This is a genomic window from Rhizobium sp. Root1203 (genome assembly GCF_001424945.1).
In the GTDB taxonomy this organism is placed as follows: Bacteria; Pseudomonadota; Alphaproteobacteria; order Rhizobiales; family Rhizobiaceae; genus Rhizobium.
In genome coordinates this window covers 667744-725414 of sequence record NZ_LMCW01000001.1, presented here as the reverse complement: position 1 = coordinate 725414, position 57671 = coordinate 667744, and the positions used below count along the sequence as shown (strand labels likewise).

Here is a 57671-nt window from a genome sequence, read left to right as displayed (position 1 = left end):
GGACTGGTCTTTCTGGCAACGCGCCCAGGTTAGTTTCATTTCCAAGAGCGAGACGGAATGGGGGACGCTCACCGGCTGGATTACCATTCGCGGCGAGACCGAAAGCGCGGACGACAACATCGTCTTCCTGGACGAAGGGTTCATCGATCTCAACGGATTCCGAGCCGGTATGCAGTACAGCTGGTGGGATGACGACCCAAGCGGTGAGACCGATGTCGTCGCGAGCAATGAAACCAAGCACAATTCGTTTCGCTACCAGTACGAGACCGATAGTTTCGCGGCCGGAATTTCCGTGGACGAACTTGAGGAAGACTATGCGACGAAGCCCGGCGAGGGGCCGAACGATGTCGGCATTGCCGCGCAGATCTCCGGCAAATCCGGAGGGTTCAGCGGATATCTCCTCGGCGGCTACGACACCGACACGGAAGAGGTTGGTCGGGATAGTGTCCTGGAAATCGGGCGTTACCATGAACTTCAGGAAGTCACGCGGGGAGAGGGTCAGTCTGAGGGTGAGTGGCCAGTTCACATCGGAAGACGAAGCCCGGCGAGGGGCCGAACGATGTCGGCATTGCCGCGCAGATCTCCGGCAAATCCGGAGGGTTCAGCGGATATCTCCTCGGCGGCTACGACACCGACACGGAAGAAATCGCCATACGCGGTATCGGCTATGCCGACGTCGGTCCGGGCCAACTCGGGCTCTACGCCGTCTGGGCAAGCGGAGCGAACTATTACTACGAGGAATCCGAGTGGACGGTCGGCGCGCAGTACGTCTGGAAGGCGACCGACACATGGACCTTCACACCRGGGTTCCAGTATTTCCACGCGATCGATCTGGATGCCGATGGGGATGGGTTTGGTGGAGGCGATGCCTGGACCGGCGGCATCACGATCGATTACCAGATCGCCGAGAATTTCGCTGCGAAACTCAGCACTCAGTACTACGATTCCGACAATGACGACGATGACCAGCTTGAGGGGTTCCTTCGTCTTCAGCGCGACTTTTAGGCGTTCGAAAGCGATAGTCTAGCAGTCCGTCAGCCTGCCGGGGCAAGCTGCCAGACTGTCCAACGCGAGATAGACACCCATGGACGCTCCGAAACGAACGCGTTCCGTTTTGGATCCTATCGATCGCATGTCCGAGATCATTTTCGGACTGCTGATGGCTTTGTCCTTCACCGGCACGATGAGCGCCTCAGTTGCAGCTGGCGACAAGGTCGGCGGCGTCCTCGTGGCCGCCTTGGGATGCAACGTTGCCTGGGGCATCGTGGACGGCGTCATGTTCGTGCTTGCGACGGCCGCAGAGCGCGCCAGGCATCTTCATCTGGTGAAATTTCTGCGATCGTCACCGCTGCCCGAGGCACGCCGAATCCTCGTCGAGAGTATCCCCGGGAAGCTCGCGAGCGTTTTCGCCGAGGCCGAATCTGACGCGCTCCTTGCGCGCATCAGGGCCGCGCCCGCGGCCGCGCGCGAACGTATCGTCACTCTGTCCGACATCAAGGCGGCGTTTCTGATTTTCTCGCTGGTGGTGGCGTCTACCCTTCCGCCAAGCATTCCTTTTCTCTTTTTAGACGATCTCCGCACTGCCATGCGCGTCTCGAATTTCATCGCGCTGGTTATGCTCTTCGTGATCGGCGCCCAGCTCGGCAGATACATGGGACGAAGTCCCTGGCCCACGGCGTTTGCAATGACGGCGATCGGAGCAGTCCTGGTCGCCGTGACAATCGCCTTCGGCGGATAGGCTGTCCTGTTGCGACTATGACGCGATCAATATTGCCAATGTCGATGCTTCGCGGGATAAAGGCAATATACGCATCCCAATCTCAGCCTATCAGCCTGCGCTCGACACGATCCCTCCAGGTGGATGTTCGTTATGGTTGCCCTTCTACGAGAAATCCGCGACAACCGTCTTCTGTGGCTGCTGTGCTTTGTCCCCATCGTGCTTGCCGCCGCAAAACTGATGCCGGAACAACATACTGTCCTTTTCGTGCTGTCCGTCCTGGCCATCCTGCCGCTCGCGCTCCTGCTCAGTCACGCGACGGAATCGGTGGCGGCCAGAACAGGCGACGCGGTCGGAGGCCTTCTGAACGCGACGCTCGGCAACCTGACCGAACTGGTGATCGGCCTGACCGCGCTTCGTGCCGGGCAATACGCGCTGGTGAAGGCATCGATCGCCGGGGCGATCGTCACCAATACGCTCTTCATGCTGGGTGCTTCCTTTCTGCTGGGCGGGCTCAAGCATCACGTTCAGGAATACAACCGGATCAACACCCGCCTGCAGTCCAGTCTACTGTTTCTGGCCATCGTCGCCATGCTGATACCCTCGGCGATCTCAGCCGATTCCGTGGTGATGTCAGGCTTCAGCCAGCAATTGAGCGTCGGCCTGTCTGTTGTTTTGATCGTCACCTACGGGCTGGGCCTTTTCTTCTCGCTGAAGACCCACAGCGAACTCTTCACGGCTGTCGAGCATTCGGACAGCGATGAGGTGCCCCCTTCGCTTGGGATCGCGCTTGCGACCCTAGCCGTCGCTACGGTTTTCGTCGGGCTGGTCAGCGAGATTTTCGTTGAATCGGTGCAGCAGGCTGCGGTGGAATTTGGAATGACACCGGCATTCGTCGGCTTCATCATCGTGGCTTTGGTCGGAGGTGCTGCCGAGATGGCGTCCGCTTTCGCCGGCGCACGCAAGAACCGGCTGGATTTGAGCGTAGGCATCGGCCTGGGAAGCGCCGCCCAGATCGCGCTGTTCGTTGCTCCCGTGCTCGTGCTCCTCAGCTATGTCGTCGGCCCAACGCCGATGAGCCTCGAGTTCTGGCCAAGCGCCGTTGTCATGATGCTCATCGCCGTCATGGCCGTGATACTGGTCACCAACAGCGGGCGTTCGGCATGGTTTGTCGGCGCCCTTCTGCTCATCGTCTACCTGATCCTCGCCATGACGCTCTACCTTCTCCCGCCGCAGCTGGAGTAGCTGTCCGGTGCGCGGATCGGCACAGCGGAACTCGACTCTTGAAAGCTGAGGTAGTAATCTCAACCACGAAAGCTCAATAAAGGCATCCACGGGGGTCTTCGAGCATGATCGCTACATCTTCCGGTCGAATTCTGCGCGATAGCTTGGGCAGGATAAGCCTGGCGGCAGCTATTGGCGTCTTCGCCGTATGCTGGTCCGCGGCCCATGCCGCCGAACCATTGGACAATTTCCCCTTCGTCATTACCTGCGAATACAAGGGGATGCATCATGCCTATTATCTGTCGCGGCTCGATGCCGGAGGTGTCGCCACCTATATAACGCCGGACAGACTTGCAGGGACGATTTCCGTCGACGGAACGGCCAAAGCCTCCGGTGAATCGAAGGTGGGGACCTGCCTTGGCAAGACGCTCAAGGAGCTGCGGTCCAGCGGCCAGGCACGTGACCTCAAAGGCTAGAGCGCTTCCGCTCCTGGCCGATGTCCACATACAAATCTACAATGCCTGCATCGCGGCTCAGGTCGGTCGATGCCCTTGGCTCGTCGCCACTCGAACTCGTTTCCATTGGTTGACTGATGAGACAAATTAACATACGCATTGGTCAAATTATGCGATTTTGAACGGGAGACGATCCGATGCCGCGTCGAATAAACTTCATCAACCCTTTTGGCACGACGGCCTATGACAATCTCATCAGGGAAACGCTGTCGCACTACGCGATGAATGACACCATGCTGGACATAACCCATCTCGAGGGGTGCCCGGCTGACATGGACTATTTCTACCCCAAGCATATGGTCGAGGCTTCCCTGTTCGATGCCGTGATGAAATCCGAAGAAGAAGGCTACGATGCGGTCATCAGCGGCTGCTGCTATGATCCGGGCGTCATGGTTTCGCGCGAGCTCGTCAGTATCCCGGTTGTCGGTCCGTTCGAAGCAAGTTTGAGCATGCTGTCCTATTACGGCCGGACTGCGGTGATCGTGGCAGACCATGTGAAGGCCGGTTCCCAGATGAAGGACAATGTGAAGCTTTACGGAGCTTCAGAACGCATCCTCGGCCTGGATGTGATCGATTGGTATGTCAAGGATATGGTTCTCGACACGTCTGCGGTTGCCCGCGATGTCGTCGAGCAGACGGCAAAGTCGATCGAGCGAACGGGTGCGGAAGCCGTCATCCTGAACTGCACCATTATCGCCGCCTCCTATCAGAAATATCTGATGAACGGTGGAGAGCCAGCTCCGTTCCCGATCCTGAACCCGAACTTGATGGCACTCAGCATGGCGGAGTCTCTCGCGAACCTCTACCAAAAGGGGAACTATCAAATTTCACGGCTGGGCTATTATGGCCAGCCCAAAGACAGCCATTTCCAGAGCGTTACCAAGCAGACGCGACGCGCTTGGCAGAATGCCCAAGGAAACCTGACTGCGAGCTACGCCGCAAAGTAGTTCCAGTTTCAATCACCGACAGCAAAAAGCAGGAGCGCCGGGCGCTCCTGCTCTTTTTTTGTTCTGGCGTATCCCGGCGAAAAACCGTTCTACCATAGAACCGGATCGTCGATGGAAATGCCGGCATGTCGCGAGACAGCGAACGGGGTCATGTCCAGGGAGGGGCTTTTCCCGGTTATCAGCTCCATCACGAGCTTGCCGGTAATCGGGCCTGCCGCATTTCCGAATACGTGGCCGGCGGCAATCGTCACACCGGAAGCGCCTTCCAGTTCGCCGATGTAAGGCATGCTGTCGGGCGTGGATGGGAGCATGCATGCCCAGGCTTTCTCGACCTCCTGATCGCGAAGTGCCGGCAGATGTTCCGCGAAGACCTTTGCCGTGATGCCAACCCCTTCGAGCGCCGAGGTTTGCTTGTAGCCTGGATAATCCATCGCACAGCCCATCAGGACAGTGCCATCAAGCCTCTGGACTGCACATTCCAGCAGCTCGACGTTGGCGAGAGAAGCTTCGGTGGGAGAACGGAAAAGGTCGTCGCGATAGCTCGGGAGGTCCCGGACCATCGAGTATTGCTTCAGCGCCAGCGGACCGTAGAGTACCGGTTTGAACTTCAACTCCATCGGTGTCGTGGACATCGCCTGCAATCGCATGGGGCGGATCGGGAGCTTTACGTCCAGCTTTTCGAGGAAGGGTGCACTCCATGCGCCGGTTGCCACAACCACGCGTTCGGCAGAAATAGCTCCCGCATCGGTCTCAACGCCAACGGCCTTGCCGCCCGAGAGCGAAATCGAGAGGACCTCCGTGCGGTCGAGCACCGTACCGCCGCGTGCAACGAACGCGCGCCCTAGCGCCTCGACGAATCTGGGCGTGTAGATCTGCGCGTCGTCATGGCAGTAGGTTGCCCCGGCTACGTTCTCAGGCAGGATGGGGCAGAGCTCGATCGCCCGCCGGGAGTCCACCAGCTCCATATTTAGTCCGTCGGCCCGTCTTGCCTCGGCCAACTCGCCAAGCACTTTAAGCTGAGCATCGTTGAAGCAATAGATCATCCCACCGTGCTGGCGGAACTCGAAATCATTGCCGATATCGTCGACGATGCCCGGATACAGGTCTCGTCCGGCGCGGGCCATGTCGAGTTGAACGCCGGCCGGCCGCAAGCTCAGCCAGATGAATCCAGCGTTCCTGCCCGAAGCACCGTAGGCCAAGTGCTCTTTTTCGACGACCGTGACCGACAGACCGGCCTGTTGCAGGAAGTAAGCCGTGGACATTCCAACGATGCCACCGCCAATGACCACTACGTCCGCATTTTTCATCTTGCTTACCATCTGAAATGTTGTTGGCGCGATTTCGGCCGTTCTCGGATCGCGGGGGTAGCCCTCGCAATGGCATCTCCTGCCATCACGGTTGTTGGTGTCGCCGCGATTCAGGTCGCCGTCCAGCCGCCGTCAATTGCGATAGCTTGCCCGGAGACGTAGCTTCCGGCATCCGTCGCCAGAAACAGAGCGACCGCTGCAACCTCTTCCGGGAGCCCCTTGCGCCTGGCTGGAACCAGCCGCTTGTATCCTTCGGGATCGCTTCCGACGCCCTTTTGCATATCGGGTCCATCGGCACCCAGGATGGCGGCGGAGTTGCCGCGAATGTCCGTCTGGATCACGCCCGGGCAAATTGCGTTTATGGTGATGCCGTATTGGCTATGGCTGACGGCGATCTGACGCGTGAGGCCGACGACGCCAAACTTCGATGCCGTGTAAGATGCGCCATCGGCGGCACCTCGAAGGCCACCGACGGACGACGTATTGATAATGCGGCCGGCGCCCCTGGTGACCATGTGCTTCAAAGCCGCTCTGCAGCCGAAGAACGTACCCTTCAGATTAATGTCGATGATCTGATCCCAGAGTGCCTCGGTCGTTTCCAGGCAGTCGGCAAATCCGTCGAAAACCCCGGCGTTGTTGACCATGACGTCGACCGCGCCAAAACGTTCGACGGCGCCGTCGACAAGCGCGTTCACCTCGGCTTCCTTTCGGACATCCGTCTTTTGAAAGGATACCTTCAGCCCCTTGGATGCAAGCTCCCCGGCAAACGCCGTTCCAACGTTGTCCAGAATGCCGCCTACGACGACGTTTGCGCCGGCCTCGGCGAGCGTGCGCGTTATTGCGGCGCCAATCCCGGTCTCCCCGCCAGTTATGACGGCCGTGCGTCCCGACAAATTCAGTTCCATAGTCGTCTCCAAATTGGATGTCATTCACATTCCGGTCCAGCCCCAAGGGAGAGCTGCCTACCGCCTGAACGGCGGCTTCGATGCGTTCCAGGTCCGACGCGCGGTTTCGAATTCGTCTTTGAAATGGCCGGTGGGCTGCATGTAGAAGCCCTGACGGGCAATGGAGTAGCCGCCCTTCCGGTGAAGATCGGCAAGGCCCTCAGCCATCTTGAGCGCCATCAGGTTTGGATTGATAATCGGCACATCAGACGGTACCCCACCCTCCATCAGATATTCCTGATAGATTGCGGCGATAATCGTGCAGCCCATGATGACCGTTTCTGCACCGAAGCGCTGAGCGGCCTCCTTCGACAACCGCACGACGTCGTTCGCTACGGCCTGGCGGTCTTCGATCATGTCTTTCACGAACCAATCGATAGCATCGACGCCACGGACGGTGTTGCCCTGGCCGTTCAGTCGGGCCTGATCGTAGATGTAGGGTACCGCCTTGCGATGGTCGGTGAGCACCATCGTCGAGTGCCCATAGTAGGCCGCCATCTGGAACGAAGCTTCAAGCGGACCGATCACGGGAACGTCGACAAGTTCGCGCGCCACCCGCACGCCCGGATCATACAGGCAGCCGACGATGACGGCATCGTAGCCAGCCTCCTGCGAAACCATGATCGCTTCGTAAAGCGCCTGTTCGATCATGTGCTTCGAGTAGAAGAAGTCGATGTCCGCCGGGCAGTTCTCCAAGTGGGTGACGTCTAGAGCGGTCCCCTCCGAAGCGTAGTGGGACAGTGTCTTCAGGATGATCTCGTCATAACTCGCGGAGCCAAACGGATTGATGAAGTTGATGCGTTTCGTCATGACGGCCTGCTCTCATAATCTGACTAATGAGACTGTAAATTTGACTATTGAGTTTGATCGCCCTTTTCGTCTGTTGTCAAGCGGACGCCGCAAAGATTGGCACCCGACAAGAAACAGGTTGACATACTCGATGGTCAAATTAAAAGTATTTAAGGTACACAAATCCGGCGAAGAGGTTTCTTATGAAGACGGCTGTCACTGAGATGTTCGGCATCGGGATTCCTGTCTTTGCTTTCAGCCATTGCCGCGACGTGGTTGTCGCAACGTCCAAGGCCGGCGGCATGGGGGTTCTTGGCGCAGCCTGGATGACGCCCGAGCATCTCGAACAGGAATTGAAGTGGATCGACGAGCACATCGACGGCAAGCCCTACGGCGTCGACATGATCTTCACCTCGGCGGCCTCCGATATCTCAGGTGGAAAGAGTCCTCGGAAAATCCTGCCTCGCGGGCACGTCGAATACATCAATGCTCTGATGACGGAAGACGGAGTTCCCGAGTTGCCTCAGGAGGACGTCGACGGCTGGTACGAAGAGTATGCTGCCAACCTGAGCTTCACGCAGGACGAGAGTGACGCGCTGTTTGAGGTTGCCATGCGGCATCCCATCAAATTCCTGGTCAGCGCTCTTGGTGTTCCACCGTCCCATGTCGTCGAAAGGGCCCGCCGGGCAGGGATCAGGGTCGGTGCTCTGGTCGGCTCCAGCCGCCAGGCCGAAAAGCAGGCGGACGCCGGCATGGACGTCATCATTGCGCAGGGTACGGAAGGCGGCGGCCACACCGGGAGCGTAGCCTCGATGGTTCTTTGGCCCGAGGTGGTCGATCGCGTCGCTCCGATACCGGTGTTGGCTGCAGGCGGCGTCGGCAACGGGAGGCAAATGGCTGCCGCGTTGGCTCTGGGGGCTGAAGGAGTCTGGTGCGGAACAATTTGGCTTGGCACTGTCGAAAGCGAATTGAACCCCGATATGCGGGACGTCCTCTACGCCGCCAAGTCGACGGATGCCGTGATCACCTACGGCTATACCGGCAAGCCGTGCCGCGCGATCCGCAGCAAGTATACGGAAGCATGGGCCGCGGACGATGCGCCGAAGCCCCTGGGCGTCCCCTATCAATCGATCTTGTCGGGTGAGCCATTCCGACGCGCCGAGCGGTCGCATCGGAAGGACTGGATGACCTACGCCTCGGGCCAGGTCGTAGGACAGGTAAACGAACCGAAAACAGTAAAGCAGGTCATCTTCGACATGCTGACTGAGTATGCGGACGCGATGGAGCGCATGGAGACGCTCCTCCAGGACTAGGGCCGCTGTATTTGAATGAGACCGGGAAGTCGCGCAGGTCGTGATTTTTTGGACATCCGGCTGTGAGGTGAGGTCGGTACCTCGATCACCTTGGTCAAAAAGCAAAAGAGAGGGAATGAAAATGAAGCGACTATTGGCAATAACTGCTCTGGTTCTGGCAGCCCAGGGGGTATCGGCATTTGGTGCCGAGTGCACGACCAAGGTAAAGACCGTTCAGGATGGCAAGCTTGTCGTTGCTGCCTACGACTATCCTCCATTCTCCGTTACCGCCGGCGGTGACATCTCAGGCATCGACGTCGATATCGTCAAGCGGGCTGCCAAGGAAAACTGCCTGGAGGTGGTTCCGATGGTTCTCGATCCTGCGGCGACCATCCAGGCGGTTGTCAGCGGCAAGGCGGATATCGCTGTCGGAAGCTGGAACCGTACAGAGAAGCGTGCCAAGGCCGTGTCGATGTCCGCGCCGACCTACCTCGACCCGATGGGCATTTTTTCCAAGAACGGATCGGACACGGTCGCGTCGTTCGAAGGGAAAAACGTCGGAACCGTCCAGGGCTACCTTTGGGTCGGCGAGATGCAGAAGATGCTCGGGCCGAAACTGAAGCTCTATCCCACCCCCGTCGCACTGGCGCAGGACCTGGAGGCCGGACGTATCGATATCGCCGCAGACGGTTACAATTCCGGCGCTTACATCCAGAAGACGGCCGATGGCTACAAGGGCATCCAAATCATGTTGGCAAAGCCGGATGAGCGTATCCAGGCATCCATCCTTCCCGCCCAGGCCGGCGTGATCTACACCAAGGACAACGAGTCTCTCGGTGCCGCGCTCGACAAGAGCATCGAAGGTCAGCACAAAGACGGAAGCATCGTGAAGGAATTGGAGGCAGCAGGCTTCGACAAGAAGGTCGGCGAGGTCGGTGAGCCTCGCATGGTGAAGTAAGCAGTCAGTTTCATTGTCTTTGGATCGCTCCGGGTCATCCTCGGGGCGATTTTTTTGTCGTTTGCATTTGCCTGATCCGGGGTGTCCGAGAAGCCGGCCCGTTGGGGCGAGCGCCTCGCGATGAGACGCTCGCCCCACATCTTTTCAAGCGGACCAGCCGGCGGTCTCGAGGTCCTTGGTCAGGTCCCTGCGTTCCCGCGTGTAGTCGACCAATTCATCTGGGAGCGTGCGGATGCGCGTCTTCGACTGAAGCTCTTCGGAGACATGGGCTACAACGCCCGGGAAGGTCGACAACAGGGCGAGACCGGTCATTTCGTCCGGTGTAAATGCCATCTCGGTCAGGATCGCAGCCATCATGCCGACTTCGTTGATGACCATCTCGGGCTTGTTGACCCGCTTGATGAATGCGCGATGGACCGCTTCGTACCAATCGCACACATCGCTCCAAACGCCGGCTTCGACGGCAATCGACTTAAGCTTCTGCGCACGTGGATCGGTGTATTTGAAGTTCGGATGGCCGAAGCCACCAACTCGCATCTTCTTCTCACGAATTTCATCTACGGCAGCTTCTGCGCATGTGTCGATGGAGTGGTCGGCCTTGCGATGGGTGTCATAGGTGGCACGGATGAACGCGCCGGCGCTGTCTGGAGCCAGCGTGTATTCCCCGGCGGAAAGTATGGCCGTTGCAAGCCCTGCGACCATCGATGGGTTGCCAGAGACGCAGTAGCGTGCCGCCACAGTGCCGGGCTTCTTGAGAGAGTAATCCAGAACGGAGCAGAGGATCGCGTCGATCATTTTCGTCTGACCCGGTGTCGGCAGCGTTCCCCGGATAAGCAGGTACGTCGCGGCGGCGAACGACATATTCCCGATAATGTCGCCGAGGCTGTAACCGCGAATGAAGACATCTGCTTCTTCAACGTCACTTACACTTGTGGTCCACGACTTTCGCACATCGGTGGTCATTGGGTACTGCCCTTCCTGATTGGATCATGCGACCATCCGCTGGTCGGCCTATCAAATTATTATCAAGAATCGAAATATTTGTCTAGCGGGTATGTTTTTCAGATTTAGTGGTATAATTTCTGTCGCGATGATTTTTGCGTATTGTTGCCAGTCGGTTCGACTGCCGTTTGCTTGGCTGGTCTATTCAAGGTGGAGGATGTCTTGAGAACATATTCGGGCGTTGTGTATCCCGCGAATTGCGATGCCATGGGACACATGAACGTGCAGTATTACGTGGCTGCTTTCGATCAAGCGATGTGGCACCTCGTGCACGCGCTTGGATATCGCGCGGAGTGGCAGACCGAGAAGCGGGAAGGCTGGGCCGATGTCCAACATAATATCAGCTTCGCGAAGGAGTTGAAGGTCGGCAGTCTTTTCTACATTGAAAGCAGGGTCGCCAACGTAGGCAGGAAATCCCTCACGACTGTCCATCATCTGTATAACATGAGCGACGAGTTGTCCGCGTCCAACGAGATCAAGTCAGTGTACTTCAATCTGGCCGAGCGCAACGGAATGATCCTGCCGGACGACATCAGGTCAAGGGCAGAAGACGCATTGAGGGCGTCGGGTTGAATGCCGGAGGTGCGGCCTGATTTCTGCGGGACAGAGCCTGCATCGTCGTAACCGACGGCTGCACTCAAATCTGCCCGGGATCACGCCGAACGAGGTTTTTGATAACCGCCGAAAACACCAGCACGCCATGCTCGTCGAAGGTCTCGGCAAGCCAATGGACAATTCCCAGGTCGGGTTTGCTTTTCGATTCCCGCAGGGACTTCACGGTAAACAGCGCGCTGAGCAAGCTGTCCGGCCGGACCGGCTTATGGAAGCGGACGTCATCGACGCCCAGGCCTGCGATAGCGTTTCCGGTGAACACCCCAGCGTTCACACCAAGGCGCATGGTCAGCGCGTAGGTGTGGGCTCCACTTGCTACAAGCCGTCCGAAAAACGAGTTCGCCGCCGCCGCCTCGTCAAGATGGAAAGGCTGGGGGTCGAACTCGCTGGCGAACCGGACGATCGCATCCTTCGTCAAATGGATTGGTTCACTTCGGATGCTGTATCCCTCCGATAGGTCTTCATACCACATGTCCATTTTCTCTGGCTTCCTGCGGGCTATTCCCGGCGTTGCACCTGGTAGGCCCCGCGAACCTCACATATTCGGATAGACCGGTCCCTCGCCGCCCTGCGGGGGGACCCAGTCGATGTTCTGGTTGGGGTCCTTGATGTCGCAGGTCTTGCAGNCTGTATCCTAGGTCACCTCATGTCAGCTTTTAGCGTTATTGTTCATGCGCGAACCTCACATATTCGGATAGACCGGTCCCTCGCCGCCCTGCGGGGGGACCCAGTCGATGTTCTGGTTGGGGTCCTTGATGTCGCAGGTCTTGCAGTGGACGCAGTTCTGGGCGTTGATGACGAAGACTTGCCTGCCGTCCTTCTCGACCCATTCGTAGACGCCGGCCGGACAGTAGCGGGTCGAGGGGCCGGCATAGATRTCGTGCTCGGAGGATTTCTGCAGGCCTAAGTCCTTCACCTTCAGATGCACCGGCTGGTCTTCCTCGTGGTTGGTGTTCGACAGGAACACCGAGGACAGGCGGTCGAAGGTCAGAACGCCGTCCGGCTTCGGATAGGCGATCGGCTTGTGCCGCGAGGCCGGTTCCAGCGATTGCGCATCGGTCCTGCCGTGCTTCAGCGCGCCGAAGATCGAAAGGCCGAAGAGCTGGTTGGTCCACATGTCGAGGCCGCCGAGCGCCACGCCGATGGCGGTGCCGAACGTCGACCACAGCGGCTTGACGTTGCGCACCCGCTTCAGGTCCTTGCCGATGTCGCTTGCGCGCCAGTCGTTCTCGATCTCGATCACCTCGTCATTGGCGCGGCCGGCGGCAATCGCTGCGGCGATGCGGTCCGCCGCCATCAGGCCCGAGAGCACCGCGTTGTGGCTGCCCTTGATGCGGGGCACGTTGACGAAACCGGCCGAACAGCCGATCAGCGCGCCGCCGGGGAAGGACAGCTTCGGCACCGACTGGTAGCCGCCCTCGGTGATCGCACGCGCCCCATAGGACAGCCGCTTGCCGCCCTCGAAGGTGGTGCGGATGGCCGGATGCGTCTTGAAGCGCTGGAACTCCTCGAAGGGAKAGAGATAGGGGTTCTTGTAGTTGAGGTGGACGACGAAGCCGACGGCGACGAGGTTGTCCTCGAGGTGATAGAGGAACGAGCCGCCGCCGGTCTTCATRCCGAGCGGCCAGCCGAAGGAGTGCTGCACCAGGCCCTGTCTGTGGTGCTCGGGCTTCACCTGCCAGAGCTCCTTGATGCCGATGCCGAATTTCTGCGGCTCGCGATCCCTGGAGAGATCGAACTTGGCGATGAGCTGCTTGGCGAGCGAGCCGCGCACGCCTTCGCCGATCAGCACATATTTGCCGAGAAGTTCCATGCCGCGGGTGAAGTTCGGGCCGGGTTCGCCGTTCTTCTCGATGCCCATGTCGCCGGTGGCRACGCCGATCACGGCGCCCGCCTCGTTGTAGAGCACTTCGGTGGCGGCAAAGCCCGGATAGATCTCSACACCCAGCGCTTCGGCCTTGGCGGCGAGCCAGCGACAGACGTTTCCGAGCGAGACGATGTAGTTGCCGTGGTTGTTCATCAGCGGCGGCATCAGGATATTGGGCAGCCGCACCGAGCCGGCCGGGCCGAGCAGCAGGAAATGATCGGCCGTGACCTCGGTCTTGAAGGGATGGTCGGCCTCGTCGCGCCAGCCGGGCAGCAGCCGGTCGATGCCGATCGGATCGACGACCGCCCCCGAGAGGATATGCGCCCCGACTTCGGCGCCCTTCTCGAGCACGACGACGGAGAGGTCGGGGTCGACCTGCTTCAGCCGGATCGCCGCCGACAGACCGGCAGGGCCGCCGCCGACGATCACCACGTCGAATTCCATGCTTTCGCGNCAGCAGGAAATGATCGGCCGTGACCTCGGTCTTGAAGGGATGGTCGGCCTCGTCGCGCCAGCCGGGCAGCAGCCGGTCGATGCCGATCGGATCGACGACGGCCCCCGAGAGGATATGCGCCCCGACTTCGGCGCCCTTCTCGAGCACGACGACGGAGAGGTCGGGGTCGACCTGCTTCAGCCGGATCGCCGCCGACAGACCGGCAGGGCCGCCGCCGACGATCACCACGTCGAATTCCATGCTTTCGCGCTCGGGCAGCTCTGTCGTCTCAGTCATCCATCCATCTCCGCTAGGCCGGTCTTGCAGCCATTTCCCCCGTGATGAGGTATCTCTTGTCAAAACGCAGAAGCGTTGTCGAGCCGGGAAACGACAGCCGCTCCCCCATTTCGCGCAACGGCCTTCTCTGAACAGAAGAATTATATGCCGTTTACGTCAACGTCAATAAACTGACGCAAATAACGGGCATCTACCCTTCCCTTTCCATCGTTGCGCACCCTATAGATTGGACGGAAAAACTGGAGGCTTCAAATGGATCTCGGTATCTACGGCAAGAATGCCCTCGTCCTGGCGTCTTCGCGCGGGCTCGGCCACGGCATTGCCGTCGCCCTGGCCCGGGAAGGCGCAAATGTGCTGTTGTGCGGCCGCAGCGGCGAGACGCTGGAGGCGAACTGCAAGGCGATCAATGCGGAGGGCAAAGGCAAGGCCGACTGGATCTGGGCCGATCTGTTCGACGACAATTTCGTCGAGAGCGTGACGGCAGCGGCAAAAGCCAAGCTCGGAAGCGTCGATATCCTGATCAACAATACCGGCGGACCGACGCCCGGGACAACGGAGGATATGACACCGGAGAAGCTGGAGACCTATTTTTTCTCGATGGTGCTTCGTGTCATCGCTCTCACCAACGCGCTGCTGCCGGACATGAAGGCGCAGGGTTGGGGCCGGATCCTGACCGTTGCCTCGTCGGGCGTGATCGAGCCGATCGGCAATCTCGCTTTGTCCAATACGCTGCGCCCTGCCCTTGCCGGATGGAGCAAGACACTGGCAACGGAAATCGGCCGCCATGGAATCACCGCGAATCTCTTGCTTCCCGGCAGCATCCTGACCGGCCGCCTCGACGATCTCGACGGGGCTGCGGCAAGGCGAACCGGCAAAAGCATGGATGAAGTACGAGCCGGCAAGGAAGCTCTCATTCCGGTCGGGCGCTACGGATCCGTCGAGGAATTTGCGGCCACGGCCGCGTTTCTCTGCAGCCGGCAGGCAAGCTATATCACCGGCAGCCTTGTCAGATGCGACGGCGGCGCCGCGCGATCCGTCTGAATACAAACGACAATCGGGCGCTCCGAGGCAGCGCCCGCAGCGTACCGGGTCAGCATGCCTCATGTGTTTATATTAGATATATCTTTCATTACAGAAATTTAAGCTATAATAACCACTTAGTGATGGCCGCCGGAGAATTGTGTCTTTTTTGCGCCGCAATAAACGTGGTTCAATAGAGCTGCATTTTCGCGCAACTCGTCCTGACCGGTCTTACCCATGAAGAAACTCTGGATCACCATTTGTATCGTTGCGGCAGCCGGTTTCGGCGCCTGGCACTATAGGGATCGCATTCCCTACCTTTCGCAGTTCGGTACGATGGCAACGCAGCAGGCAGATGCTGCAAGCGGCCATCAGGCCGGCAGCGACGGTGCGCAGCAGGGAGGCAGCAAGGGACACAGCCGCGGCAACGGCGGACCGACCCTGGTGAAGACGGTTGCGGCGATCAAGACGGTGCTGCCTCGTGACGTCACGGCTTCCGGCTGGGCCGACGCGGACGACAATACGACGATCGCGGCCCAGGAACAGGGACTTGTCACCGACATCGTCGCCACCGACGGCGCAACGGTCAAGCGTGGCGACCTCATCGCGAAGCTGGACGACCGAACCGCTCAGGCGACTGTCGACAAGGACAATGCGATGATCGTGAGGGATACGGCAACTTTGGCGGAAGCAGAAACCGCCCTGACGCGCGCCTCCGACCTGCTGACGTCCAAGGCCGGCACGCAGCAGACCTACGATCAGGCAAAGGCTGCACGCGACACCGCCGCCGCCACCGTCCAGGCCGACAAGGCAGCACTTGCCTCAGACGAGGTGCTGCTCGAGCATACGCAGATCAGGGCGCCGTTCGATGGCCGCCTCGGCGACATCGCCGTCAGTCCCGGCGCTTTCTTGAATGCCGGCTCGGCCATCGTCACAATTGCGAAGTATGATCCGATCTATGTGAAGTTCCACCTCCAGGAGCGCGACCTCAGGCAGTTGAAGCAGTCGCTTGCGGCGGGCACCGTCGACGTCACCACCGTTCCGCAATCCGGCAAGGGCAAGGCGCGGAAAGGGACGATCAGCTTCTACGACAATACCGTCGATCCGGCGTCCGGGACGATCCTCGCCAAGGCGAAGTTCGAGAACGCCTCCGGCGCGCTTTGGCCCGGCCAGTCGGTCAACATCGTTGTCCATTTCAACAACAACGAACAACAGGTGGTCGTTCCGACCGTGGCGGTGAGCCCGGGCGCGGACGGCTTCTTTTCGTTTGTCGTAAAGGATGGGAAGACGCAACTGGCTCCGGTAACGGTCGCGCGCGCCAACGGCGGGTTCAGTGCCATTTCCGCCGGCCTCTCAGAAGGCGATCACGTGGTGATCGAAGGACAGGCCCAACTCGTCGACAAACAGGCGGTCAAAGAGGAATTCGACGACAAGGCGCTGGATGTCGCCGCAGCCGATCAGCCGAAGAAAACCGAAACCATCGTAGCGGGCACAGAAGAATGATACCGAATTTCTGTATCCAGCGTCCTGTCGCCACCACCCTGCTTGCGATCGGCGTCGTTCTTGCCGGCATTGCCGGCTACCAGCTTGTGCCGGTGGCAGCCCTGCCGCAAGTCGACTTTCCGACCATCAACGTCTCCGCCGCCCTCACCGGCGCCTCACCCAAAACGATGGCGACATCGGTCGCCACGCCGCTCATCAAGCAGTTCGAGACTATTCCCGGCATCAGCGAAATCAGCGCTACAAACTCGCTCGGCAACACAAGCATCGTCCTGCAGTTCGACCTGAACCGCAGCATCGACGCGGCTGCTGCCGACGTTCAGGCCGCGATATCGCATGCGACCCGGCAGTTGCCCGACAACATGACGACCCCGCCGAGCTATCGCAAGACCAACCCGGCCGACGCGCCGGTGATGTTGCTTGCCGTGCAGAGCAATACAATGCCACGAAGCAAGCTCGATGAGATCGCTGAAAACATCATCTCGCCGTCGCTTTCGACGCTTCCGGGTGTTGCCGAAGTTTCCGTCTTCGGCGCGCAGACATATGCCGTGCGCGTCGAAGTCGACCCGAACAAGCTTCTCAACCGCGGCATCGGCATCGATACGGTCAACAAGGCGCTGGTCGCAGCAAACAGCCAGGTGCCTGTCGGCACGCTGCAGAACAACAGCCAGAGCATGACGATCAACGCCGACACCCAGCGCACCAATGCGGAACAGTTCCGTTCGCTGGTGATCGCCAATCCGGGCGGTGCGCCGATCCACCTCGGCGACGTCGCTGACGTCCAGGACAGCGTGGAAAACCAGAACACCGGAAGCTGGTACGACGGCAAACAGAGCATCATCCTGGCTATCCAGCGCCAGCCGGATGCGAACACCGTTCAGGTGGTCGATGCGATCAACGCCAAGCTGCCCGCCCTTCACGCGGAAATCCCGGCATCGGTGACAACGCAAATCATGAACGATTCGGCCAAGCCGATCCGCGACGCGATCTCGGACGTCAAGTTCACGCTGCTCCTGACGATCGGCCTTGTCGTACTGGTGATCTACCTGTTCACCGGCCATCTGACGGCAACGCTCATTCCGGGTCTCGCCGTTCCGCTGTCGCTGATTTCGACCTTCGGGATGATGTATGTGCTCGGCTACAGCATCGACAACATATCGCTCCTCGGATTGACACTGGCGGTGGGCCTCGTCGTCGACGACGCCATCGTGATGCTGGAGAACATTCTGCGTCATGTGGAAGATGGAATGCCCGTTCTCGACGCTGCGATAAAAGGGGCGGGCGAGGTGAGCTATACGATCATCTCGATGTCGGTGTCGCTGATCGCCGTTTTCATCCCGATCCTTCTGATGGGCGGCGTCGTCGGCAGGATCTTCAACGAGTTCGGCATGGTGGTGGCGATCGCCATCGTCGCCTCCGCGATCGTTTCGCTGACCGTGACGCCAATGCTGGCCTCGCGGCTGGGAAGCGGCCACGAACAGCCGCCGTTCTTCATTCGCTGGTTCGACGCCGGTTTCGAGCGGACGCTCAGAGGCTATGAGAAGGCCGTCGGATGGTGCCTTTCCCACCGGCCGGCCATTCTGGCGCTGTTCCTCGCTTCCGTAGGGCTGACCGTCTATCTGTTCATGACGCTGCCGGCTAGCTTCTTCCCGACCGAGGACATCGGCCGCCTGAACATATCGACACGGGCGCGTCAGGACATTTCCTATCCTGCCATGCAGGCACTGCAGAATCAGGCAGCGGATCTTGTCAAACAGAACCCGGCGGTGAACCATGTGATGTCGATCGTCGGTGGCAACGCACGCAGCCCGCTCAACAACGGCACGATGTTTGTAGAGCTGAAGGACAAGGACCAACGCGCGCCCCTGGACCAGACGTTGCGTGAACTGCGCACCAGCATCAGCAAGATCGCGGGTCTGCAGGCGTTCATCACGCCCCAGCAGAGCCTGCGCTTCGGTGGACGCCAGACGGCCAGCCAGTATCAGCTCGTCGTTCAGGCGCTGAGCGCCGATCAGACGAACCTCTGGGCCGGCAGGATCCAACAGGCGATGCATGCCGATCCGCGCTTCACGGATGTCACGTCCGATGCGCAGAACAATGCGCTGCAAGCCAACATCGTCGTCGATACCGAGAAAGCTGCTGCCTTCGGTATTGACGACGATCAGTTGCGCACGACACTGCAGGAATCGTTTGGCGGATACGCGGCGGCGCAGATCCAGTCCACCGGCGACAGCTATGACGTGATCGTCGAATACGACACCAGCAAGCCCTGGGATGACCAGAAGCTTCAGGAAATCCGTGTCGCATCAAGCAATGGTACTCTCGTTCCGTTGTCGAACTTCGCCGAGGTCCAGCGCACCACCGGTCCTGTCACGATCAACCAGACGGGGCAGCTGGTCTCGACCACGGTTTCCTTCAATCTGCCCGCGGGCGAAGCGCTCGGAGATGCAACGGCCGCGATCGATCAGATCAAGAAGGACATTAACATGCCGGCGGACATCTTCACCTCCTACGGCGGTACCGCGCAAATTTTCGAACAGTCTCAAGGCAACACGCCGCTGCTCATCCTGGCGGCCGTGCTGACGATCTATGTGGTACTTGGCGTGCTCTACGAGAGCTTCATCCACCCGCTGACGATTCTATCAGGCCTGCCGGCAGCGGCGCTGGGAGCTCTGCTGGCACTCAGGGTCATGGGCTTCGACCTGTCCATCATCGCGTTGATCGGCCTTTTGATGCTGATCGGCATCGTCAAGAAGAACGCGATCATGATGATCGACGTCGCGTTGGAAAACCTCCGCTCGGGCACCGGGATGTCCTCCTCCGAGGCTATCCACGAAGCCTGCGTCAGACGCTTTCGGCCGATCATGATGACGACCTTCTGCGCGTTGCTCGGCGCGCTTCCGATCGCCCTCGGCACCGGCGCCAGCTCCGAGCTTCGCCAGCCGCTTGGTATTGCCGTCGTCGGCGGCCTGATCGTGTCCCAGGCGCTGACGCTGTTCATCACGCCCGTGATCTTCGTCGAGATGGGCAGGCTGAGCGATTGGCTGCTAAGCTTCGGCCGCAAGAAAAAAGCCGAGGAAGATGAAGAGGTTCCCCGGGCGATCGCCGCCGAGTGACCCCACGGGCGCCGATGGCGCCCGTTTCATTTTTCAAGCGACGTCTTGAACATGACCGACCTCTGTGGCATCACGCGCCCTCTTTGAATTCGGGCGCCGACCCGCGCCCCCGGCGGAGCAGATGCTCCAGTCTCAGACAACAATCTGCAACAAGAGGTGCTGGCATGGCTCAGGCGCTGGGTTTAGACTTTGGCACGACGAACACGGTGCTTGCCACGGCGGATGGCGAGACGACCCATTCCATGGCGTTCACCAGCGCGGCAGGCACTTCCGACAGCATGCGCACCGCACTCTCGTTCATGAAGGACGGCCGACTCCGCACGTCGGCCCTCAAGGTCGAGGCTGGCCATGCGGCTATCCGGCAGTTCATCGACAATCCCGGCGATTGCCGCTTCCTGCAGTCCATCAAGACCTTTGCCGCCAGCGCCCTCTTCCAGGGCACCTTGATCTACGCCAAGCGCCATACCTTCGAGGACCTGATGGAGGTGTTCGTTCAGCGCCTGCGAACCTATGCGGGCAACAACTGGCCGTCGGACGTCCAACGGATCGTCGCAGGGCGGCCGGTACATTTTGCCGGCGCCAACCCCGATCCCGCACTGGCGACCGAGCGCTACAACGAGGCGCTCTCCCGCTTCGGCTTTCCCGAAATCCACTATGTCTACGAGCCGGTGGCTGCCGCTTTCTTCTTTGCGCAAAACCTGAAGACGGACGCAACAGTGCTGGTTGCCGACTTCGGAGGCGGCACGACCGACTATTCGCTGATCCGTTTCGAGACGGTCGCGGGAAAGCTGACCGCAACGCCCATCGGTCATTCGGGTGTCGGCGTCGCCGGCGACCACTTCGACTATCGCATCATCGACAACATCGTTGCGCCGCAGATCGGCAAAGGGAGTCATTTCAAAAGTTTCGACAAGATTCTTGAGGTTCCCAGCAACTACTATTCGAGCTTCGGCCGCTGGAACCAGCTGTCCATCTTCAAGACGTCGCGCGAGTTCGAAGACTTGAAGAAGCTGGTGCGAACGGCCCTGGAACCGGAGAAGCTCGAGACCTTCATCGATCTCGTCGACCACGACGAGGGTTATCCGCTCTACCAGGCGGTCTCCGCAACCAAGATGGCACTCTCCTCTGCCGATGAAGCTGCCTTCGACTTCGGACCGCTGGGGCGCGGGGGCCATCGCACGGTGCGTCGCGCGGACTTCGACACCTGGATTGCCGACGACCTGGCGCGGATCGAGGGCGCGCTTGACGATGTTCTGGAGAAGACGAACACGGCATCGACAGCCATCGACAAAGTCTTCCTCACCGGCGGCACCTCTTTCGTGCCGGCCGTTCGCCGGATCTTTACCGAGCGCTTCGATTCCGGGCGCATCGAGACGGGTGGAGAACTGCTGTCGATCGCGCATGGCCTGGCTCTGATCGGAGAACGCGACGACATTGCGCAATGGACGGTGCAATAGGTCGCTTGTGCGCCCCGTCGCTCTTTCATTGATGGTGCGGCTTCGGTAAAGTCGCGCGCATGATCTCCGTCAATGACCTCTCCCCGGGCGAACTTGCCGCGCTTCTGCACTTTCATGCAGAGGCAGGCGTCGAGTGGCTGTTGGAGGACGAGGCCATCGATCGGTTTGCCGAGTTCGAGGCGATGAAGGCGGCAAGGCGCACTGCCGCCGCTGCCCCGCAGGCCGGAGAGAACCGTCAGCCGTCGTCCCGCCCCTCACCGCAAGCGCAGCAACGCGGCGCGTCGCAGCCCGACCGGTCCGTCCAAAGACCGCAACCTGCAATTCCGGATGGCGAAGCGGTCCAACAGGCACGTTTTGTCGCCGAAGGTGCCCGGTCGCTGACGGAACTGAAGACCGCCATCGAAGCGTTCAACGGCTGCAACCTGAAACACAGCGCCCGCTCGACCATCTTCGCCAGCGGCGACGCAGGAAGCGGGATCATGATCATCGGTTCGTCGCCGGGCGCCGAAGACGACCGCGAAGGCCAGCCCTTCGCAGGAAGACCAGGCCAGTTGCTGGACAAGATGCTTGCAGCGATCGGGCTCGACCGCAATGGCATCCTGCTCACTCAGGTCATCCCCTGGCGCCCCCCCGGCAATCGGGTCGCGTCTTCTGCCGAAATGGATATCTGCCGCCCCTTCATCGATCGGCAAATCGCGCTGGCAGAGCCGAAAGCGATTCTCCTGTTGGGAAATTTCGCAGCGCGCGTGTTTTTCGGTGACAGCGACACGATCCACGGGCTCCGCGGCCGGTGGCACGACGTTGCGGCCGGTGGGCAGACTATTCCGGCGATCGCAACGCTGCATCCGCAGGATCTTCTGACCGCCCCGATCAACAAACGCTTGGCATGGAACGACCTTCTGGCGTTTAGAGAAAAGATCGCGGCCCTCTAGCCTGCATTAAAAATAGCCAATCATGAACGATTTATGAAATAACCCATGCGAATGACGCATACCAGTTGCGTATTCTTATGCGTTGAAAAATTCATGGTGCACTGCAATATTATCGCTGTGTCTTGGGAGGAATCAAAAGGAACCAAGGCCATGAGTGCTTTTTTTCGTCCTATTCACTGCGGGTTTGAAACCCTGCGCGTCGCGAGCGACCACGTCCGCACCACGCAAAGCTATAGCCGTATCGGCTTCGCAACCAACGAGCAGATGGTTGCTCGTGGCACGGGCGCCAGCGGGCGTATTGCGCGTCCTGCCGCAATCTTTGCGGATTTCCAGCAATATTGATAGAAGAGGCGGGCGTCGCGCCTGCCTCATACGACTTGGCATGATCATGACGACACGTCTTCTTTCGCTTTTCTGCAAAATCAACACGATCGAACATATCCGTGCGGCCGTCTGCGCTGCCGAATCATTCGACCGAGACATGTCGCCGGACGCTGCGTAGACGCCGCTGCTAGGAGCATTGTTGCTTCCCGGTCCGCTCCTCCGATAAAGCCCTCACCCAGTGGAAGGCTTCGTCGACGTAGGCGAACTTGATCGCTTGCCAGTGGCAATACTCTCGAACGAAGGCGCGAGAGATCCATAAGAGCGGCCGCTTCGAGCCCGTATCCCAACCAACGCATCCTTGTTGTGCCGCCTTCGCAAACAGTCTTTGCATATGGGTGCGTGACATCATAAAATCGGCGGCAAGCGCACGGCTGTCTATATGGCCAATCAGGAAACGGTCGGGATTCGTTTCTTCAAGATCGATTCGCGACATCAGGTGGTCGACGATCAGCCCGCCCGCATCGTTCCACAAGAACAAACCAATCTGTTCCGGTGGCTCGCGCCACAATGGGTCACCGACGCAATTGCGGGCGATACGAGGCTGCATGAGGCGCATCCAGCCGGGCTGCGCCTGAAGCTGGGCGGCACGATCGGAGCCGTCGAGGATATCCAACGCGCAAAGATTGGACCACAACCAGCCGAACATCGCCTGATGACTGATATCGGAAGGCTCGTAGTGGCGCGGCCTCTTGCGCTCATCTCCCGGCTCACACACGATGAAGCGATAGGTGAAGAGTTCGTCGACAAAGCTCAGCACGGTGTTGCGGCTTGCGACCTTCAGAGCGGTAATCTCGCTCGTCAACCGGACCGCCGTCAGGCCTGAGGAAGAATCCGCCGGATCGCGTTCCATGCTCAGCGCGTAAGCCATCTGGGTCAACAACCAGCGTTGTTGCGAGGCCAGCAGCCGTGCGAGCCTGGGTCCCGCATCGAACATGCTGCGCATACGGCCTGCGTGGAAACGGATGCCCAGCATGAATCTCGGATCCGCGACAAGGTTTTCAGCACTTAACGGCATTTCTCTCCCGGACTTCGCACCCGATGGGCATCAATCGCGCATACGATAGCCCAAGAACGCGGCCTATTCCTAATATGCAGCCATGCGAATAAATGAAATAATCTCATATCCAGAAACCACGGTGCAGGCCAAGATACCAGCCTTCAATTCTGCGGGTTTTATTCTATCTGTGCGAAAGTAGCGATTCCGATACAATCAGGAGGATAGATTGAACGCCGCGTCTCATACCGCTAGCCGGCCCCGCGCGAGGACCGCCGCTCCATTTGCAGCCGATGCTCGCGATATATGATGAATATACCGGCAGCGACGATGATAGCCGTGCCGACCAGCATGCTGAGGGTCGGGATGTCACCGAACACGAAGTAGGCCAAAATACCGCCCAGCACGATCGACGTGTATTCGAATGGCGCAATCGTCGAGACATCGGCATGTCGATAGCTCTCAGTCAGCAGAATCTGCGCAACGCCGCCGCAAAAGCCGGCGGCGATCAAACATATCTGTGGTGCGAGGTCGAGAAAATCCCAGCCAAAGGGCAACGTCGCCAGCGAGAACAACGATGCGGTGATCGAGAAATACAGAACGATCGTCGAGGTCTTCTCCTCCTCGACAAGCCGGCGCACCTGGATCATCGCCATGCCGCCAAGAACCGATGACAGCAAGACTGCGATGGCGCCGATCGCCTGATCGGTTTCACCGCCCCCGTCGCGGAAAAGGGTGAGCTTGGGCCAGGACACAATCGAAACGCCGACAATGCCCACGATGACCGCGCTCCAGCGATAGATCCGAACGGTCTCGCCGAGAAAAATCGCAGCAAAGACCACAGCGACCAGCGGGGTCGCATAGCCAAGAGCGATCGCCTCCGGCAACGGCAGATGGAGCAGACCATAAAAGCCAAGGCCCATCGAAACGATCCCGAGCGTGCCGCGCTTCAGATGCCCCACCGGATTGGCCGTATGGAACGAAGAGCGCAGCTGGCCGCGGTAGGCCAGGTACGCCATGATGGGAAAGAGCGCGAAGAAAGACCGGCAGAAGGTCACCTGCCCTGGTTGAATATCGCTGCCGGCCAGCTTGATGAATGTCTGCATTGCGAGAAAGACGACGACAGAGGCGACTTTTAGCGCAATACCCCTCATCGGATTTCCGGGAACCGGCTGCATGTCACAAGCTCTGCATTGGCAATTAGGGTGGGAGAACGCATCAGACTCGACGCGTTACGACTGTGGCAGCGGTTTCTTCCAAAGAACAGGGCAAAAATCTAGAAATCGAGAGGGAGTTGCCGCTTTGGCCCACTCCCACCCGCCATCCGGGGGCACTGAGTTTAATGCAGAAATGGCTGCCCTCAATCTGGGATAGTAGAAACAGAATGCCTCAAGTATCTCCGACATCCGGCCCCACCTAAAACTTGACCAGGTGGCGGTTCGCTTTAGCTTTGGTTCAGACTTTGATGTAATTATACCCTCAAATTTTACGGCAGAGCGCCCAACTCTGTTTGCGAAGCAATGTCTTAAGGTCTTCAGGGAACACCATGCGCACAGATACCGGCCAGGTCATCAATCTGGCAGACTACCGCCCCACCGACTTCGTTCTGGAGCGTGTGGACCTGACGTTCGAACTCGATCCCACGGAAACAAAAGTCGAATCGCGCCTGATCTTCCATCGCCGCGAAGGCGCTGACACAAAGGCTCCGCTGATCCTCGACGGCGACGAACTCGCGCTTTCCGGTCTGCTTTTCGACCAGTCGGACATGCCCGCCAACCAATATACAGCGACGCCGGAAAGCCTGACGATCCGAGACCTGCCGGAGACCGGCCCTTTTGAGCTGACGATCACGACGATCATCAATCCGGAAGCGAATACGCAGCTGATGGGTCTCTACCGCACCGGCGGGATCTATTGCACGCAGTGCGAGGCGGAGGGCTTCCGCCGCATCACCTATTTTCTCGACCGGCCGGATGTCCTGGCGCCCTACACGGTCAACATCATTGCCGACAAGGCGGCGAATCCGCTGCTGCTGTCGAACGGCAACTTCCTCGGCGGTGCCGGCTATGGTGAAGGCAAGCATTTTGCGGCCTGGTTCGATCCGCATCCTAAGCCGAGCTACCTTTTTGCGCTGGTGGCCGGCGATCTCGGCGTCATCGAGGACAGCTTCACGACGATGTCCGGTCGGGATGTGGCACTGAAGATCTATGTCGAGCACGGCAAGGAGCCCCGCGCGGGCTATGCGATGGATGCCCTGAAGCGCTCGATGGCGTGGGACGAGGAAACCTTCGGCCGAGAATACGACCTCGATATTTTCATGGTCGTCGCCGTCTCCGACTTCAACATGGGCGCCATGGAGAACAAGGGCCTCAACGTCTTCAACGACAAATACGTCCTCGCCGATCCGGAAACCGCGACCGATGCAGACTACGCCAACATCGAGGCGATCATCGCGCACGAGTATTTTCACAACTGGACCGGAAACCGCATCACCTGCCGCGACTGGTTCCAGCTTTGCCTCAAGGAAGGCCTGACGGTCTATCGCGACCATGAATTCTCCGCCGACCAACGGTCGCGGCCGGTCAAGCGCATTGCCGAGGTCCGGCACCTGAAATCGGAACAGTTCCCCGAAGACGGCGGCCCGCTCGCCCACCCCGTGCGTCCGACGACGTATCGGGAAATCAACAACTTCTATACGACGACCGTCTACGAGAAGGGCAGCGAAGTCACGCGGATGATCGCGACGCTGCTCGGCAAGGAGACGTTCAAGAAAGGGATGGACCTCTACTTCGATCGCCATGACGGCCAAGCCGTAACGATCGAGGATTTCGTCAGATGCTTCGAGGATGCGAGCGGACGCGACCTCGCGCAGTTCTCGCTCTGGTATCACCAGGCCGGGACACCGCTCGTCACCGCCTCCGGGACCTACGACGCTGCGGGGAAAACCTTCAGCCTTGCGCTCGAACAGATGATCCCGTCGACGCCGGGGCAAAGCGACAAGAAGGCGATGCACATTCCGCTCAGCGTCGCGCTGTTTGCTGAGGATGGCTCGGCGCTTCAGCCTGTGTCCGTCACGGGGGCCGAGTACACCGGCAATGTGCTGCATCTCACCCAGCGGACGCAGACGGCCGTATTCGATGGCATTGCGTCGCGCCCCGTCGTGTCGATCAACCGCAGCTTCTCGGCGCCCGTCAACCTGCACTTCGATCAGACGCCGGCGGATCTCGCTTTGCTGGCCCGTCATGAGACAGATCATTTCGCTCGCTGGCAGGCGCTTACGGACCTGGCTTTGCCGACTCTTTTGGGTGCGGCACGCGATGCAGGCGCCGGAAAAACAGTCGTGGCCGAGCGAACCTTCATCGACGCTCTTCTTGCCGCGGCCTCCGACGAAACCCTCGAGCCGGCCTTCCGCGCCCAGGCGCTGGCGTTGCCGAGCGAAGCCGACATCGCACGCGAACTCGGCAGCAACAACGATCCGGACGCCATTCATGCCGGTCGCCAGGCGGTAATGCAGCAGGTTGCAGCCGCCGGGAAAGAGATTTTCGCCGCGCTTCTGGAGACCATGACGACACCAGGCGCGTTCAGCCCGGATGCCAAGAGTGCGGGTCGCCGTGCGTTGCGCAACGCGGCACTCGGCTATCTCTCCCATGCGGAAAATGCGCCCGTGCGGGCCAAGACCGCATTCGATGCAGCAAACAACATGACAGACCTGATGCAGGCACTGACGGTCCTTGCCCATCGGTTCCCCGACAGCAATGAAGCGACCGAGGCCCTGGCGACGTTTCTCGCCCGCTATTCCGAAAACCCGCTGGTGGTCGACAAGTGGTTCTCCGTCCAGGCGACCATCCCGGGAGCGGCGACGCTCGACCGCGTGCTCGCGCTGCTGGACAATCCGCTCTTCAAGCGAACCAATCCCAATCGCGTTCGCGCCCTCGTCGGGACGTTTGCCTTTGCCAACCCGACGGGCTTCGGGCGCGCGGACGGCGAGGGATACCGATTCCTTGCACGCGAGATACTCGACATCGACGGCCGCAACCCTCAGTTGGCAGCGCGCATCCTCACGTCGATGCGTTCGTGGCGTTCATTGGAGCCTATCCGTGCCGAACATGCCCGCAAGGCTCTGGCGGAAATCGAGCGGACCGCGGGCCTTTCCACGGACGTTCGCGATATCGTCGAACGCACGCTCAAGGGGTGATTTGCGAAGGAGAGCGGCTATGCGATCGCAAGCCGCTTCCAGAACGCTCGGGAAAAATAAGCACTTAGAATCGGTTAACAGATTTTTACCTTTTCCTCTGGACAACGCGAATCACCAGTGATTCATTGAGTCAGGTTCGGGCGAGCGGCGCAGCGAATCACACGAGGGATCAAGGCTCAAACGATGATGAACGTGCGGCGGGCAACCGTGGCCGAAGGGCGGCTGCGTGTCGATTTCGAAGGCGTCCGCTCCTGGCGGGATACCTTCGCCAACAGCAGTTCAGCGCCCTCTCAGATGCGCTCCCGCAATTTCGTTCATGCCGAGACAACGCTCAAGCGCGCCATCCCGATGCTGATCGTCGCCTTTCTCGCGGTGGTCGCAGCCTCCCACTTCTTCGGCATGATGTCCGAGTACAGCCGGATGGAAGCTGCCGCCCGACATTCCACGGCGCTTGCCGCGGCGACTGCGGCCGCCGCTTTCGCCGAGTCCGGTGCAGCGTTCGAGGCAGGCGATGTCGCCGCGGCGCAGTCCCGCCTGGCGCGCTTCCTGCCCCAGGATCGCCTCGACGACGACGCCTTCGTCCTGCTTGTGCAGCCCACCGGCAAGGTCTTTGCTGCGACGGCAGCCGGCGCCAACTACATCGGCGCGAGCGTCGGCGACTTCTTTTCTGAGGTCTCAACCATTCGGCGTTTCGGTGACCGCGCCGGCGTTATCGAGACGACAATCAGCGGCCGTCCGCACTACGCCGAAATCACGCTTGTCGGCAGTGCCGGCGGCTATGTCGTTGCCGCAACGTCCCTCGACCGCATCGACAAGCTCTGGCGCGAGGAGGTGACGCTCAACGTTACGCTCTTTGCCGGCATTTCCTCGATCCTGCTCGTCGTCCTCTACGCCTACTACACGCAGGTGAAACGCGCCCGCGACGCGGACGAGATCTTTCTCGAATCCAACCTGCGCGTCGAGACGGCCCTTTCGCGCGGCCGCTGCGGTCTATGGGATTTTGATTTCGACCGTCGCGAATTCTTCTGGTCCCGCTCGATGTACGAGATGCTCGGCCTTCCCACTTCGGAAGGCAATATGTGCTTCGGCGACGCTGCGCGGCTGATGCATCCGGATGACGGCGGCATCTACGAAATCGCGCGTTCGATTGCACGCGGCGATTCCGAGCAGATCGACCAGATTTTTCGCATGCGCCACGCAGGCGGCCACTATGTCTGGATGCGGGCGCGAGCCCAGGTCATTCGAACCAATGCAGGCCGCGTCCACATGATCGGCATCGCGATGGATGTGACCGAGCAGCACCGTCTCGCACAGCGTTATGCGGAAGCCGACCAGCGGCTTGCCGACGCCATCGAGTGCACGTCGGAAGCATTCGTCCTCTGGGACAAGAATGACCGGCTGGTCATGTGCAACGCCCACTTCCAGCAGGCATACGGCCTACCCGACAGCATTCTGGTCCCCGGAACGGAGCGCGCGGCCGTCAACGCTGCAGCCGCCCGTCCCGTCATCGAGCGACGCATCGCCGACGCCGACGGATCCGGATACTCGCGCACGACGGAAGTGCAGCTTGCCGACGAGCGCTGGCTGCAGATCAACGAGCGGCGCACGCGCGACGGCGGCATGGTTTCGGTGGGCACCGACATTACTCTGCTGAAGCGCAACCAGGAGCGTCTGCGCGACTCCGAGCGGCGCCTGATGGCCACGATCGGCGACCTCTCCGCCTCCAGGCATACGCTGGAAAGCCAGAAGGCGGCGCTTTCGGTCGCGAACTCCAACTACCAGGCGGAGAAAGAGCGGGCCGAGGCTGCCAACAGGGCAAAATCCGAATTTCTCGCCAATATGTCTCATGAACTGCGTACGCCGCTCAATGCGATCCTCGGCTTCTCGGAAATCCTCCAGGATGAGATGTTCGGGCCGCTCGGTTCGGCAAAGTACGACGAGTACGCCCGCGACATCCACGACAGCGGCAAGCACCTGCTGAACGTGATCAACGACATTCTCGACATGTCGAAGATCGAAGCCGGCCACATGAAGCTTCATTGCGAAAAGATCGACCTCGCACCGCTGATCGAGGAAAGCCTTCGCTTCACGGCGATCCCCGCCAGCGAGAAGAACATTCGGATCGAACAGCGTCTCTGCGACGGCATGGCCCTGATGGCCGACCGCCGCGCGATGAAACAGATCCTGCTGAACCTGCTTTCGAATGCCGTCAAGTTTACCAATGAGGGCGGCCGCATTGCCGTACGCACCCGCCGGACGAACGGCGGTGTCGTTCTGACCATCGCCGATACCGGCATCGGCATTCCGGGCGCAGCCCTCAGCAAGATCGGCCAGCCCTTCGAGCAAGTCCAGAGCCAGTATGCCAAGAGCAAGGGCGGTTCGGGGCTCGGCCTGGCGATCTCCCGCTCGCTGACAAGCCTGCATGGCGGACAGATGAAGATCCGCTCGCGCGAGGCGATCGGCACCGTCATATCACTGCGGATCCCCGACAGCGGCCGCTAAGTCCTGACGACGGACAGGAACACTTTCCGAACTGCCTTGGAAAGCCGCTTTACCTCTCCCTCGAGCGTCTTGATGTCGGGGCAGTCGCCAGCACGGCAGACGAGATCGATCAGCCCGGCGGGCGCATCCTTGGGATCGAACATCCCGTCGATGCAAAGCCGGATCAGTTGCGACAGCTCGGTGTAGAGCGCGAAGCCCTCGATACAGGTATCGACGTCCGCCGCCGTCATCAGCCTCCCGCCGAGCAGCTTCAGCGCCTCACCCGTGTTCAGGCCGTTGACCTTTGCGTCGACGCCCTTTGCCGGGCCGATCAGCGCGAGAAATTGCGCGATGAATTCGATGTCGATCACGCCGCCGGGAATGAGTTTCAGATCCCACAGGCCCGCAGGCGGCTTTTCCTTTTCGATCAGCTCGCGCATCTCGGCGACATCGTGTGCCACCTTGTCGATCTCCCGCGACTTCGAAAGCACTTCCCCAACAATATGCTCCGCTTCCGCAACCAGACTGCCGTCGCCGCAGATCAAACGGGCCCGGCTGAGCGCCATGTGTTCCCAGGTCCAGGCTTCCTCGCGCTGATATTTGCCGAATGAACTGATGCGGGTGGCAACCGGTCCCTTGTTTCCGGAGGGGCGCAAGCGCAGGTCGACCTCGTACAGCACGCCCTCTCCAGTCGGCGCGGAAAGAGCGGCGATCAGGCGCTGGGTGATGCGCGTGAAATAGCGAACGGCATCGAGCGGCTTGGCACCATCGGATTCGCCCGCCGTCTCCTCATAGTCGTAAAGAAGAATGACGTCGACGTCGGAGCCCGCGGTCAGCTCGAAGCTGCCGAGCTTGCCCATGCCTGCGACAGCAACGCGGCCACCGGGAAACGTGCCGTGAACCGCTTCTATTTCCCCAATCACCGCTTTGAGCGCTGCCTCGATGATCAGATCTGCCAGATGAGTGAAGGCGCGTGCGGCCATTGCACCGTTTATGGTGCCCGTCAACAGACGGATGCCGATCAGGAAACGTTGCTCGGACGCGAAGATGCGCAGACGGTCGAGGATCTCCTCGTAATAGCGCGCCTGCTGCAGCGATCCCCGCAGCCGCTCCGCAAGATAGTCGCGGGTCGGGAGTTCCGCCATCAGGCCGGGGTCGAGCATCCCGTCGAACACATGCGGCTTTGCAGCGATCACCTCCGCAAGCTTCGGCGCTGCCGACATGATGTTGACGATCAGGGACAGCAGAGCCGGGTTGCTGCCGAGAAGCGAAAAAAGCTGAATGCCGGCAGGAAGGCCGGAAATAAAGCTGTCGAACCGAAGGATCGCTTCATCCGCGCGCTTGCTCTCGCCGAAGACCCTCAGCAGTTGCGGCGTCAGTTCCGTCAGCCTCTCGCGCGCTTCCACGGATTGTGTCGCCTTGTATCTCCCGTAGTGCCAGGTGCGGATGACGCGCGATATGTCCGACGGCCGCTCGAAGCCCATCTTCTTCAGCGTATTCAGCGTATCCGGATCGTCGTTCTGGCCGGTGAAGACGAGGTTGCCGGTCTCGGTGGAAAGCCTGGTTTCCTGTTCGAACAAACGGGCGTAGCGACGCTCGACGGTCCTGAAGACCTCGACCAACCGCTCGGAAAAACTCGGCGTATCGCTGAACCCCATCATGAAGGCGATCCGCTTCAGGTCGGCCTCCGTCTCCGGAAGGAGATGCGTCTGCTCGTCGCGAACCATCTGGATTCGGTGCTCGACATCACGGAGAAACCAGTAGGCCTCGGTCAGCTCGTCGCGCGTTTCCTCGTCGATCCACTTTGCCCTGGTGAGCTCCGCCAGCGTTTCCTCCGTGCTGCGCGAGCGAAGCACCGGCATGCGGCCGCCGGCGATCAGTTGCTGCGTCTGCGCGAAGAACTCGATCTCGCGAATTCCGCCGCGCCCGAGTTTTACATTGTGGCCCTTGACGGCAATGGCACCGTGTCCCTTGTGAGCATGGATCTGGCGCTTGATGGAGTGGATGTCGGCAATCGCGGCGTAGTCGAGATACTTGCGAAAGACGAACGGCACCAGGCCTCGCAGAAACTCCTCGCCCGCGGGGATGTCGCCGGCGACCGCCCGGGCCTTGATGAAGGCAGCCCGCTCCCAGTTCTGCCCCCTGCCCTCGTAGTAGATCATGGCCGCGTCGACCGAGATCGCAAGCGGCGTCGATCCCGGATCCGGCCGCAGTCGGAGGTCCGTCCTGAACACATAGCCGTCCGCCGTGCGCTCCTGCATGATCCTGACCAGGCGTCTCATCAGGCGCGGAAACACGTCGATCGCATCCTCCGGATCCGGAAGGATGCCGGCCTGCTCATCGAAGAAAACGACCACGTCGATATCGGAGGAATAGTTGAGCTCGGAGGCGCCGAGCTTGCCCATGCCGATGACGATCAGCCCCGATCCCTCGCTTGGCCGCGCAATGTCCTTCAAACGAAGCTTGCGGCTCTCGTGTGCGGCGAGCAGGAGGTGATCGATCGCCGCGGCAACCGATGCTTCGGCAAGACGGCTCAGCCACGCCGTGGTCGCCCGGGCGTCGAAAATGCGGGCGAGATCGGCAAGCGCGACAAGGAACGCCATCTTGCGTTTGGCGATGCGCAGGCGGCTCATCACTTCCGCTTCGGACGGCGGCACGCCGTCACCCGCCGGTCTCCAGGCGTCTCTAGCCTGGGCAATCAGCGTCTCTATCTGCGGCTCCAGCGGGTCGACGATCGCCGCGCACAAGATGCTCGGATCGATATTTGCGATGTCGCGCAGGTAAGGCGACAGCGTCAGCGCGGCGGTGATGAAATCACGAAACGGTCCCTCGGCATTGAGGAGTTCACCGACCGCAGCTTCCGTCTTGCCGATTTTCTGGAGATCGCTCAGCGCAAGCTTCAACTCGGTCTTGCTCAACGGCTTCAGCAGGCCGTCGGCCACGTCCTTGAGGCTGTGCTTCGATTTCGTCAGCATGCGCCCTCCCTGGCAAGCAGCAGCGAAAGAGCCGAAGCAGAATCAGGCTTGCTTCGACAATTGCAGGCTAAGTTAGGGTGTAGGGCCGCATTGGCCAACAGCCAATTCACGCGATGCCGGTTCGCAACGCGGCACCGACATCGGGAAACGCCTACTTCACGGGAAAGATCATCGTGACAGCAAGACCGCGGTTCCTGACGTCGCCGCCGTCGGCAACAGTGTCGGAAAGCTCCAGCCTGCCGTTGTGCAGTTCCATGACGGCCTCCACGAGCGACAGGCCGAGGCCGGTTCCCGGCTTCGAGCGGCTTTCGTCGAGGCGCACGAAACGTCTCAGCACTTCCTCTCGTTTTTCCGCAGGAATGCCTGGGCCGCGATCGGCAACCTGAAGGCAAATGCCGTCGGCTCGACGATCGAGGCGCAGAGAGACCTCTCCGCCGCCGTCGGCATCCGAGGAATACTTGATGGCATTGTCGATCAGATTGAAGATCGCCTGTCCGATCAGCTCCCGGTTGCCCTGTACCGCGATCCCGGGCTCGATCGACGAGGTCAGGGCAAGCCCCGCTTCTTCCGCAACAGGTTCGTAGAGCTCGGCGCTATCGGCAACGATCGCCGAAAGATCGACGGTCGACATTTCGGCAGCGACCGATCCGGCCTCCACGCGCGAGATCATCAGCAAGGCGTTGAAGGTCCGGATCAACTGGTCGGATTCCGAGATGATCCCCTCGAGCGCAAGGCGGCGCGTTTCCGTGTCCGGGGTATCGAGGGCGTCGGCTGCCTTGTTGCGCAGCCGTGTCAGGGGCGTTTTCAGATCGTGGGCGATGTTGTCCGAGACCTGGCGCAATCCCTCGTTCAGCTTTTCGATGCGCCCGAGCATGGCATTCAGCGAAACCGAGAGACGGTCGAACTCATCCCCGGATCCGCCGACGGGAAGGCGCTGCGAGAGGTCGCCGGCCATGATCTTCTTGCTGGCGGCCGACATGCGATCGATCCGCTTCAGGGCATTGCGGCCGATTCCGAACCAGATGATGACCGCGCCAAGCCCCATGATCGCCAGAGCGATCATCAACGCCTGCCTGACAAGCACCCGGAAAGCTTCCGGTTCCCCGAGATCCCGGCCGATCAGAATCCGCAGCCCGTTGTCGAGAACATCGATGTTGGCGACGGCCATATGCCGCTTGCCCTGGTCGCCCTCGGCATAGCGCTGATACCTGAACGGCAGCGATGTCCAGCCTTCCTCGTCCAGGACGCCCGGCTGCACGGAAGCGACGTTGCCGGCAAGGATGTCACCGGACGGGCCGGCTATGATGTAGAGATTGGCACCCGGCTGGCGCGCGCGACGCTCCATGGTGCGCAGCAGCAGGTTCATGCCGCCGGCGTCGTAGGCGCGCCCGACCTGGTCGACTTCCTGTTGCACGGACTCGCGAATCTGGCTCGTCAACAGGCGCTCGGACATCGCCGTCACATAAAAGACCAGCGTGGCGGCGCAGATGGCAAAAAGCAGGATGTAGAGTGCCGACAGGCGGACTGCGGTGGACTTGAAGAGAACCCAGAAGCGGCTCATCCGTCATCCTTGATCATGTAACCCGCACCGCGAATGGTCTTCAGCAAAGGCTGGCTGAAGTCCTTCTCGATTTTCGAGCGCAGGCGCGAAACATGCACGTCGATGACATTCGTTTGCGGATCGAAGTGATAGTCCCAGACGTTTTCCAGCAGCATGGTGCGGGTAACGACCTGTCCGGCATTTTTCATCAGGTATTCCAGCAGGCGAAACTCCCGCGGCTGCAGCGGAATTTCCTTTCCGCCCCGGCGGACTTCGTGGGCAAGGCGGTCGAGTTCCAGATCGCCGACGCGGTAGACGACATCCTGATCGGGCGTGCCCTTGCGGCGACCGAGCACTTCGACGCGGGCAAGCAGCTCGCTGAAGGCATAGGGCTTGGGCAGGTAATCGTCGCCGCCGGCGCGAAGGCCGGTGACGCGATCGTCCACTTGCCCGAGGGCAGACAGAATGAGAACAGGCGTGTGAATGCCCTTGCGGCGCAATTCGCTGATGACGGAGAGGCCATCGCGGCGCGGCAGCATCCTGTCGATCACGATAACGTCGTAGGTATTTTCGGTGCCCATAAAGAGCCCGCTTTCACCGTCGCTTGCGTGGTCGACGACAATCCCCGCCTCCCGAAACGCCTTTGTGAGGTAAACCGCGGCTTCCAGATCGTCTTCGATAATGAGAATCTTCATGCGGCCGACATTACCCGCCGCCTGTGTTTCGGCAAGGCTCAAAGCTGTATCGTTTTGCGTGGAGGTCATTGCCGTCACCCATGGTGGATTGACAAAAAGGAGCCGCGCGACAGCGCGGCTCCAGTCCTTGGTCTGGCCGGATCAGCCCTGGTTGTCGACCGGAAGTGCCACGAAGCGGCTGCCGTCCTTCGACTGGATCTGGAACAGTGCGCGGGTGCGACCGTCCTTCTTCGCCTGGTTCAGCACCTTGACGACGTCAGCGGCAGAGGTGATCTCCTGGTTGTTGACCGAGGTGATCTTCTCGCCTTCCTTGATGCCCTTGTCGGCAGCGTCGGAGTTCGGGTCGATGCCGGTGATCTGCAGGCCCTTGCCGTCATCGGAGGGACCAACCGTCAGGCCGAGATCGGCCAGCGCCTTTTCCGACGCAGGGGTCTGCGCTTCCGGTGCCTGATCGCTGTCATCAGCCGAGGCTTCCTTCTGATCGGCCGGGAGAGTGCCGAGTTCGACGGACAGAGGCTGGGCCTTGCCGGCGCGCCAGACGGAGAGCTCGACCTTCTTGCCCGGCTGCATCGCACCGATGCGGCGGCTGAGGTCGCGGGCATCCTTGACCGTCTCGCCATTGAGCGCGGTCACGACGTCACCGGCCTTCATGCCAGCCTTCTGGCCGGGCGAGCCTTCCTGCGGCGCCACGACAAGCGCACCGCTGGCTTCGGAAAGGCCGAGCGAGTCGGCGATATCCTTGGTCACCGGCTGGATCTGAACACCAAGCCAGCCACGCGATACCGTTCCATCCTTCATCAGGTCGGCAACGACATCCTTGGCGGTCGAAGCCGGAATTGCGAAGGCGATGCCCACGCTGCCGCCCGACGGCGAGAAGATCGCGGTGTTGATGCCGACAACTTCGCCTGCGAGGTTGAAGGTCGGGCCGCCCGAGTTGCCGCGGTTGACCGCAGCGTCGACCTGCAGGTAGTCGTCATACGGGCCGGAGCCGATATCGCGGCCACGAGCCGAGACGATGCCCGCCGTCACTGTGCCGCCGAGGCCGAAGGGGTTGCCGACGGCGACGACCCAGTCACCGACGCGGACGTTGTTGTCATCGGCCCAGTTCACGTAGGTGAACTTGCGACCCTTGCCGTCAACCTTCAGAACCGCGAGATCGGTGCGCGGGTCCTTGCCGATCAGCTTGGCATCGAGCTCTGTACCATCGCTCATGACTGCAACGAAAGCAGCGCCGTCGGATACGACGTGATTGTTGGTGACGATGTAGCCGTCATCGGAAATGAAGAAGCCGGAGCCCTGAGCGACCGGGCGCAGGCGGCCCTTGCCATCCGGACCGGAATGCTTGCCGGACGGACCGCGATGACCCTGCGGGCCTTGCGGACCCTGCTCGCCGAACTGGCGGAAGAATGGCTTCAATGCATCGGGAAGATCGTCAAGGCCGCGGCCATTGAAGTCGAACGAGAAGCCGTTGCCGCCGTCTTCGTCGGAAACAGGGCTGATGCGGCTTTCGACGCGGACCGAGACAACCGCGGGAGAGACGGCGTCGACCACATTTGCGAAGCTCGGAACGGATGGAGCCTGAACCTTCACGGCTTCAGCGTAGGAGCGTGTGATTTCGAGGGGAATACCGGTAGCCAGCACCGCAGCGGCAAGACCCGCGACGGTCGAGGCCTTGAGGGCGGTATTGAGCGACGGGGTTTTGATATTCTTGAGCATAAGGGGCACCTTCTCTATCTTTGCATCGGCGGGATCGGCGATTACCGTATCCGTTGATGAATGAAGATATAGGACGGCACACCTTACTACGAACTGTCCGGGCGATGAAAAATTCGTAATGTCCAAAATGACGAGCCCCTGACAGCAACTCCGCCCGCTCTCGACTTCGAAGCGCCCAACCGGTATTCGTCGGTCCGCAACGCGAATGGGGCCAACCGATGACACATGCAATTCCGGTAGACGATTTTGCGCCGGACAAGGCCGCGATCGCCGCCGTGATCATCGGTGTCACCGCCTTTGCCGTGGCGCAGGGGCTCACCTATCCGCTGATTTCGCTGGTTCTCGAGCATCGCAACGTTTCTCCAAGCCTGATCGGTTTCAACGCCGGGTGCTTCGCCGCCGGGCTCGCAACCGCCACATTTGCTGTCGGATGGCTTTCGCGGCTTGTGCGGGGCGACCGGCTGATCGTTGCCGGCCTTGTGGGCTGCGCGCTCAGCCTTTCTGTTTTCGCAAGCTTCGACAATTTCTGGATCTGGTGCATCGCACGCTTCTGTCTTGGCGTATGCGTCAGCCTGATCTTCATGCTGAGCGAGGCCTGGCTCAACACCGCCTGTCCCGATCGCCTGCGCGGTCGGATTTCCGGTCTTTACGGCGCCGGAATGTGCGGCGGCTTCGCGGCCGGGCCGCTCGCCATCCCGCTGTTTGGAACGGAACAAGGCTTTGCGTTCGCGTTGCTTGCCGTCTATGTCGCCTGCGTCGCATTCCTGACGGTCATCCTCAGCAGACGAGCACGCACGCAGCCCGAGCAGGCGGTCTCGGGTGCGCTTTTCAAGTTCATCCGAAGCGCGCCGATATTGATCGGCATGGTCGCCGCGTTCGCTTTTGCCGACATCGCGGCAATTTCGGCGATGCCCGTCTATTTTGTCAGGCTCGGCTATTCGGAGGCCTTTGCCGCGGTCAGCGTTACCGTCCTCGCGCTTCCGACTGCCCTTGCGCAGCCCGTCGTCGGCTGGTTTCTCGACAAGACGTCGCGATCCGGTGTCGCCGTATGTTCCGGCTGCCTCGCCGGGCTGAGCTTCATCGCCATCCCGTTTCTGCAGTCTCAGGCAGCCATCCTGATCGCCTTCGGCATCATGGGCGCGGCGAGCTTTTCGCTCTACACCTGCGCGCTGACGATCCTCGGGGAGCGATACGCCGGCGATACGCTCGTCGCCGGGAGCGCCGCGTTTGCGCTTGCCTACGCGGTCGGAAGTGCGGCGGGCTCAACGACGGTCGGGGCAGCGATGGATATCTATTCTCCGGCGGCCGGCCCGATTGCCGCCGGCAGCGTAGTCCTGGCATTTACCGCGTGGTTCGTCGTGTCTCTTCTGCGCCAGCGCCTGCACCGGAGCCGCTGACACTACTTCTTGAGCAGTTCGTTCAGTCGCGCTTCTTCGCCTTCCGTCAGCGCCGTGCCTGTCGGCTTGCCGGCGCGCCGCCGGGCGAAGACGACAAGTGAGATGCCGCCGAGCGCGATCAGCAGAACCGGTGCGCTCCAGAGCAGGAGTGTCTTCGCCTCGAACCGCGGTTTCAGCAGAACGAACTCGCCATAGCGGGAAACGATGTAGTTCATTACCTGCTCGTCGCTGTCCCCATCGGCAATCCGCTGGCGGACCAGCAGCCGCAGATCCTTGGCGAGTTCGGCATTCGAATCGTCGATCGACTGATTCTGGCAGACCATGCAGCGGAGCTCGGCAGAAATGGCACGGGCACGGGTCTCAAGCGCCGGATCGGCGAGCACCTCGTCGGGATTGACGGCGAACGCCGGGGCGGCTGCGAGCACCAGAGCAACAGCCAGAAGAAGGCGGCGCATCATTCTGCCGGCTCCATTGCGGGACGCGCAGGCCTTGCCTTGCGACGCGGCGCGCCAACGCGCAGGCGCCGGTCGCTCAGCGACACAAATCCGCCGATCGCCATCAACACCGCGCCTCCCCAGATACAAAGGATGAAAGGCTTCCACCAGATTCGGACCACGATACCGCCATCGTCTGTCGCATCGCCGAGCGAGACGTAGAGCTGGCTAAGGCCAAAGGTCAGAATGCCGGCCTCGGTCGTCGGCATCTGGCGCGCGGTATAGAGACGCTTGGCAGACCAGACATCGGCGATGTCGACGCCGCCCCTGGCGATGGTAAAGTGACCGCGTTCCTCAGTGAAATTCGGTCCGACCGCCGACTTCATGCCGTCGAAACGCAGCGCGTAGCCGCCGGCCTCGACGACTTCCCCCTGCTTCATCTGTACGACGTGCTCCGTCTCGAACGTCGTCACGGCAACAATGCCGAGCACGGCGACACCGAGACCGCCATGCGCAAGCGCTGTCCCGAAGGCCGAGCGCGGAAGGCCGGCAAGCCGGCGCCAGGCAACGCCGGCAGCGACTTTGCCGACGCCGGCGCGATACCAGAGATCGGCAATGGCGCCGAAGACCAGAAACAGACTGGCGGCAAGCCCGAGCACGGAGAGCACCGGCCCGCCGTGTTCGATATAGAAAAACACGACCGCGGCAACGAAGGCCAAGGCAGCCGCGAGGTAGAGCCGCTGAAGCGCGCCCAGCAGGTCGCCGCGCTTCCAGGCCAACAACGGCCCGAAGGGAACAATGACCAGCAAGGGCGCCATGAGAAGACCAAAGGTCATGTTGAAGAAGGGTGGGCCGACCGAGATCTTGTCGCCGGTCAGCGTTTCAAGCAGCAGCGGATAAAGCGTTCCGGTAAGGACGGTGCCGCAGGCAACCGTCAGGATCAGGTTGTTGACCACCAGCGCGCCCTCGCGGGAGATCGGCGCGAACAGGCCACCTGCGGTGAGCCGCGGGGCGCGGAAGGCGAAAAGCGAGAGCGCACCGCCGATGAAGAGCAGCAGGATGCAGAGGATGAAGACGCCGCGCGAAGGGTCGCTGGCGAAGGCGTGCACGGAGGTCAAAACGCCTGAGCGGACCAGGAAGGTGCCCATCAGCGACAGAGAGAAGGTCAGGATGGCCAGCAGCACGGTCCAGATCTTCAGCGCCTCGCGTTTTTCCATCACCAGCGCAGAGTGCAGCAGTGCCGTGCCTGCGAGCCAGGGCATGAAGGAGGCATTCTCGACCGGGTCCCAGAACCACCAGCCGCCCCAGCCAAGCTCGTAGTAGGCCCAGTAGGAGCCCATGGCGATGCCGAGCGTCAGAAAGGTCCAGGCCGCAAGAGTCCAGGGCCTCACCCATCGCGCCCAGGCGGCATCGATACGTCCCTCGAGAAGCGCCGCGACAGCAAAGGAAAAGCACACCGAAAAGCCGACGTAGCCGAGGTAGAGCAACGGCGGATGGATCGCGAGGCCGATGTCCTGCAGGACGGGGTTCAAATCCTTGCCTTCCGCGGGCGCCGGATCCAGACGCATGAACGGATTGGATGTGAGTAGAATGAAGAGAATAAAGGCGACGGAAATCCAGGCCTGCACCGCCAGCACATTTGCCTTCAACGTATCCGGCAGATTGCGGCCGAAGGCGGCGACAAGCGCGCTGAACAAGGCCAGGATCAGCAGCCACAGCATCATCGAACCTTCGTGATTGCCCCAGACGCCGGAGTATTTGTAGATCAGCGGCACCAGCGAGTGGGAGTTTTCCCAGACGTTGGCGACGGAAAAATCCGAAGCCACATGCGCATAGGTGAGCGCGCTGAAAGACAAAGCCACCAGCCCGAACATGACGATCGAGCCGATCGGCGCCACGTCCATCATCGCCTGATCGAGGCGCCGCGCGCCGATGACCGGTACAAGAGAGACGACGATGGCCGTCGCCAGCGCCAGAATGAGCGCGTAGTGCCCGACCTCGATGATCATTGCGGCGCCTCTCCCTCTTTCCACAGCCCTTGCGACTTCAACCTGTCGGCGACTTCCTTGGGCATGTACTTTTCGTCGTGCTTGGCAAGCACGGTGTCGGCGGTGAAGACGTTGCTGCCCGCCTCGAAACGGCCTTCCGTCACCACGCCCTGCCCCTCGCGAAAGAGATCTGGAAGGATGCCGGTATAGCGGACCTGGACGAGGTCGCCTGTCGCATCGGTCACTGCAAACTGCACAGTCGATCCCACGCCTCGGACGACGCTTCCGTCACCGACAAGGCCGCCGAGCCGGATGCGCGTTCCAGGCGGCACCGGATTCTTGGCAAGATCGGCCGGCATGTAGAAATAGGCGACCGACTGGCCGAAGGCGAACATGACAAGCAGAACCGCGGCAACGATGAAACTCACGCCGCCGCCAATCACCGCCAGGCGCTTTTGCTTGCGCGTCATTCGGCTGTTCCTTCCGTCGCAAGGCCGAGATCCCGCGCCAGCGCCAGCAACTTCTTGCCCTTCTCGCCGTTGGCGGGGAATGCGGCGAGCCCGCGCTTCAGAGCATCCGCCGCACGATCCTTGTCGTTCAATACGGTATAGGAACGGACGAGCCGCAACCAGCCTTCGAAATTGTCGGGGTTTTCGGTAAGCTTGGCATCCAGATTTTCGACCATGCCCTTGATCATCTGCTGCCGGTCGCCGGTGTTCATCTGTTCGGCCGCGGCGACATCGGACTGCGTCGGATTGCCGGGCGGCTGCGCGGCTGCGGTAGCCTGCGAAGACGAGCCGCCGTTCTTTGCAATGTGTTCGTTGACGAGCGGCACCCACGGCGCATCGGCAGGCGATTGCCGCGCGATCGCTTCGAAAGCCGCGCGGGCGTCATCCGCCTTTCCCGCCTGTTCCATGCTAAGAGCAACATAGAACCGGGCGCGTGGATTGTCCGGCTCCAATTGCAGCGATCGCTCCAGGATCTGGCGCGCATCATCGGTCACGATGCCGCTCGATTTTGCCATCAGCGTCTCGGCAAGACCGTCCAGCCGTACGGCGCTCGGGCCGAGCAATCGGATCGCGTTGCGATAGGCCATCTCCGCGTCCGCGACGCGCATGGTGCTGACATAGATCGGCGCGAGAACGTCCCACCCCTTGCCGTCTTCGGGGTTCTGCGCGAGGTGACGCTCGGCCTTGGCAATCAGGATGCCCATATCGTTGCCGGGGTTGTCGTACCGGGCTTCCAGCGGCTGGGAAGGCAGATCCGGCCTGCCCATCAGCGTGTAAAGACAGAGCCCGAGGACAGGAAGCAACAGGAGAACGAAGGCCTCGGCAAGGCGGCGATCACCCGCCGTCTTTGGATTCTTCGCCGGCGCTGCGTTCGAGACGGCAATAAGGCGTCGGCCGATTTCGGCGCGCGCATAGTCTGCCTCGCCTGCCGAAATCAGTCCTCCGGCAAGGTCACGGTCGAGTTCGCGCAGCTGGTCGCGGTAGACGGCAGCCTCGCCGGCGCGACGATCGTCGGCCGCCCTCGCTCCACGCAGAAGCGGATAAAGCAGGATTGCGGCAACAGCCGCCGTCATAACAGCCAGGAGAATCCAGAAAATCATCACCGCCCAATACTAGAAGCGCGGTTCCATTCCAACAAGCAAAGCCGTGATGACGGCAATTTGAGGCGTTTGGCCGCAATTCTCGATGGAATGACCTCAGCAAGCACGCCCGAGACGGCTAACCGAGCGGCGTCCAGCTGCCGTTGTCGTTGCGGCAAGCCGACCCGCGCGCGACGGTGTCCTTGCCCTCGACGGTGAGCGTATGGGTATACTGGCGACAGTTCTGCGAGCCGACCTGATAGGGCGCAGCCGCCACCACCTTGCCGCTGACGTTGCGTCCGCTCCAGACGACCGGCTGCCCGACGGCGGCACCTTCCAGTGCCCGATATTCGGCCTCGAGGGCCCGCTGGCGATCGCTGTCGCTGAGCGTCACGCCCGCCCGGCCAACGATACCGCCCTGCAGGTCGGCGATGATCGACACGGATGCAGATGGCTTGCCGGTGCCGAAAAGGCCAGCCGAAGCGCCACCCTTGGTTGTCTGGCACCCCGACAGCGCTACGGCTGCCAGAAGCGAAGAAACAATCATGCCTTTTGAACGGAGCATCATTCAGTCGAACCCGAATCAGGTGTCATCACGCCGCCACAGGCGCATGGCGCCTTGTCGTCTTTAAGGCAAAGCATGCTATGCAAGTGCCTATGTCGTTGTGGCATCAAGCAGTTCCTCACGCAACATCCTTTGTCACGCCCGGAAGAATAAGGCGTGCCTTGAGGCCGCCCCAATCCCCGCGGGAGAGCTCGAGCCTGCCCTGGTATTCATTGGAGATCTCGGTCACGATCGAAAGTCCAAGGCCGGTCCCAGGCTTGCTTTCATCCAGCCGCCGCCCGCGCTTCAGTGCCTCCCGGATCTGATCGGGTTCCAGGCCGGGTCCGTCGTCCTCGACGACCAACTCGACCCAATGGCGGCGTGCGCTGGCTTCGGCTCCCTTGACCTCGTCATGGGTCTCGGCCACCGACAGGCGAACCTTGCCTGCGGCAAAACGGGCTGCATTCTCCAGGAGATTGCCCACGACCTCTTCCAGATCCTGCTGCTCCATCGCGACGGCAATGTGCTGTGGCGAGACCGAGAGCTCGAATTCCTTGTCCACGTTCAGGCGACGCATGACGCGAACCAGCCGCTCCATCGCCGGCTCGGCATCGGTGCGCGCCAGAACGGATTCACGCTGCGCTGCGATGCGCGCGCGGTTCAGATAGGACTGCACCTGCCCCTGCATGGCCTCCGCCTGGCTGCGCACCAGATCGCCGTGCGACCGCTCCAGCACCCGGGCCTCGTTGAGCAACACGGCAATCGGCGTCTTCAGCGAATGGGCGAGATTTCCGACCTGCATGCGCGCGCGCTCGACGATGCGCCGATTGCTGTCGATCAGCGCGTTCACCTCGTTGGCGAGCGGCAGGATTTCACGGGGAAACGCTCCCTTCAGCTGCTCGCTCTCGCCGGCACGGATGCGCTCCAACGCGGCGCGCGCCTTATCCAGCGGCTTGAGGCCATAGAGAATGGCCAGCGCGTTGACGATCAGGCTGCCCACACCAAAGCCGGCAAGCGCCAGATAGAGGCTATGGGAGAAATTGCGGACGTCGTCTTCGACGACATCGACGTTGCCGGTGACGCGAAAACGCGCCGCCCTGCCGTCCGTGTCGAGCACGACTTCGGTTTCCGCGACCTGGATGCGGTTTCCGGAGGCGTCCGTTACCTGATAGTAGCGCTCGTAGTTCTTGTCGAAAGGCGCCTCGAGAACGGATGGAACCGGGATCGTCGCCGATCCCAGCGACGGCGACACCAGCGGCGGCGCGGTATAGGTGCCAAGCGGTTCGACGACCCAATACCAGCCGGTCTTCGGCTGAGCGAACCTGAGGTCGCCGAGCTGAGGACTGCCGCTCAGGGAACCCTGATCGCCGATCGCAACCGAATTGATGACGTTATAAAGCTGTGCCCGCAGCAGGTCCTGAAAGCCGCGTTCGGCGCTCTTGCGATAGAGCGTCGAGATCAGGAGACCGATGACCACCAGGGCCACGGTCGACCAGATCGTGGTGAGAAGCAGAACGCGTGCAGTGAGAGACTTAATTCGCATTGGTCGGCGCTTGGATGCGGTAACCCAGACCGCGCACCGTTTCGATCAAATCAACACCCATCTTCTTGCGCAAGCGGCCGACGAATACCTCGATCGTGTTGGAATCGCGATCGAAATCCTGGTCGTACATGTGCTCCACGAGTTCGGTGCGCGATACCACCTCGCCCATGTGATGCATCAGGTAGGCCAGAAGGCGGTATTCATGCGACGTCAGCTTGAGCGTCACGCCGTTGACCACGGCTTTCGAGGTCTTGGTGTCGAGGCGCACCGGGCCGCAGACGATCTCCGACGAGGAATGACCGGCGGCGCGGCGGATCAGGGCGCGGATGCGCGCAAGCACCTCTTCCACGTGGAACGGCTTGGTGACGTAGTCGTCGGCGCCGGCGTCGATTCCGGCGACCTTGTCGCTCCAGCGATCGCGCGCGGTCAGGATCAGTACCGGCATGCCGCGGCCGGCGCCGCGCCACTTCTCCAGCACGCTCACGCCGTCCAATTCAGGAAGGCCGATGTCGAGGATAATCGCGTCGTAGGGCTCGGTGTCGCCGAGGAAGTGTCCTTCCTCGCCGTCGAACGCCTGATCCACGACGTAGCCGGCCTCTTTGAGAGTCTCACTGAGCTGCCGGTTCAGGTTGACGTCGTCTTCGACTACCAGGATGCGCATCGGTCCGCTTTACTCCGCTTGATCTCTTCGCTGTCTCATAGGCCGATTCTGCCTACATCGGAACCTTGACGGTTACCTTGCGCGGGCGCTGACCGTTGCCCTGAACCAGAACCGTGATGATGCAACTGTCGCCGGAAGGCTGGACGGAGAGCAATTGCCCGCCCGTCTTTTCCACGACTTGTTGTGCGGCTGCGCTGCAATCGCCTGCTACGCGCACGATAAAGTTGCGCGAATTGTCCGGTGAGGGCGACGATACCGCCAGCCCGGCGGCCAACGCTGCGACGCTCAAAGGAGAGGCCATGTGCTATGCTTTCAATGGATATCAACTTGGCCCGACTATGTACTCAAGCCACCTGAATGGCAAATGAATGCACTGTAATGCCTGATGCTTAGAACGATTTGAGAGTAGCGCTTAAAGGCATTCGACAGTGGAAAACCTGCGAGGTGCGGAGAACGTCCGCCCCTCGCAAGCCATGCTCCGATCACGATGCGGGCTTGATTGCAGCTTTGGCCGTAACCCGCCCGTAGACGGCCAGCAGGCCACCGACCGCGCCGGTAATACTGACGATGGCGTCGACGATCTGGGTTTGGTCCGCGGCGCCGACTCTCACACCGGAAAAGTGCATCAGCGACGCGCCGACAGAGATCAATGCCCCCCAAATCGTCTTTGAGCTGTACCAGTATTTCAAGTCGCTCATGTCTTTTTCTCCTTTCATGAGACGTCACACTGACAATGTCGCTTTCGCCGGAATACCCAGCGGGATGCGCTCCCCTACCTGCCGGATCCGCACCGACAGGCTGACTTGCCGACCGCCGAAATCCGCTGTCTCGTCGGCCCGCGGGTAGGTCCATTCCGATCGGTCGACCTCGGCAACTCTCACGACGGTTGCGCCGTCCATGATCTCGACACGATAGCGCTCGAACGGTTCGTCGAGTGGAATGTCCGTGCCGATCCAGCTGTCTGCGTTGTCGCGCCCGCGCCTTGTCCAGGAAACGACGATATTGCCGCCGTCGTTTCGGACGCCACGCAGGTGGACGGGAGACAGCGGCGTCAGAGCGCGCAAACCGCCCTCGAAGGCGAATGGCCCCGCCTTTTCCGCGGCGCCCGCGGCCTCGGCAATCCAGTTCAGCCGAAGCCCCATCTCGTCGCCGCGAATTCCAAGCGGCTTCACCGCACCGTCGAGCAGGACCACTGCCGAGCCGGCCGGCGCGCCTGACTCCATTGCATCCTCCGTGCCGGACAGCGCGCGCAGCAGGCCGCGCAAACGCCAGCGCCCACTGTCGGTCTCCTCGGCCTGCGAGAAGGCAAGGACCTCCCACACGCCGTTCGCGGACAGCACAGCCGCCAGGTTGGCGCCGTTCAGGACCGAGACCGCAGGTTCGGACGAAAGATCGCCGTAGGGCAGATCGACAACCAGCGCCTGCGCCCAGTCGAAGCGGCCGCTGACGCCGGCCACGAGCGGCGCGGCCAGCTTGCCGATCCTTGCCGGGCGATCGAGGAGGACCCTCCCCTGATAGCCCTCCTGCGTCGGGGAGGATGACAGACCGACCGTGCGCCAGGGCTTTGCGAAAACCGCGGCGCGCGCAAATGTGGCTGCATCGCCGCCATCGAGCCGCGGCAGATCCAGCAGGTGCACGAGCGGCGCAAACAGGCTGGACGCCTCGCCACGTTCCCGCCCGTCTACAGACATCCTCGGACCGCCGCCGCTGGACGGCGCGAATTCGCGTGCCTCGATCCGGCGGGCATCGCCGTCCTCGATCCGCGATATCAGGAAACGCCCTGGCGGCCCTGCAGGCAGTGTCACGACATCACCCGGCTGGACGCGAAGCTCGCCGAAAGGCAGCGAGAAGCGAACGGAACGGCGGGCCATGCGATGGTCGCGCAACAGCGCCTCTGCCGCTGCAAGGGCCGTTTCCTCCGAGATGACCGCCGGCAGATCCTGCCTGATCACCCGGCTCGTCGTCTGCGCGGCACGGTGCGAGCGCACGCTTGCCTGCGCATAGTCGAGCTCCGGATTGTAGAAGGTCAGGACCGCCTCGGCGGCGAAATCGCTGTCGTGACCGCGTGTTTCCTGCCAGAGCGGTTCGTCCTCGCGATCGACGAGCGTTTCGAGCGGGAAAGCCGGAAGGCTCGCCCGTGCGCGCGAGCGGAACCGCAGGAGGCCGGCATGCTCGAACGCATCGATCTGGAACGCCTGCAGCAGCGGCTCTATCAGGCTGCGGGCGGAAATGAGGTCGCCTTGCACGTAGCCGGTCAGATCACCGCCGACCTCCGAGACGTCGAAATCCGCAACGCCGTGGTCGCGCAGCACCGCCGCGATCACGTCGGCAAGCGTGCCGCCGCCGAGCCTGCCGTTCAGCCAATGGCCGGTCCACCAGTTGGCGCCGTCGCTCCATACATCGGCGCGTTGCGGAAAGGCCGGATAGGGCCGCGCGTCCCACGACCAGATGAACAGATGCGCGGGATCGACCATTCCGGCCGGCACCCTATCGCCTGCCCACCAATCGTGATGCGCCTCCAGAAAGCGGCGTTGGATGCTGTCGGAGCGCATGCCCCTCGAAAAATGGGGAGCGCCGCTCTCGGCGGATTTCGGATCGGCAAAGACGTTCGGCTGGTTGGCACCCTTGTCGACGGCTGCGCATCCAAGCTCGGTGAACCAGACCGGCTTGCTTGCCGGTATCCACGCCGTCGGGACGGTGCGTTCGACGCCGCCGACACGGTCGTAGTGGGAATTTGTCCACCATCCGGCGATGTCCTTGTAGCGGAAGACCCAGTGCTTTCCCGCCTGCCCGTCGGCAATCGGGCGCCGCACGCGCGCCCGGCGCTCCGCCGCGTTCTCATAGTACCAGTCGAAGCCTTCGCCCGAGCCGATCGCCGCCGTCATCGCATCCGGATCGTCCGCCAGACGGAAGCCGTCCGGATTGGCATTGGCCAGATCGTCGTCACGCCAGTCGGAAAGCGGCATGTAGTTGTCGATGCCGATCGCATCGATGGCAGGCGAGGCCCAAAGGGGATCGAGGTTGAAATAGACGTCGCCGCTGCCGTCTGCCGGGTGGTGGCCGAAATACTCGCTCCAGTCGGCGCCGTAAGTCAGCCTTGCCGACGGGAGCAGGCCTTTCACATCCGAGGCCAGCGAGATCAGCGCATCCACGAAAGGGAACGCGCCGTTGTCGTCGCGCACCTCGGTCAATCCGCGCAGCTCCGAACCGATGACGAAGCCGTCGACCCCACCAGCCGCCAGTGCGAGCTGCGCATAGTGCAGGACGAAGCGCCTGTAGCTCTCCTCGCCGCCCTGATGGATCACCTGCTGCCCCGAGACCGCGAAGTGGCTCGGGCTCGCCACGCCTGCAAATGCCAGCAACTGGTTGCGCGCCTGTGCCGTGCGATCGACGGTTCCGGCCTGCCCCGCGGCAGGACAGCAGGTTATGCGCCCGCGCCAGGGATAGGCGGCCTGCGCCGCCTCGCCATAGGGATCCGGCAAGGAGTTGCCGGAGGGAATGTCCATCATCAGGAACGGATAAAGGTAGACCTCCAGTCCCCGCGCCTTCAGATCGGCGATCGCCGACACCACGCTGGCGTCGTCAGGCGTACCTCCATAGGCGGGCCCGCCGTTGACGCGGCTGATGACGTGGGCCTGCGCACGGTCGACGCCGGAAACGGACCAGGGCGCGCTCTCGTTGCTGCGGCCGGCCACCTCGACGCCCGGTAGGACGCGGCACGCACCGGCCCGCAGATCCGTGCCGAACCACGAAACGACCAGCGCCACCCGCTCCAGGCGGGGGCAGAGCCCTGTCAGCTCATCGAGGGACACCTGCCAGTCCGTCGATCCCTGCCGGCTGTTCCGGTTGAGGACGCGGGCACTTCCCGCACCGGAACCCTCGGAAACAGCGAGAGTGCGGTAGCCATGCTCCGTCGCTCCGGGAATGATGCAGACGGCCCTGATATTGTTCTCGAGCGCGCCGATCGGACGAACCACCTCGAATTGCAGCAGCGGGATCCGGTTTCCGTACGCATCCAGCGGCAACCGCTCGAAAACCACATAGGCGAGGCCGCGGTAGGCAGGAGCGTTGCCGGCACCCTGCTTGGCCTCGATGAGGGGATCGGGCATCTGATCGCCGCTGCCGGGATAGACACGCATCTCCATCCTCGTGAGATCGAGTTCCTTGCCATCGGCCCAGACACGGCGGACGCAGGCAATTGGCCCCTCGCACAGCCCGACTGCCAGATTGGCAAAGTAGCGGAAGGTTTCCACTCTCGTGCCACCCGAGGATTTTCCGCCTTTCCGCTCCGTTGTCACCTGCTCCTCGAAGCGTGTCGCCCAGATCATGGTGCCGCCGATACGGGCCGTTCCGTAGACCCGGATGATCGCCGCACCTTCGTCCGCACCGGGGATTCGCGCCGTCGAGAGCTGCGCCCCGCGCACGGTGGAACTGCCGCCGATCAGTGCGCGGTCGACGACGCTGCCAGCGAGGGCCCCGGCCGCCCGGCCGATGATCGCGCCGACGGGACCGAAGACGCTGCCAAGGGCGGCGCCGGCTGCCTGAAAGAGAAGGGTTGCCATCTATTTCTCCGGAAACCGGAACACGGCCGCGATCCGCCTGCGCCAGCTCGGCACCAGGGGAGAACGGATCACCGCGACCTGTTCGTAGGCGTGGATGAAGTGCCGTTCCCGGCAGAGAATACCGGCGTGCTTCGCGGCGATCTCAGGCCGCCAGCGGAAGAGAAGAACATCCCCGGCACGCGCCTGCGCCAACGGAACCGGCGGCCCGAAATGCCTGTGCGCCGCATTCAACAGCCGATCCTCGCCGCTCCGCTCGGCCCAATCCGGTGCATAGAGCGGCGGCGGTTCGGGATCGTTGCCGTAGAGATCCCGCCAGATGCCGCGGATCAGGCCGAGGCAATCGCATCCCACACCTCTCAGAGAGGCCTGATGCCTGTAGGGCGTGCCGATCCAGCTCTCGGCCAGCACCAGGACGTCGTCCGCAATGGTCGTCATTTGAACAGTGGGCTCCCGTCGTGAACGGTTTCGCCGTCCGCATAGGTGTAGGCGAAATCGGCCCCCGGCATGTGCGGGAAACCTCGGAAATTCAGATGGTTGGAAAACTTCGCTCGACAGGTGGCGAAGGACTTGTCGCATCCGCCGGTGAGCGCCACGCGATCGCCCGGCAACGGCGCCCTGTCGAGCGGCAGCCAGAGCGTGATCTCCATCATGCCGTCGACGACGGCCTGCGCTTCGATGTCGGCGCGCTGTCCCCGGTATTCGCCGTCGATGAAGGCGAGCACCCCGAAGCGGAAGAAGCCGTCGGCTACGGGGCCGACGCCGGCGAGGACAAGGCGGCTCGCGTCCGGCGCCGACACCACGATCCCCTCCGCGCGAAATTGCAGCCGCGACAGATCGATACCGCAGCGCGCGTCTCCGAGCGTTGCATCGCACCGGCGCCCATAGATGCGCCCCTGCGGTTGGTTCAACCGGCTGGCAAAGCTGCGGAGCTCCGCCCGGAAGCCACCGGCATCGCGCGTCACCTCGCCGATTTCCTGAACCTTCAGCAGCATGTACTGCTCCGGCGCGGCCCAGTTGACGAGGAATACCTCGACCCGGGCGCCGTCGTAGCGGCCGAGCGCCAGGTCTTCCTCGGCGATAGCGTCACTGGAGAAGCCCCCCGCAACCTCGCTGGTCGACGCCGGCAATCCGGCCTCCTGTTCGGATACGCTCGCGGAAAAACCGCTGGCGGCGAGAAATGCGGTGCCGTCGAATGCGAGACCGTGATCGTGCTCGGTGAACCCCAGCACGATGCCGTCGTGCCGCGTCACGCGCCAGGCGTGGCACACCGTCGTTGCATCGCCATCCAGATGCGCCTGCAGTGCTGCGGGGATCGGTCTCATGGCGCGATCTCCGTCAGCGGTATGCTGGGGATGCGCCCGGCGTTGAAAGCGGAGAGATTGACGTCGATACGGCCGGTCGCGAAGCGAACGGGCACATCGAACTCGAAGCCCGCCGTCACCGCCGCGCCCGCCGCCGGAATGACGTCTCCGGCAAAGGTCACGATACCGGTCGCGGGATCGCAGACGAAAGCCGCGAACGGCTGCGGCACTCCGGCGACCGCCACGACCACCGAGCCCGCTATCGGCTTGCCGATCCGACGCACGCTGCTTGCGGCCGCATCGCCATAGGTCTTTGCAAGCGCGAAGCTCGCCGTCGCGCCGTCGCCCGCACCGATCGGCTGATCGATTGCCGTCACGGGCTTGTCGGGCCGTCCGGATTTCCAGTCGACCGGATCGCGGAAGCGGAAGCCATAGAGCTCGCCGCCGCGCGCTTCGAAGAACTCGAGCACATCGTAGAGGTCGGCCAGCGACCGCAGGCCGGAGCCGGCATCGTAATTTCGGCGTGCATCCCGCCAGCGGCTGTTGCGGCTCTCGCGACCGTTCGAGAGGTTGACGATATCGGTGCGCCGCACCGGGCCGCCGCTCGTCGAGAGCGACAGGCGCAGCGGAAAGCGCACCTCGTGGAACCCGCCTGTCATGGAAGCCTCAAAGGTTGCGCTGGCCGCGCATTGCCGTCCGCGCCAGCATGGAGGAAATCTGCGCCTCGCTCTTCAGGAAGCTCTGGGCGTCGGCGGCCGTCACGTTGAAGACGATCTGCGACGTGCCTGCGGTCCCGGAGGCTGCAACGCCGAGCGAACCGTCCGCGCCGCGTTTCAGCGGCAGGATCGCCTCGCTGCCGGCCTCCCCCATCAGCCCGATGTCGCCCCCCATCGGAAAATAGGTCGGCCGCGAGACGACACCGCCATCGGCGAACGGCAGCAGCTTGCCGAAGCCGCCGAGCAGATTGGAGGCGGCACCTGAGATCATCGTTTCCAGCGGTTTCAGCCCGGCAGCCAGCGCGATGTCCGTCAGCCGGCTGCCGAGGCTCCGCAGCACGTCGTCGAGGCCCTTGCCACCATCGGCGGCACTGCGCAGGGCGCTCGACAGCGCCGATCCGAAGGAACGCGAGCGCGTCTCGAGGACGCCCAGCGCACGCTCCAGCGTTTCGGCCTGCCCTGTCATTGCCGGGAGGTCCGTGTCGTCGTTTTCCATTGTCTCACCTTGGTTTACGCAGCCGCCGTCGCATCCGGAAACCGGGCGAGCAGGCCATCCAGATCCGTCCGCGAGATGGCGGAGCCGCGCGGCGCAAGCCCCCCGGCTGCGGCGTGGAATTCGAAGGGCGTCATCGCCCAGAACGTGGCGGGAGGAAGCCGCAGCAGGCAGAGGCCGACATGCAGGACGCGCGTCCAGGGGAACGGCGCAGCGTCAGGTTCGACCGTGCTGTCCGCTGCGGCTACAGGGGGCGCGTCGACGTCTCCCCGCCCGGGCCTGCGAAGGTTGCCGCCAGAAGATCGCCGATAATTGCGGCGTAGACGCCAATGCCGCCTTCGACATTGGCGTCGGCGACCGCGTCATCCGAATAGAGGTTGCCGCCGCCGCGAAGTCCTGCGCCGATGATGCGGATCATGTCGGCCGCCTTCAGGCGGCCGTCGGCGAAGCGTTCCGCAAGACCCGCGAGACTATCAACGGAAAATGCCGTCTCGAGTTCGGCCAACGCGCCGAGCGTCAGGCAGAGGATCCGCGTTTCGCCATCGATCACCGCTTCGATCTCGCCGCGGCGCCGGTTCGCCCTTGCACCCGCCGGCCGCATCAAAGCGCTCCGAAGCTGATGGGGCCGGCCGATTCCAGCGCCAGTTCGAACATCACCTCGCCATTGTGCTGGCCGGAATATTCGAGCGCGGTGGCCTGAAAGGGTCCCGTGACGGTGCCGAAACCGGGGACGACGATCTGCCAGCTCAGGATCGAGGCATTGAAGAAGGCACCGCGCACCAGACCATCGGAGACGGCATCCTTGAAAATTCCGGCGCCGGACACGGAAGCGCGCTGGACGCCCGCTCCGCCCAGCAATTCGCGCCAGCGCCCGACGCTTTCCGCGTCCGTCACGTCGACAGTCTCGGCGTTGAAGGCGAGCCGCTTCGAGCGCAAGCCCGCGACCGCTTCATAGGCTGTACCGTTGAATATCCTGAGAAGCAGGTCCTTGCCCTTTTGCGCTGCCATCGCGTCGTTCCTTTCAAAGAAAAAGGCGCCCTCGAGGACGCCCGCCAATGTCATCAACTTGTCACTTTCAACCAGCCGGCCTAGCTGCTACGAGACCGCCTGTCTTCTGCTCTTCAATGCGTCAAAGCATCCCGCCGCCGATGTCTGCATCTTTCTCCCTGCGCTCGGCGCAGACGGTCGCCGTCCTTGCCGTGACGCAGCTGATCGGCTGGGGCACCAGCTTCGATATGCTGGGCGTCATGGGCCGGGTCATCGCACCCGATCTCGGCCTGCCGAACGAGGTCGTGTTCGGCGGCCTGACGATCATGATGGTCGTCAGCGCCATTGCAGGCCCGGCAACAGGCCGCTGGCTAGGGCGCTACGGCGCCGCTCGTGTGCTTGCCGCCGCGTCCATCACCTTCACGATCGGGCTGCTTCTGTTGGCCGCCGCAAACGGGATCGTGCTCTACGTGCTGGCCTGGATCGCAATCGGCGCCGGTGGTGCGTTCGGCCTGTCCGCATCCTGCTATACCGCCGTCGTCGAACGCGAGGGGGCCGGCAGCAAACGCGTGATCGCGATCCTGATGCTCTTCACCGGTCTTTCAGGCGCGATTTTCTGGCCCGCTCTCAGCCTTCTCAACGAAACCGTCGGCTGGCGGCTCACATTCCTGATCTGCGCGGCCCTGCAACTCTTCATCTGCCTGCCGTTGCACCTGTTTGCACTGCCGAAGCCGATCGCGCGCCATACTGACGGCGCTGCCGTCCAAGCCGCGCCGGTGCCGCTTTCGCCAAAAGCACAGCGCAAGGCTTTTCTGCTGATCGCAGCTGCGACCACGGTCTCGACCTTCGTCACATTCGGCTTGTCGCCCTCGCTGCTGGAGATCTTCCGCCAGTCCGGCGCCTCCCCGGCGTTGGCGCTGCAACTCGGTTCGGCGCGTGGCGTCATCGGCATCTCGGCGCGGTTCATGGACATGCTGCTCGGCAAGCGCGGCAACCCGATCCTGAGTGCCGCAATGGGCGTGAGCCTGATGGTTTCGAGCTTCCTTCTGATGCTCGCCGTGCCGGCGTCGACACCCCTGCTCATCATCTTCATTCTGCTCTACGGGTTCGGCTCCGGCGTAATGACCGTTGCCCGCGCTCTGTTACCGCTCGCCCTGTTTTCACCGCGTGAATACGGTCTGCAATCCGCCCGCCTCTCGCTGCCGCAAAATCTCGCGAACGCATTCGCCCCGGTCGTCTTCACCGCCATCCTCGACCGCGCGGGTGCAGGCATGGCGATCGCCACGTGCGCGGCGCTGGCTACGATGTCGCTGGGCTTCGTCCTGATGCTGATGACGCTGGTGCGAGGCGCTAGAGCATCGATTCCGTTACTGCCCTGAACCTGAGCGCGGCGACAAAGAGCCTCGCTTTCGCTTCCCGCCGCGTCAGCGTGGCGACATGCTGCAGGTTAACGAGGAGATGCGTTTCAAGCGGCAGGGACGCATTGGCCAGCAAAGCACGGATCGACGCAGCAATCTGCTGTGCCTGCTTGCGGCCGCTGGCTTCGGACCACACCTCAAGCGTCAGCAGATGTTCCTCTCCGGCTTCGGTCGAGGTCGAATAGTCGTTGGTCGCAAGGTCGCCGATCACGATGCAGGGAAGGTTCCCCCCCGTCATGTACCTGTCACGGATACCGTCGAGACCGATCACAACGCTGAGTTCGGTGTCCCCGATCAGGCGGGCGTGGATCGCCGAAAGCAATTCATTGGCAGCGCTCATCCGGCCCTCCCCTGTTTCTCGCTCTTTTGTGCGGCATCGCGCGCGAGCTTCGCGAGAACCTCCGCGAGATTCCGCAATGTGACCTGCAGGGCCGTCATCGGCCTTCCTCCTCGCAGAGGCAGACGAGATAGCAGCCGGTTTCGTCCGGGTCGCGCCAGGTGCCGATCGCGAAGACGCGGGCGCCCTTGGAAAACCGCATGCCGGCCTTGATGTCGCTTCGGAACCGAAGCCAGATGCGGTGCGTGAGCGTGAAAACCTCTGCGCCCGCCTGTTCTCCGCGCACCTCGCCGACAGGTTCGACCCTCGCCCAGAGTGAGCCGATCGACACGAAGGCAACAGTGGCGCCGCCCTGCCCGTCCGACGTCTCCACAGGCACTTCCAGCTCCAGTCGCGCCGTCATCTCGCCGGGATCGAGGAACACCGATCGCATCAGAGCCTCCGCATGACGAAGGGAGCGATGAGGCGAGCGTAGCCGACAGGAGTGTCGGCCGGTTGATCCTCTGCGGCAACCGCGCCGCGAAAGGCAAACATCCGGGAGACATGCATCAGCATCGCCCGCTTCAGCACATCCGGAACATCGGCACCACTTTCGCCGAAACCCGCGGTGAACTCGATCTCGATACCATTGATCGCCCGTGCCGTGTTGACGATGCGATTGAGGATCAGCCGGGCCGGATGGGAATTTCCGTCGAGGACGTGGCCCGCCAGCGGCTGCGCAACCGCTTCGCCGAATGGATCGTAAAGCGTCAGGCTTTCAATGCTTTGCACCGGTCCTCTGGCAATCGGAATCACGCCGCCCTCAGGTATTGAATCAAGATAGACGCGAAAGCCCTGGGCGATCAGGCAGAGGCCGGTGCTGCGCTCCAGGTGTTCGCGGGCGGTGCGGATCAGGGATACCAGAAGCGCGTCTTCGTTGCCGTCGTCGAGCCGCAGATGGGCTTTGACCTCGGCCAGCGTCAGCGCCTCCGCGGCGGGCGGGGTAATAGGTACGTAGGTCATATGGATTCCTGAATTTTGCGTTGGTGACGGGCCGCCGCGTGGCCCCCTCGTCCGACCCCGGGTCCCTTCTCCCCTCGGGGAGAACAGTGGGCAGCCGGACGAGGGGTGCCGCCGAGGCAAATCAGCTCTCCGCGAACTTGATGAGCTTGATCGCCTCGAAATTCTGCACGCCGCCGCCGACGCGCTTGGTCGTGTAGAACAGCACGTAGGGCTTGGCGGAATAGGGATCGCGGAGCACGCGAACACCCGTCCGGTCGACGACGAGATAGCCGGCGCGGAAATCGCCGAAGGCGATGGACATCGCATTGGCTGCGATATCGGGCATATCCTCGGCCTCCGCCACCGGGAACCCGGCCAGCGTGGCGGCCTCGCCTGCCATTGCGGGCGGCTGCCAGAGATAGCGCCCGTCGGCATCCTTCAGCTTGCGCACCTCGGCCTGCGCCTTGCGGTTCATCACGAAGTTCGCGTTCCGTCGGTGCCCCGCCTTCAGCGCATAGATCGTGTCGATCAGCGTGTCGGAAGCGCCGGTTGCCCTGAAGGCACCCGCGGCACCGGTTGCGATGTAGCCGAGACTGCCCCAGCTCCAGGCGCTCTCGGCAACGGCGGCATAGGCGAGGAAGCCCTTCGGCTTGTTGATGCCGTCGCCGCTGACAAAGGCGGTACCCTCCTGTTCGGCGAAGACGGTGTCGACCTCGCTCGAGATCCAGCCCTCGATATCGACCGCCGCGTCGTCCAGCAGCGCCTGCGTCGCCGCCGGCATCGCATAGAGTTCCATGGTCGGGAAGGACAGCTCGGCGAGCTGGGCGCTGTTGGTCTGCGGCCGCGCTGCCGTCTCCGCGACCCAACCGGATGCCATGCCTGTTGTCGCAAAGGGTTTCTTCAGGATCGAGCTGGACACCTGGCGCACCGTCGCGAGCGACCGGATCGGCGAGGCTACGGAAAGGCGGCGGCCGATTTCACTGTCGGTTTCGGAGGGTACGAGGTAGCCACCATCCGCGCCGGAGCCCGACGACATGGCCTTCGCCTCGATGTCACGCAGGCCCGTCTCGTCGCCGCGTCTGATGTACTGCTCGAAGGCCGCCTTGTGCTCGGTCGTCTCGATGCCCGCGGCACCGGACCGGCCGAGCGGCGGCCGCGCTTTCTTCAGCGCCAGCTGGTCGAGCACCTTCTTCTGCTCGTCCATCGCGCGGTTGATACGGTCCATCTTGTCGCGGGTGACGACGTCGGAGGTCAGCTTCTCCTCGATCTCGCCGAGGCGGCGGTCATTGGTTTCCTTGAAGGCCTCGAAGGCCTCCATGAACTCGTCGAAGGCGGCGGTCATCTCGGGCGCCGCCTTGATCTCCGGCGCCGTCTTCAAGGCAGTGTGCATGTCGGTCATGGGTTGGTCCTATCTGAAGGTTTCTCTCAGCATCAGCCGTGCCGCCCGGCGCATGGCGCGGACGAGCTCGGTCTCCTTGTCGCGGAACCACCGCGCATTCTTGATGTTCTGCACGCGGGCAGACGGCAGCATCGGGAAGGTCACCACCGAGATCTCCCAGAGGTCGGCCTCCAGGATGCGCCGCACGCCCGATTTCGCATCGGTCTTCGCCCTGACCGTGCGGAAGCCGATCGAAAGTCCGTCGAGGGCGCCGTTCTTCAGGAGCTGATGGACCTCGCGGGCACGGGAGACGCCATCGGCCAGGACACCCTCGACATAGAGCCCGCGGCTATCCTCGCGGATCGTTTTCCAGGCGCCGATCGGCTCGGCCGGGTCGTGCTGGAAGAGCATGCGCACGCCGCCCGCCCCGCGCT

General features: G+C 62.0%; 50 protein-coding genes and 5 pseudogenes (2 of these 55 only partly in view). 19 read left to right on the top strand and 36 right to left on the bottom strand.

Translation table 11 applies throughout. The annotated features are described in order from the left end of the window. The 6 genes and pseudogenes from ASC97_RS03575 to ASC97_RS03555 form a co-directional block, all read left to right on the top strand. A pseudogene (locus tag ASC97_RS03575) lies at nt 1-433 on the top strand (porin); its annotated part reaches 167 nt to the left of the window's first position; the annotation flags it as partial. Between the two features lie 101 nt (nt 434-534). Then, nucleotides 535-1005 (top strand): annotated as a pseudogene (locus tag ASC97_RS32525) (porin); the annotation flags it as partial. A 127-nt stretch (nt 1006-1132) separates the two neighbouring features. Next, nucleotides 1133-1738 (top strand): VIT1/CCC1 transporter family protein, encoded by a 606-nt coding sequence (locus ASC97_RS03570; RefSeq protein WP_162246677.1) that lies wholly within the window; start codon nt 1133-1135, stop codon nt 1736-1738. Between the two features lie 132 nt (nt 1739-1870). Further along, nucleotides 1871-2962: a calcium/proton exchanger gene (gene cax, locus ASC97_RS03565; RefSeq protein ID WP_057466941.1), complete on the top strand. Its 1092-nt coding sequence runs from the start codon at nt 1871-1873 to the stop codon at nt 2960-2962. Between the two features lie 104 nt (nt 2963-3066). After that, nucleotides 3067-3417 (top strand): hypothetical protein, encoded by a 351-nt coding sequence (locus tag ASC97_RS03560; protein ID WP_057466940.1) that lies wholly within the window; start codon nt 3067-3069, stop codon nt 3415-3417. A 176-nt stretch (nt 3418-3593) separates the two neighbouring features. Further along, nucleotides 3594-4403, top strand: coding sequence for an aspartate/glutamate racemase family protein (locus ASC97_RS03555; protein ID WP_200959431.1), 810 nt, complete (start codon nt 3594-3596; stop codon nt 4401-4403). 89 nt (nt 4404-4492) lie between these two features. Here ASC97_RS03555 and ASC97_RS03550 read toward each other — a convergent pair whose 3' ends face one another. From ASC97_RS03550 to ASC97_RS03540, 3 genes are all read right to left on the bottom strand, one after another. Next, nucleotides 4493-5743 (bottom strand): NAD(P)/FAD-dependent oxidoreductase, encoded by a 1251-nt coding sequence (locus tag ASC97_RS03550; RefSeq protein WP_274534138.1) that lies wholly within the window; start codon nt 5741-5743, stop codon nt 4493-4495. A gap of 77 nt (nt 5744-5820) precedes the next feature. After that, a complete protein-coding gene (locus ASC97_RS03545) occupies nt 5821-6615 on the bottom strand; it encodes an SDR family NAD(P)-dependent oxidoreductase (RefSeq protein ID WP_057466938.1) in 795 nt (264 codons plus the stop codon). 57 nt (nt 6616-6672) lie between these two features. Further along, nucleotides 6673-7464: an aspartate/glutamate racemase family protein gene (locus ASC97_RS03540; protein WP_057466937.1), complete on the bottom strand. Its 792-nt coding sequence runs from the start codon at nt 7462-7464 to the stop codon at nt 6673-6675. 182 nt (nt 7465-7646) lie between these two features. Between ASC97_RS03540 and ASC97_RS03535 the strand changes: the two genes are divergently transcribed. Both ASC97_RS03535 and ASC97_RS03530 read left to right on the top strand, forming a co-directional pair. Next, a complete protein-coding gene (locus tag ASC97_RS03535) occupies nt 7647-8756 on the top strand; it encodes an NAD(P)H-dependent flavin oxidoreductase (RefSeq protein ID WP_057466936.1) in 1110 nt (369 codons plus the stop codon). Nucleotides 8757-8877: 121 nt separating this feature from the next. Then, on the top strand, nt 8878-9693 hold the full coding sequence (locus tag ASC97_RS03530; protein WP_162246675.1) for a substrate-binding periplasmic protein: 816 nt from the start codon (nt 8878-8880) through the stop codon (nt 9691-9693). Between the two features lie 144 nt (nt 9694-9837). On the opposite strand, the gene ASC97_RS03525 is transcribed toward ASC97_RS03530, so the two are convergent. After that, nucleotides 9838-10656 carry a citryl-CoA lyase gene (locus ASC97_RS03525; protein ID WP_057466934.1) on the bottom strand — a complete coding sequence of 273 codons (819 nt, stop codon included), beginning with the start codon at nt 10654-10656 and terminating at the stop codon, nt 9838-9840. A gap of 201 nt (nt 10657-10857) precedes the next feature. Between ASC97_RS03525 and ASC97_RS03520 the strand changes: the two genes are divergently transcribed. Beyond that, nucleotides 10858-11268 (top strand): acyl-CoA thioesterase, encoded by a 411-nt coding sequence (locus tag ASC97_RS03520; RefSeq protein WP_200959430.1) that lies wholly within the window; start codon nt 10858-10860, stop codon nt 11266-11268. Nucleotides 11269-11332: 64 nt separating this feature from the next. Here the strand turns inward: ASC97_RS03520 and ASC97_RS03515 are convergent, their stop codons facing one another. The 4 genes and pseudogenes from ASC97_RS03515 to ASC97_RS32515 form a co-directional block, all read right to left on the bottom strand. After that, nucleotides 11333-11785, bottom strand: coding sequence for a MaoC/PaaZ C-terminal domain-containing protein (locus ASC97_RS03515; RefSeq protein ID WP_057466933.1), 453 nt, complete (start codon nt 11783-11785; stop codon nt 11333-11335). A 57-nt stretch (nt 11786-11842) separates the two neighbouring features. After that, a pseudogene (locus ASC97_RS36155) lies at nt 11843-11933 on the bottom strand (4Fe-4S dicluster domain-containing protein); the annotation flags it as partial. Between the two features lie 56 nt (nt 11934-11989). Next, a pseudogene (locus tag ASC97_RS03510) lies at nt 11990-13627 on the bottom strand (electron transfer flavoprotein-ubiquinone oxidoreductase); the annotation flags it as partial. 1 nt (nt 13628) lies between these two features. Then, nucleotides 13629-13904: FAD-dependent oxidoreductase (locus ASC97_RS32515; RefSeq protein ID WP_156390309.1), on the bottom strand; the 276-nt coding region annotated here is incomplete at its 3' end. A gap of 252 nt (nt 13905-14156) precedes the next feature. On the opposite strand from ASC97_RS32515, the gene ASC97_RS03500 reads away from it, so the two are divergent. From ASC97_RS03500 to ASC97_RS03475, 6 genes are all read left to right on the top strand, one after another. Then, on the top strand, nt 14157-14945 hold the full coding sequence (locus ASC97_RS03500) for an SDR family oxidoreductase (RefSeq protein WP_057466930.1): 789 nt from the start codon (nt 14157-14159) through the stop codon (nt 14943-14945). A gap of 216 nt (nt 14946-15161) precedes the next feature. Continuing rightward, nucleotides 15162-16427 carry an efflux RND transporter periplasmic adaptor subunit gene (locus ASC97_RS03495; RefSeq protein ID WP_057466929.1) on the top strand — a complete coding sequence of 422 codons (1266 nt, stop codon included), beginning with the start codon at nt 15162-15164 and terminating at the stop codon, nt 16425-16427. Continuing rightward, nucleotides 16424-19540: an efflux RND transporter permease subunit gene (locus tag ASC97_RS03490; protein WP_057466928.1), complete on the top strand. Its 3117-nt coding sequence runs from the start codon at nt 16424-16426 to the stop codon at nt 19538-19540. The genes ASC97_RS03495 and ASC97_RS03490 overlap by 4 nt, the downstream gene beginning before the upstream one ends. A gap of 164 nt (nt 19541-19704) precedes the next feature. Continuing rightward, complete coding sequence (locus tag ASC97_RS03485; protein WP_057466927.1) at nt 19705-20997, top strand: Hsp70 family protein; 1293 nt, start codon at nt 19705-19707, stop codon at nt 20995-20997. 59 nt (nt 20998-21056) lie between these two features. Beyond that, nucleotides 21057-21929 (top strand): uracil-DNA glycosylase, encoded by an 873-nt coding sequence (locus tag ASC97_RS03480; protein WP_057466926.1) that lies wholly within the window; start codon nt 21057-21059, stop codon nt 21927-21929. Between the two features lie 150 nt (nt 21930-22079). Next, entirely contained in the window at nt 22080-22271 is a 192-nt protein-coding gene (locus ASC97_RS03475; protein ID WP_057467007.1) for a hypothetical protein, read from the top strand. 169 nt (nt 22272-22440) lie between these two features. Here the strand turns inward: ASC97_RS03475 and ASC97_RS03470 are convergent, their stop codons facing one another. Together ASC97_RS03470 and ASC97_RS03465 are read right to left on the bottom strand one after the other, a co-directional pair. Next, complete coding sequence (locus ASC97_RS03470; protein WP_057466925.1) at nt 22441-23328, bottom strand: hypothetical protein; 888 nt, start codon at nt 23326-23328, stop codon at nt 22441-22443. 230 nt (nt 23329-23558) lie between these two features. Further along, nucleotides 23559-24485, bottom strand: coding sequence for a DMT family transporter (locus ASC97_RS03465; RefSeq protein WP_057466924.1), 927 nt, complete (start codon nt 24483-24485; stop codon nt 23559-23561). A gap of 368 nt (nt 24486-24853) precedes the next feature. Between ASC97_RS03465 and pepN the strand changes: the two genes are divergently transcribed. Further along, nucleotides 24854-27502 (top strand): aminopeptidase N, encoded by a 2649-nt coding sequence (gene pepN / locus ASC97_RS03460; RefSeq protein ID WP_057466923.1) that lies wholly within the window; start codon nt 24854-24856, stop codon nt 27500-27502. Between the two features lie 183 nt (nt 27503-27685). Next, a complete protein-coding gene (locus ASC97_RS03455) occupies nt 27686-30004 on the top strand; it encodes a PAS domain-containing sensor histidine kinase (protein WP_057466922.1) in 2319 nt (772 codons plus the stop codon). Here the strand turns inward: ASC97_RS03455 and ASC97_RS03450 are convergent. From ASC97_RS03450 to ASC97_RS03435, 4 genes are all read right to left on the bottom strand, one after another. Then, nucleotides 30001-32958 carry a bifunctional [glutamine synthetase] adenylyltransferase/[glutamine synthetase]-adenylyl-L-tyrosine phosphorylase gene (locus tag ASC97_RS03450; protein ID WP_057466921.1) on the bottom strand — a complete coding sequence of 986 codons (2958 nt, stop codon included), beginning with the start codon at nt 32956-32958 and terminating at the stop codon, nt 30001-30003. The two genes, ASC97_RS03455 and ASC97_RS03450, sit on opposite strands and share 4 nt — an antisense overlap. Before the next feature lie 151 nt (nt 32959-33109). Beyond that, nucleotides 33110-34519, bottom strand: a complete 1410-nt coding sequence (locus ASC97_RS03445; RefSeq protein WP_057466920.1) for a sensor histidine kinase — start codon at nt 34517-34519, stop codon at nt 33110-33112. Then, nucleotides 34516-35193, bottom strand: coding sequence for a response regulator transcription factor (locus ASC97_RS03440; protein ID WP_200959434.1), 678 nt, complete (start codon nt 35191-35193; stop codon nt 34516-34518). Before ASC97_RS03440 ends, ASC97_RS03445 begins: the two co-directional genes overlap by 4 nt. A gap of 141 nt (nt 35194-35334) precedes the next feature. After that, nucleotides 35335-36909: a Do family serine endopeptidase gene (locus tag ASC97_RS03435; RefSeq protein ID WP_057466918.1), complete on the bottom strand. Its 1575-nt coding sequence runs from the start codon at nt 36907-36909 to the stop codon at nt 35335-35337. 218 nt (nt 36910-37127) lie between these two features. On the opposite strand from ASC97_RS03435, the gene ASC97_RS03430 reads away from it, so the two are divergent. Next, the gene (locus tag ASC97_RS03430; RefSeq protein WP_057466917.1) at nt 37128-38306 is read left to right on the top strand and encodes an MFS transporter; all 1179 of its coding nucleotides are present in this window, start codon (nt 37128-37130) and stop codon (nt 38304-38306) included. Nucleotides 38307-38308: 2 nt separating this feature from the next. Here the strand turns inward: ASC97_RS03430 and ASC97_RS03425 are convergent, their stop codons facing one another. The 17 genes and pseudogenes from ASC97_RS03425 to ASC97_RS03350 form a co-directional block, all read right to left on the bottom strand. Beyond that, nucleotides 38309-38764: a cytochrome c-type biogenesis protein gene (locus ASC97_RS03425; RefSeq protein ID WP_057466916.1), complete on the bottom strand. Its 456-nt coding sequence runs from the start codon at nt 38762-38764 to the stop codon at nt 38309-38311. Further along, nucleotides 38761-40749, bottom strand: a complete 1989-nt coding sequence (locus tag ASC97_RS03420) for a heme lyase CcmF/NrfE family subunit (RefSeq protein WP_057466915.1) — start codon at nt 40747-40749, stop codon at nt 38761-38763. Before ASC97_RS03420 ends, ASC97_RS03425 begins: the two co-directional genes overlap by 4 nt. Beyond that, entirely contained in the window at nt 40746-41198 is a 453-nt protein-coding gene (ccmE, locus tag ASC97_RS03415) for a cytochrome c maturation protein CcmE (RefSeq protein ID WP_057466914.1), read from the bottom strand. Before ccmE ends, ASC97_RS03420 begins: the two co-directional genes overlap by 4 nt. Then, nucleotides 41195-42337: a c-type cytochrome biogenesis protein CcmI gene (gene ccmI / locus ASC97_RS03410; protein ID WP_057466913.1), complete on the bottom strand. Its 1143-nt coding sequence runs from the start codon at nt 42335-42337 to the stop codon at nt 41195-41197. The genes ccmE and ccmI overlap by 4 nt, the downstream gene beginning before the upstream one ends. Before the next feature lie 118 nt (nt 42338-42455). After that, nucleotides 42456-42884, bottom strand: a complete 429-nt coding sequence (locus ASC97_RS03405; protein WP_057466912.1) for a hypothetical protein — start codon at nt 42882-42884, stop codon at nt 42456-42458. A gap of 115 nt (nt 42885-42999) precedes the next feature. Beyond that, nucleotides 43000-44403, bottom strand: a complete 1404-nt coding sequence (locus tag ASC97_RS03400) for an ATP-binding protein (RefSeq protein ID WP_057466911.1) — start codon at nt 44401-44403, stop codon at nt 43000-43002. Then, a complete protein-coding gene (locus tag ASC97_RS03395; RefSeq protein WP_057466910.1) occupies nt 44393-45064 on the bottom strand; it encodes a response regulator transcription factor in 672 nt (223 codons plus the stop codon). The genes ASC97_RS03400 and ASC97_RS03395 overlap by 11 nt, the downstream gene beginning before the upstream one ends. Before the next feature lie 52 nt (nt 45065-45116). Next, nucleotides 45117-45365 carry a hypothetical protein gene (locus tag ASC97_RS03390; RefSeq protein ID WP_037062162.1) on the bottom strand — a complete coding sequence of 83 codons (249 nt, stop codon included), beginning with the start codon at nt 45363-45365 and terminating at the stop codon, nt 45117-45119. A gap of 181 nt (nt 45366-45546) precedes the next feature. Beyond that, nucleotides 45547-45762 (bottom strand): hypothetical protein, encoded by a 216-nt coding sequence (locus tag ASC97_RS03385; RefSeq protein ID WP_057466909.1) that lies wholly within the window; start codon nt 45760-45762, stop codon nt 45547-45549. Between the two features lie 24 nt (nt 45763-45786). Further along, the gene (locus ASC97_RS03380) at nt 45787-49626 is read right to left on the bottom strand and encodes a baseplate multidomain protein megatron (protein ID WP_057466908.1); all 3840 of its coding nucleotides are present in this window, start codon (nt 49624-49626) and stop codon (nt 45787-45789) included. After that, a complete protein-coding gene (locus ASC97_RS03375; protein ID WP_057466907.1) occupies nt 49627-50061 on the bottom strand; it encodes an NlpC/P60 family protein in 435 nt (144 codons plus the stop codon). It abuts the gene before it with no gap. Beyond that, nucleotides 50058-50948, bottom strand: a complete 891-nt coding sequence (locus tag ASC97_RS03370; protein WP_057466906.1) for a DUF2163 domain-containing protein — start codon at nt 50946-50948, stop codon at nt 50058-50060. The genes ASC97_RS03375 and ASC97_RS03370 overlap by 4 nt, the downstream gene beginning before the upstream one ends. After that, nucleotides 50945-51586 (bottom strand): DUF2460 domain-containing protein, encoded by a 642-nt coding sequence (locus ASC97_RS03365; RefSeq protein WP_057466905.1) that lies wholly within the window; start codon nt 51584-51586, stop codon nt 50945-50947. Before ASC97_RS03365 ends, ASC97_RS03370 begins: the two co-directional genes overlap by 4 nt. Before the next feature lie 7 nt (nt 51587-51593). Further along, on the bottom strand, nt 51594-52139 hold the full coding sequence (locus ASC97_RS03360) for a phage tail tape measure protein (protein ID WP_057466904.1): 546 nt from the start codon (nt 52137-52139) through the stop codon (nt 51594-51596). A 14-nt stretch (nt 52140-52153) separates the two neighbouring features. Continuing rightward, nucleotides 52154-52333 (bottom strand): annotated as a pseudogene (locus ASC97_RS32510) (rcc01693 family protein); the annotation flags it as partial. Between the two features lie 47 nt (nt 52334-52380). After that, nucleotides 52381-52737, bottom strand: coding sequence for a gene transfer agent family protein (locus ASC97_RS03355; RefSeq protein WP_057466903.1), 357 nt, complete (start codon nt 52735-52737; stop codon nt 52381-52383). After that, entirely contained in the window at nt 52737-53144 is a 408-nt protein-coding gene (locus ASC97_RS03350) for a phage major tail protein, TP901-1 family (RefSeq protein ID WP_057467006.1), read from the bottom strand. Before ASC97_RS03350 ends, ASC97_RS03355 begins: the two co-directional genes overlap by 1 nt. 140 nt (nt 53145-53284) lie before the next feature. Here ASC97_RS03350 and ASC97_RS03345 point away from each other — a divergent pair, with 140 nt between their 5' ends. After that, a complete protein-coding gene (locus ASC97_RS03345) occupies nt 53285-54502 on the top strand; it encodes an MFS transporter (protein ID WP_057467005.1) in 1218 nt (405 codons plus the stop codon). On the opposite strand, the gene ASC97_RS03340 is transcribed toward ASC97_RS03345, so the two are convergent. From ASC97_RS03340 to ASC97_RS03320, 5 genes are all read right to left on the bottom strand, one after another. Next, nucleotides 54474-54881 carry a DUF3168 domain-containing protein gene (locus tag ASC97_RS03340; protein ID WP_057466902.1) on the bottom strand — a complete coding sequence of 136 codons (408 nt, stop codon included), beginning with the start codon at nt 54879-54881 and terminating at the stop codon, nt 54474-54476. The genes ASC97_RS03345 and ASC97_RS03340 overlap by 29 nt on opposite strands. Before the next feature lie 94 nt (nt 54882-54975). Then, a complete protein-coding gene (locus ASC97_RS03335) occupies nt 54976-55311 on the bottom strand; it encodes a phage head closure protein (protein WP_057466901.1) in 336 nt (111 codons plus the stop codon). Further along, entirely contained in the window at nt 55311-55880 is a 570-nt protein-coding gene (locus ASC97_RS03330; protein WP_057466900.1) for a head-tail connector protein, read from the bottom strand. Before ASC97_RS03330 ends, ASC97_RS03335 begins: the two co-directional genes overlap by 1 nt. A gap of 121 nt (nt 55881-56001) precedes the next feature. Then, nucleotides 56002-57258, bottom strand: a complete 1257-nt coding sequence (locus tag ASC97_RS03325; protein ID WP_057466899.1) for a phage major capsid protein — start codon at nt 57256-57258, stop codon at nt 56002-56004. Nucleotides 57259-57267: 9 nt separating this feature from the next. Continuing rightward, nucleotides 57268-57671, bottom strand: partial view of an HK97 family phage prohead protease gene (locus ASC97_RS03320; protein WP_057466898.1) — the 3' portion only. It continues 181 nt past the right edge of the window; only the last 404 of its 585 coding nucleotides appear in the window; its start codon lies beyond the right edge, outside the window; the stop codon is at nt 57268-57270.

Bases quoted from the DNA above. Each gene is read 5' to 3' on its own strand.
- ASC97_RS03570 (WP_162246677.1), top strand. From the start codon at position 1,133: ATGTCCGAGATCATTTTCGGACTGCTGATGGCTTTGTCCTTCACCGGC.
- cax (WP_057466941.1), top strand. From the start codon at position 1,871: ATGGTTGCCCTTCTACGAGAAATCCGCGACAACCGTCTTCTGTGGCTG.
- ASC97_RS03560 (WP_057466940.1), top strand. From the start codon at position 3,067: ATGATCGCTACATCTTCCGGTCGAATTCTGCGCGATAGCTTGGGCAGG.
- ASC97_RS03555 (WP_200959431.1), top strand. From the start codon at position 3,594: ATGCCGCGTCGAATAAACTTCATCAACCCTTTTGGCACGACGGCCTAT.
- ASC97_RS03545 (WP_057466938.1), bottom strand. From the start codon at position 6,615: ATGGAACTGAATTTGTCGGGACGCACGGCCGTCATAACTGGCGGGGAG.
- ASC97_RS03540 (WP_057466937.1), bottom strand. From the start codon at position 7,464: ATGACGAAACGCATCAACTTCATCAATCCGTTTGGCTCCGCGAGTTAT.
- ASC97_RS03535 (WP_057466936.1), top strand. From the start codon at position 7,647: ATGAAGACGGCTGTCACTGAGATGTTCGGCATCGGGATTCCTGTCTTT.
- ASC97_RS03530 (WP_162246675.1), top strand. From the start codon at position 8,878: ATGAAGCGACTATTGGCAATAACTGCTCTGGTTCTGGCAGCCCAGGGG.
- ASC97_RS03525 (WP_057466934.1), bottom strand. From the start codon at position 10,656: ATGACCACCGATGTGCGAAAGTCGTGGACCACAAGTGTAAGTGACGTT.
- ASC97_RS03515 (WP_057466933.1), bottom strand. From the start codon at position 11,785: ATGGACATGTGGTATGAAGACCTATCGGAGGGATACAGCATCCGAAGT.
- ASC97_RS03500 (WP_057466930.1), top strand. From the start codon at position 14,157: ATGGATCTCGGTATCTACGGCAAGAATGCCCTCGTCCTGGCGTCTTCG.
- ASC97_RS03495 (WP_057466929.1), top strand. From the start codon at position 15,162: ATGAAGAAACTCTGGATCACCATTTGTATCGTTGCGGCAGCCGGTTTC.
- ASC97_RS03490 (WP_057466928.1), top strand. From the start codon at position 16,424: ATGATACCGAATTTCTGTATCCAGCGTCCTGTCGCCACCACCCTGCTT.
- ASC97_RS03485 (WP_057466927.1), top strand. From the start codon at position 19,705: ATGGCTCAGGCGCTGGGTTTAGACTTTGGCACGACGAACACGGTGCTT.
- ASC97_RS03480 (WP_057466926.1), top strand. From the start codon at position 21,057: ATGATCTCCGTCAATGACCTCTCCCCGGGCGAACTTGCCGCGCTTCTG.
- ASC97_RS03475 (WP_057467007.1), top strand. From the start codon at position 22,080: ATGAGTGCTTTTTTTCGTCCTATTCACTGCGGGTTTGAAACCCTGCGC.
- ASC97_RS03470 (WP_057466925.1), bottom strand. From the start codon at position 23,328: ATGCCGTTAAGTGCTGAAAACCTTGTCGCGGATCCGAGATTCATGCTG.
- ASC97_RS03465 (WP_057466924.1), bottom strand. From the start codon at position 24,485: ATGCAGCCGGTTCCCGGAAATCCGATGAGGGGTATTGCGCTAAAAGTC.
- pepN (WP_057466923.1), top strand. From the start codon at position 24,854: ATGCGCACAGATACCGGCCAGGTCATCAATCTGGCAGACTACCGCCCC.
- ASC97_RS03455 (WP_057466922.1), top strand. From the start codon at position 27,686: ATGATGAACGTGCGGCGGGCAACCGTGGCCGAAGGGCGGCTGCGTGTC.
- ASC97_RS03450 (WP_057466921.1), bottom strand. From the start codon at position 32,958: ATGCTGACGAAATCGAAGCACAGCCTCAAGGACGTGGCCGACGGCCTG.
- ASC97_RS03445 (WP_057466920.1), bottom strand. From the start codon at position 34,519: ATGAGCCGCTTCTGGGTTCTCTTCAAGTCCACCGCAGTCCGCCTGTCG.
- ASC97_RS03440 (WP_200959434.1), bottom strand. From the start codon at position 35,193: ATGAAGATTCTCATTATCGAAGACGATCTGGAAGCCGCGGTTTACCTC.
- ASC97_RS03435 (WP_057466918.1), bottom strand. From the start codon at position 36,909: ATGCTCAAGAATATCAAAACCCCGTCGCTCAATACCGCCCTCAAGGCC.
- ASC97_RS03430 (WP_057466917.1), top strand. From the start codon at position 37,128: ATGACACATGCAATTCCGGTAGACGATTTTGCGCCGGACAAGGCCGCG.
- ASC97_RS03425 (WP_057466916.1), bottom strand. From the start codon at position 38,764: ATGATGCGCCGCCTTCTTCTGGCTGTTGCTCTGGTGCTCGCAGCCGCC.
- ASC97_RS03420 (WP_057466915.1), bottom strand. From the start codon at position 40,749: ATGATCATCGAGGTCGGGCACTACGCGCTCATTCTGGCGCTGGCGACG.
- ccmE (WP_057466914.1), bottom strand. From the start codon at position 41,198: ATGACGCGCAAGCAAAAGCGCCTGGCGGTGATTGGCGGCGGCGTGAGT.
- ccmI (WP_057466913.1), bottom strand. From the start codon at position 42,337: ATGATTTTCTGGATTCTCCTGGCTGTTATGACGGCGGCTGTTGCCGCA.
- ASC97_RS03405 (WP_057466912.1), bottom strand. From the start codon at position 42,884: ATGATGCTCCGTTCAAAAGGCATGATTGTTTCTTCGCTTCTGGCAGCC.
- ASC97_RS03400 (WP_057466911.1), bottom strand. From the start codon at position 44,403: ATGCGAATTAAGTCTCTCACTGCACGCGTTCTGCTTCTCACCACGATC.
- ASC97_RS03395 (WP_057466910.1), bottom strand. From the start codon at position 45,064: ATGCGCATCCTGGTAGTCGAAGACGACGTCAACCTGAACCGGCAGCTC.
- ASC97_RS03390 (WP_037062162.1), bottom strand. From the start codon at position 45,365: ATGGCCTCTCCTTTGAGCGTCGCAGCGTTGGCCGCCGGGCTGGCGGTA.
- ASC97_RS03385 (WP_057466909.1), bottom strand. From the start codon at position 45,762: ATGAGCGACTTGAAATACTGGTACAGCTCAAAGACGATTTGGGGGGCA.
- ASC97_RS03380 (WP_057466908.1), bottom strand. From the start codon at position 49,626: ATGGCAACCCTTCTCTTTCAGGCAGCCGGCGCCGCCCTTGGCAGCGTC.
- ASC97_RS03375 (WP_057466907.1), bottom strand. From the start codon at position 50,061: ATGACGACCATTGCGGACGACGTCCTGGTGCTGGCCGAGAGCTGGATC.
- ASC97_RS03370 (WP_057466906.1), bottom strand. From the start codon at position 50,948: ATGAGACCGATCCCCGCAGCACTGCAGGCGCATCTGGATGGCGATGCA.
- ASC97_RS03365 (WP_057466905.1), bottom strand. From the start codon at position 51,586: ATGACAGGCGGGTTCCACGAGGTGCGCTTTCCGCTGCGCCTGTCGCTC.
- ASC97_RS03360 (WP_057466904.1), bottom strand. From the start codon at position 52,139: ATGGAAAACGACGACACGGACCTCCCGGCAATGACAGGGCAGGCCGAA.
- ASC97_RS03355 (WP_057466903.1), bottom strand. From the start codon at position 52,737: ATGCGGCCGGCGGGTGCAAGGGCGAACCGGCGCCGCGGCGAGATCGAA.
- ASC97_RS03350 (WP_057467006.1), bottom strand. From the start codon at position 53,144: ATGGCAGCGCAAAAGGGCAAGGACCTGCTTCTCAGGATATTCAACGGT.
- ASC97_RS03345 (WP_057467005.1), top strand. From the start codon at position 53,285: ATGTCTGCATCTTTCTCCCTGCGCTCGGCGCAGACGGTCGCCGTCCTT.
- ASC97_RS03340 (WP_057466902.1), bottom strand. From the start codon at position 54,881: ATGAGCGCTGCCAATGAATTGCTTTCGGCGATCCACGCCCGCCTGATC.
- ASC97_RS03335 (WP_057466901.1), bottom strand. From the start codon at position 55,311: ATGCGATCGGTGTTCCTCGATCCCGGCGAGATGACGGCGCGACTGGAG.
- ASC97_RS03330 (WP_057466900.1), bottom strand. From the start codon at position 55,880: ATGACCTACGTACCTATTACCCCGCCCGCCGCGGAGGCGCTGACGCTG.
- ASC97_RS03325 (WP_057466899.1), bottom strand. From the start codon at position 57,258: ATGACCGACATGCACACTGCCTTGAAGACGGCGCCGGAGATCAAGGCG.